Source organism: Streptomyces sp. CB02400 (genome assembly GCF_001905725.1).
In the GTDB taxonomy this organism is placed as follows: domain Bacteria; phylum Actinomycetota; class Actinomycetes; order Streptomycetales; family Streptomycetaceae; genus Streptomyces; species Streptomyces atrovirens.
Genome location: NZ_LIWB01000013.1, coordinates 1 through 56,949, shown reverse-complemented (window position 1 = coordinate 56,949; position 56,949 = coordinate 1). Strand labels below are relative to the sequence as shown.

Below are 56,949 nucleotides of genomic sequence, written 5' to 3'. Positions count from 1 at the left end.
CCGGCCCCCGGCTCGGCAGCGGATGGCACGTACGTGCCTCGATTCCGACAAGGACGAAGTGATGACGCGGACGGACAGACCGATCCGGGTGGCCGTGGTGGACGACCAGCCGCTGATCCGGGCCGGTTTCTCCATGGTGCTGGCCGGTCAGGACGACATCGAGGTCGTCGGTGAGGCGGAGAACGGGGCGGACGCCCTCGACCTGCTGGACAAGATCGAGGCGGACGTCGTCATCATGGACATCCGCATGCCCGTCATGGACGGCATCCAGGCCACGGAGCGGCTGATGCGGCTCGACGATCCGCCCGGCGTGCTGGTGCTGACCACCTTCGACAACGACGAGGACGCGTTCGCGGCCCTGCGCGCCGGCGCCGGCGGCTTCCTGCTGAAGAACGCTCCCGCCGCGGAGGTCGTGAACGCCATCCGGGTCCTGGCCGCGGGGGAGTCGGTGGTGGCGCCGCGCATCACCCGGCTGCTCCTCGACCGGGTCTCGGACCGGCTGGCACCGGCGAACGGGCAGGCCGAACGGCTGGACGTCCTCACCGCGCGCGAGCGGGACGTGCTCACCCTGGTCGCCCGGGGGCTCTCCAACGCCGAGATCGCGGCGGAGCTGTATGTCGCGGGGGCCACGGTGAAGACGCACCTGGGCAACCTCATGGCCAAACTGCACCTGCGGGACCGCGCCCAGGCCGTCGCGTTCGCCTATGAGTCCGGGCTGGTCCGTCCCTCCCCCTGAGGGTGCAGGAACACCCCCGGGTTCTGCCCCCGGGGGCGCAGAGACCACCCCGTCCGGTGTGCCAGATCCGCCGCCTCCGATCTCGGATCCGTGGCCGATGTCCGGCGGACCGCCGAACTCCAGACTTCTCACTGTCGCCGAACGCGGCCGAGAAGACACTGGAGGACCCGATGAGCACCACGCCCACCACGCCCGTCACGCCCACCACGCGGAACCGCAAGCGGAACCGTCTCGTCATCGGTGCGGCCACGGCCGTGACCGTCGCGGCCCTGGCCGCCGGGGCGGCCTACTGGTGGCAGGACCGCGACGAGCTCAGCCAGGCGTCCGCCGAGGACTGCCGGCTGGCGCAGCGCATCATCACCGAGGCCGAGGAGATCTCCACCGGCCCCGTGCCGGACGCGGAGAAGTGGTGGCAGGAGACCGGTGACGAGCGCCGCGCGCAGATGAAGGACGGCTACCTCGGAATCAAGATCGCCCAGTACGAGGGGTGGGCGGTCGAGACCGCCAAGAAGTCCTCCGAAGTGCCGTCCGCGAAGGACGTGAAGGACCTCGAGGGCAAGGCGCGGGGACACTGCTCGGACTCCGGCGTCACCCTCTCCATGCCGCCGCTCGGCTCCTGACCCGGATTGCGAGAACCGCCCCCATGGCTGTCCACACCGCCGACCGCGGCCGCACACCGGACGACGTCATCACCGCCACCGCCCTGGTGAAGACCTACCGCCAGGGCACCGCCGAGGTGCGGGCCCTCGACGAGGTGTCCGTCGGTGTCCGGCGCGCCCGGTTCACCGCCGTCGTCGGCCCCTCCGGATCGGGCAAGTCGACCCTGATGCACTGCGTCGCCGGCCTCGACACCGTCACCTCCGGCAGCATCGTCCTGGACGGGACGGAGATCACCGGACTGTCCGACCGGCAGCTGACCAGGGTGCGCCGGGAGCGGATCGGGTTCGTCTTCCAGTCGTTCAACCTGCTGCCGCAACTGACGGCGTACGAGAACATCGTGCTGCCCGTCGCCATGTCCGGCGGACGCCCGGACCGCGCCCTGGTGGACCACCTCTGCGAGGTCCTCGGCATCGCCCACCGGCTCTCGCACCGCCCCGCCGAACTGTCCGGGGGCCAGCAGCAGCGGGTCGCCGTGGCCCGGGCGCTGGTGGCCCGGCCGGCCGTGCTCTTCGCCGACGAACCCACCGGCAACCTCGACTCCCGGGCCGGCACCGAAGTCCTCACCATGCTGCGCCGGTCCGTCGACGACCTCGGCCAGACGGTCGTGATGGTCACCCACGACCCCGCGGCAGCGCGGTACGCGGACCGGGTGCTGACCCTCGCGGACGGACGCGTCGTCAAGGACGAGCACACCGCCCCCGCCACCGACGTCATGGGGAGGCGGCGATGAGCACCCCGTGGCGTGCGACCGTCCTGGGCTCCCAGGTGGCGGAACTCCTGCGGCGGCCCGGCCGGTTCACGGCGACCGGACTGTCGCTGCTGATCGCGGCGTTCGTCGTCTTCGGGACCGTCATGGCCCAGCAGATCATCACCGCGACCGTCGTCGAGAAGTTCCGCGGCACACCCGAAGCGGTGTCGCTGGTGGTCACGCCCGGCGACGGGGAGGACATCGGCGAGGACCGCCTGGGCGAGATCCTGAAGACGCCCGGAGTCACCGAGGCCGTCGGCCGGCTCGACGGCGGCAGCCCGCTGGACGGCAGCGCCGTCGAACGCTACCTCGCGCTGTCCGCGGACCCCGGCACCGGCGCCCTGGCGGAAGTCCGGCTGACCGACGGCACGTACCCCTCCGGTCCGGGCCGGCTCGCCGTCAACACGCGGGCCGCGCGGGAGTACGGTCTCGCTCCGGGCTCGTCGCTCACCCTGCTGCGGCCCGAACCCGACGGCGAAGGCACCCGGCGGGTGACGGTCGAGGTCAGCGGCATCGTCCGCGGCACCGCCACGGACGACACGGAGCCCACCGGGTACGCCCCCGGTCCCCGACTCGGGGAGCTGCTCGGCGTGTCGGGCTACTCCCGCATCGACGTCCGCACCGGCACCGCGTCCTCCGCGTCCGGTTCCGTGGATCCGGCGGAGCGGATCCGGCAGGCGGTGCCCGGAGCACAGGTGCGGTCCGGGGACGAGGTGCGGGAGGAGGAGGCCCGCGAGGCGGTGGCGGAGGCGAAGGACACCCTGGAACTGGTCACCGTCTTCCTCGCCGTCGCCGTCGGCGCGGCCGTCCTCGTCGCGACCTCCACCTTCCGCATCGTCTTCGCACGGCGCGTACGCCAGCTGGCGCTGCTGCGCGCCATCGGGGCGACCCCGCGACGGCTCGCCGCCGCGCTCGTCGCCGAAGGGGCGGTGGTCGGTCTGCTGGCCGGCGCGACCGGAGTGCTGGCGGCCTGGGGCTGCGGGCGGCTCGTCCCCCCGGTCGCAGGGTGGTTCGGGCACGACCTGTTCGCTCCCTCCCACCTCCCGCTGACGGAGGCCGTCCTCACCGTTCTCGGCACCGGCCTGCTTGCGGTCCTCGCGGTCCTGGCCCCGTCCCTGACCGCCTCACGGGTCTCCCCGCTGCAGGCCCTGCGCAGCGCGGCGTCCGGGGAGAACGCGGCGAGCGGCGTCGGCCGGACCCTGCTGGGCCTGCTGTGCGCGGCGGGCGCCGCGTTCCTCGCCCGGCAGCAGTACGGCGGGCTGCCCCAGCCGGGCGACACGGAGTACGACCGGTTCGCGGCGCTGACCGTCGTGGTGCTCTCGGGCGGGCTGGCCTTCCTCGCCCTGATCGCCCTCGGCCCCCGTCTGGTCCGGCCGGTGCTGTCGGCCGTCGCCGTGCCCCTGCGCCGCACCGGTGCGGCCGGCCGGCTCGCGGTCGCGGGTGTCGGGGGCGCGCCGGGCAGGGCGGCCTCGGTCTCGGTCGTCGTGGCCCTCGGCGTCTGCCTGGTCGGCTCGACCCTGACCTGCCTCGCCTCCCTGAACGCCTACGAGCGGTACCGGCAGGCGGTGGAGGCACCCGCCGACTTCCACCTGTACGCGAGGGACAGCGAGACGCTGGACCGGTCGCTGGCCGCCGATCTCACCTCGCACCCCGAACTCGCCGACGTGACCGCGTTCCGTACGGCGGAGGTCGTCGAGAGCGCCCGCAGCGCGACCATCTCCGACCTCGACCTCGGCACCGTCCGCTCCGGCGTGGGCCTGACCGCCCGCACCGGCTCCCTCGACCGCCTCGAACCCGCCCACGTCGTCGTGGACGCCGACCACGCCCACCGGCTCGGCGTCCGGGCGGGCGACCGTGTGACGCTGACGTTCGGGGGCCGCCCCGTCCGGCTCACCGTGGCGGCGACGCTGCCCGGAGCCGGGCCCTACGGAGGGAACTTCTTCGTCACCGCCGCGGACCTCACCCGTATGGGAGCGGACGCCGCGCCCACCACGGTCACCGCCAACGCCTCGCAGGACGGCGCCCAGGGGCGGATACGCGCGCAGCGGGCCGTCACCGACACGCTGACCGGCCCGGAGCGCGGCGACGGCCGCGTCATCGCCGAGGACTCGGCCGCACAGGCCGGCGAGTCGGACGACCTGCGGACGATGGCCACGACAGTGATCATGGTGCTGGGGCTGACCGTCCTGGTGGCGGTCGTCGGAGTCGCGACCACGGCGAGTCTCACCGTCGTCGAACGCAAGCGCGAGTTCGGGCTGCTGCGGGCCCTGGGGCTCAGCGGGGCGGCCGTGCACCGCATGGTCACGGTGGAATGCGCGCTCTACGGCGTACTGGGCGGGGTCCTCGGTCTGGCCCTCGGCATGCCGTACTCCTGGCTGGTGGTCCGGGTCGCCCAGACGAGCGCCCCGTTCAGCGTGCCGGCCGGGGAGCTCGCGGCGGTCTTCGTCGCTCTCGTCCTGGTGACCGCCGCCGCGGGCATGGTGCCCGCCCTCCGCGCCTCCCGGACCTCACCGACGGTCGCCGTCGCGCAGACCGAGTAGCCGGGATCAGTACGGGCGGAAGTTGACGTAGCCGAGCAGCACGATCACCGCGACGACGCAGCCGAGCACCACGGCCGTCGACACCCACGACGAGCGGCCGGACGATCCCCTGTACTCCGGTTCGCCGCGGAACGGGACCGGTCCGGGCGGGTTGTCCTTCCAGCGGGCGGCGAGCATCCGGGCCCGGGCCGACGGCTCCTTGTGCTCGGCGCCGTCCGCCCACTTGATGTCGAACTCCCGCTCCTCGTCGTCCCGTTCGGACATCCCCGTGACCTTCCTCGAACAACAGTGTCAGTTCTTATGATCCCCCTCCGCGCCCACCGGGGGAAGGATTCCGGACATCCGGCGGCCGTGGTGCTTTCGGCACGGGCGATCTACGATCCCCTGATCGACTCGGCGGTTTGCGACATACGGGGGAATGCGCGGATGACCACCACACCCGACCTTGTGCTGCGTGGTGCCGGCGGGGCCGTCCTGCGGTTCGGGGGCGGGGCGGCGGTGACCCTGCGCCGCGGGGACGAGGAGCTTCGCATACCCCTGGAGGCCATCGAGCTGGTCCACCCCGAGGGGCGGGCCGTCGAGGTCGTCCTGACGGCACCGGACGGCATCGAGCCCGCCGCCCACCGGGTCGACGACGTCAGCGAGGCCGCCGTCACCGCCTTCGCCGAGGTGGTGAACGCGGCGCTGCCGGACGTCTTCGAGGGAGACCCGGTCCCCGACGGCTCGGCCCTCGTCACCACCCGTACGATCGGCCCGCCCCCGGAGAGCGAACAGGACCGCAACTGGCGGCTGGCGAAGCGCGCCGTACTGGTCTTCGCGGTGGTCGCCGTCGTCCTGAGCGCGGTGCTCGCCGTCGCCGGCGAGCCGGACTTCATCGTGTTCCTCTGGCCGCTGGGCTTCTTCGGCACCCTCATGGGCGTGATCAGCGCCGGAATCATGGGCCCGGGCGCCGTGCGGATGTGGCGCCTGCCCCGGCACGGCATCACGGTGACGGCGGAGTTCTCCCACTACACCGACCGCACCCGCGTCTACCGGTACACGGACCTGCACGGCACCGCGCACACGTACCAGGGCGGCAACGGCGGCTCGCACCTCGAGATCAGCTACGACCCCCGAGACCCCCGCAGGGCCGTCGCGGCGTCCTCGGCCTGGGAGCGGTGCATGGTCGCGTTCGTCACGCTGCTGCTGGGCGCCGTCTCCCTCGCCTGCTGGACCGGCGTGGCCGCCCTGCTCGTCGACGCCCTGACCTAGAACGGGCGAGGGCCGCCGCTCCGGTCGGGAGCAGCGGCCCTCGGGGTGTTTCCCGTTCTGCCTCTCACACGCTCTTACACGTCGAAGTACAGCTCGAACTCGTGCGGGTGCGGGCGGAGCTGGAGCGGGGCGATCTCGTTGGCGCGCTTGAAGTCGATCCACGTCTCGATCAGGTCCGGCGTGAAGACGTCGCCCTGGAGGAGGAACTCGTGGTCGGCCTCCAGGCGGTCGAGGACCGCGCCGAGGGAGGTCGGGACCTGCGCCACGTTCGCGTGCTCCTCGGGAGCCAGCTCGTAGAGGTCCTTGTCGATCGGCTCGGCCGGCTCGATCTTGTTCTTGATGCCGTCCAGGCCGGCCAGGAGCAGCGCCGAGAAGGCCAGGTACGGGTTGCCGGAGGCGTCCGGGGCGCGGAACTCCACGCGCTTGGCCTTCGGGTTGGAGCCGGTGATCGGGATGCGCATCGCGGCGGAGCGGTTGCGCTGCGAGTACACCAGGTTCACCGGCGCCTCGAAGCCCGGCACCAGACGGTGGTACGAGTTCACCGTCGGGTTGGTGAAGGCCAGCAGCGACGGCGCGTGCTTGAGGATGCCGCCGATGTAGTAGCGGGCCGTGTCCGACAGGCCGGCGTAGCCCTGCTCGTCGTAGAAGAGCGGCTCGCCGCCCGTCCACAGCGACTGGTGGACGTGCATGCCCGAGCCGTTGTCACCGAAGATCGGCTTCGGCATGAAGGTCGCGGTCTTGCCGTTGCGCCACGCGACGTTCTTGATGATGTACTTGAAGAGCTGCAGGTCGTCGGCGGCGGCGAGCAGCGTGTTGAACTTGTAGTTGATCTCGGCCTGGCCGGCGGTGCCCACCTCGTGGTGCTGGCGCTCGACCTTCAGGCCGGCCTTGGCCAGCTCCAGGGACATCTCGGCGCGCAGGTCGGCGAAGTGGTCGACCGGCGGGACCGGGAAGTAGCCGCCCTTGTAGCGGACCTTGTAACCGCGGTTGTCCTCCAGCGCACCGGTGTTCCAGGCGCCCGCCTCGGAGTCGATGTGGTAGAAGGACTCGTTCTCGGAGGTCTTGAAGCGCACGCTGTCGAAGACGTAGAACTCGGCCTCGGGACCGAAGTACGCGGTGTCCGCGATCCCGGTGGAGGCCAGGTACGCCTCGGCCTTCTTGGCCACGTTGCGCGGGTCGCGGGAGTAGGCCTCGCCCGTGATCGGGTCGTGGATGAAGAAGTTGATGTTCAGCGTCTTGTCACGGCGGAACGGGTCGACCCGGGCGGTCGACAGGTCCGCGCGCAGAGACATGTCGGACTCGTGGATGGCCTGGAAACCGCGGATCGACGATCCGTCGAACGCCAGCTCCTCGTCCGGGTCGAACGCCTCGGCAGGGATCGTGACGTGCTGCATCACGCCCGGGAGGTCGCAGAACCGGACGTCGATGAACTTGACGTCCTCGTCCGCGAGGTACTTCTTGGCGTCGTCGGCGTTCTGGAACATCCAGCTCCTCCTACTCCCGACCGTCCCGCCGGGGTGGTAGATCGTTCGTGTGGCCAGTGCGGGTGGCACACGCTCCCCTCGACCCTAGGGACGGGTCATTTCTCGGGCGTGACCCATTTGTTTCGCACAAGTTAACCGGGCCCTCTCCCACGGTAGCCCCGGCGCACCCCGCCGTCCTGTGGTCATATCCGGGCGCAGTACCGTGGACGGGTGGACAACAGGCAAGCAATCGGATCATGGCTCTCGGGGCCCCGCGCGGCCCTGGAGGACGCCGGTGCCGAGTTCGGTTACCGGGGCGAGCAGCTGGGGCTGCCGGAGAACGGACCGGGCTCGATCGCAGGACCCGGCCGCAGGCTCGGCGCCCTCGCCGTGGACTGGGGTCTGTGCGTCCTGATCGCATACGGTCTGATCACCGAGGGCTACGAGGGACAGGCGACCAGCAACTGGGCGCTGCTGGTGTTCCTCGTGCTGAGCATCCTCACCGTCGGCACGGTCGGCTTCACCCCCGGCAAGCGTCTGCTCGGGCTGCGGGTGGTCGCCCTCGACACCGGCCGGATCCAGCCGCTGCGCGGGCTCGTGCGCTCGGTGCTGCTGTGCCTGGCCATCCCCGCCCTCGTCTGGGACCGTGACGGCCGCGGACTGCACGACCGGCTGGCCCGCACGGTCGAGGTGCGGATCTGACAGCCGGTCCCGGGATACGACGATCGGTCCCGGGATACGACGATGGGGGCGCCGGAAGTGATTCCGGCGCCCCCATCGTCGTATCGGGAAAGGGCGGGTCAGCGGCCCCTCGGGCCGCCGCCCTTCGGCAGTCTCATGCCCTTGGGCATCGGGCCCTTCGGCAGCGGCATGTTGCTCATCAGGTCGCCCAGGGCGCGCAGCCGGTCGTTGGTCGCGGTGACCTGCGGGCCGGTGAGCACGCGGGGCAGCTTGAGCATGGTCGTACGGACCTTCTTCAGCTCGACCTGGCCCTCGCCGGTGCCCACGATCAGGTCGTGCACCGGGACGTCCGCGACGATGCGGTTCATCTTCTTCTTCTCGGCGGCCAGCAGGCTCTTCACCCGGTTCGGGTTGCCCTCGGCGACCAGCACGATGCCGGCCTTGCCGACCGCGCGGTGCACCACGTCCTGGTTGCGGTTCATCGCCACCGCGGGGGTCGTCGTCCAGCCCCGGCCGATGTTGTCGAGCACGGCCGCGGCGGCGCCCGGCTGTCCCTCCATCTGCCCGAAGGCGGCCCGCTCGGCCCTGCGCCCGAAGACGATCGCCGTCGCGAGGAAGGCGAGCAGGAGGCCCAGGATGCCGAGATAGATGGGGTGCCCGATCAAGAAACCGATCGCGAGGAAGACACCGAAGGTGACGATTCCGACAGCCGCGAGTACAAGACCGATCTTCTTGTCGGCCCTGCGGGTCATCTTGTAGGTCAGGGCGATCTGCTTCAGTCGCCCGGGGTTCGCAGCGTCCGCTGCGGTTTCCTTCCTCGCCATGCCATGAAGTCTACGTGTCCCCGCGGGGGGCGGTAGGTCAGGGGCGGGTCGTCAGGGAAGGGGCGGCCAGGGTCTGGTCGAGGACGCGCTGCGCCTCGACCCGGTCCCTGGCGCGACGGCGGTCCTCCAGCACCGAGGTCCAGGCGTTGCGGCGGGCGGTGCGCTGGCCGCCGCTCATCAGCAGCGACTCGACGGCGCGCAGTGCGGTGGCGAAGGACGGGATGGCGGTGGCGCGGACGGGCGCGGCCTGCATGGTGGAGGTCTCCCTCGGTGCCGGCGGGTAGGGATGTACGTGCTGTGATTCCAGGCTCACTGACTGGTGTTACCAGGGCGTGACCGGCCGGTCAAACAGGCATGAAGCCTCGGTGGGAGGGTCCGGAACGCCGACGCGGCCCCGACCTGTGCCCTCATCTGCGAGGACGGTCGGGACCGCGTGGTCTCGGCCATTACTGACCGGTAGGGCCTTGTGCGTGAATTCACACGCGCTCGGTCCGGGCTGCTGCGGGGGCTCAGACGGCCTGGGAGGCCACGTAGGCGCCCCGCTTCTCGACCGCCATCTGGTACAGGCGGCCGGCGCGGTACGAGGAGCGGACCAGCGGGCCGGACATCACACCGGAGAAGCCGATCTGCTCGGCCTCCTCCTTCAGCTCCACGAACTCCTGCGGCTTCACCCAGCGCTCCACGGGGTGGTGGCGCACGGAGGGACGCAGGTACTGCGTGATGGTGACCAGCTCGCAGCCCGCGTCGTGGAGCTGCTTCAGCGCGTCGCTGACCTCCTCGCGGGTCTCGCCCATGCCGAGGATCAGGTTCGACTTGGTGACCAGGCCGTAGTCACGGGCCTCGGTGATGACCTTCAGGGAGCGGTCGTAGCGGAAGCCGGGACGGATCCGCTTGAAGATCCGGGGGACCGTCTCGACGTTGTGCGCGAACACCTCGGGGCGGGAGGAGAAGACCTCCGCCAACTGCTCGGGGATCGCGTTGAAGTCGGGGGCGAGCAGCTCGACCTTGGTGCGGCCGTCCGCGCGCTCCGCCGTCTGCGCGTGGATCTGGCGCACGGTCTCCGCGTACAGCCAGGCGCCGCCGTCCTCCAGGTCGTCGCGGGCGACGCCGGTGATGGTGGCGTAGTTCAGGTCCATGGTGACGACCGACTCGCCCACGCGGCGCGGCTCGTCACGGTCCAGCGCCTCGGGCTTGCCGGTGTCGATCTGGCAGAAGTCGCAGCGCCGGGTGCACTGGTCACCGCCGATGAGGAAGGTCGCCTCGCGGTCCTCCCAGCACTCGTAGATGTTCGGACAGCCGGCTTCCTGGCAGACCGTGTGCAGCCCCTCGCTCTTGACGAGGTTCTGCATCTTGGAGTACTCGGGGCCCATTTTCGCCCGGGTCTTGATCCACTCGGGCTTGCGCTCGATGGGGGTCTGGCTGTTGCGGACCTCCAGGCGCAGCATCTTGCGTCCGTCGGGTGCGACTGCGGACACGACCGGCTCCCTAGCGATTGATTCTTCGGCGTGCTCAAGGGTACGCCCGTTGATTTGAAACCCGGCGTGGGTGCCGGGGTGCTGGGGGTTGCCGCCCCCAGGTCCCCGCTCCGCCCCTGGACGGGCCTTGTCCTCGAACGCCGGACGGGCTGTTCTCAGGACGGGCTGTTCTCAGGACGGGCTGTTTCAGACCGGTGTCTTCTCGATGACCCGGGGCTTCAGTTCCGCGTTCTCCAGGATGTCCCGGAGGTGGCGTTCCGCTACGGGGAGCACCTCGGCGATCGTGATGTCGCGGCCCAGCTCGTTCGCCAGGGAGGCGACGCCCGCGTCGCGGATGCCGCACGGGATGATCTTGTCGAACCACTTGTTGTCGGGGTTCACGTTCAGCGCGAAGCCGTGCATCGTGACGCCCTTGGCCACCCGGATGCCGATCGCGGCGATCTTGCGGTCCTCGCGGCGCTGGCCCGCGTTGGAGGGCGCGTACTCCGGGCCGTTGAGGCGGGGGTCGAACTCGTCGTCGGTGAGCCGGGGGTCGAAGTCCAGGGAGAGGCCGCCGAGCGCGGGGCGCTGCTCGACCGGGTCGCCGAGGACCCAGACGCCGCTGCGGCCCTCGACCCGGGTGGTCTCCAGGCCGAACTCCGCGCAGGTGCGGATCAGGGCCTCCTCCAGGCGGCGGACGTGCGCGACCACGTCCACCGGGCGGGGCAGCTTCTGGATCGGGTAGCCCACGAGCTGGCCGGGACCGTGCCAGGTGATCTTGCCGCCGCGGTCCACGTCGATGACCGGGGTGCCGTCGAGGGGGCGCTCGTTCTCCGCGGTGCGCCGGCCGGCCGTGTAGACCGGGGGGTGCTCCAGGAGGATCACGGTGTCGGGCACCTCGTCGGCGAACCGTGCCGCGTGCACCCGGCGCTGCTCGTCCCAGGCCAGCTGGTAGTCCACGGCCTCGGCCCCGAAGCCCATCCGCACGAACCGCAAATCGCTCACGGCAAAGCGCCTCCCTAGAAGGTCGTCAGGCACGAAACGCGCCCACGCCACTGTACGACCGTTCGAGCGGGAGTCGGTCGGGGGCCGGTCGGGGACCGCTCAGGGTCGGCTGTCAGCTTTCGGGCAATCCTCACACGATCGGATGAATGCCGGTCGAATTCTGCGATCGGGTGTTTACTCTCCGCTACATTCGCGCCGTCCGTGTGGCCATAAGGGCTGCTCACAGGCAATCCGGGCACCTCGCTCAGCCGGAAGGCAGGAGACCGCACCGCAGATGACGGAACGACCCGCGCAGCGCACCCCCAACCGACAGCTCGCCGCGCTCATCGCAGAAGCGGGGTTCTCCAACGCGGGACTCGCCCGTCGCGTGGACCAGCTCGGTCTCGAACACGGGCTCGACCTGAGATACGACAAGACGTCCGTCACCCGCTGGCTGCGCGGGCAGCAGCCCCGCGGTACGACGCCGGCGCTGATCGCCGAGGTCTTCACCCGGCGCCTGGGCCGGCGGCTGACCGCGCAGGACCTGGGGCTGGACGCCTGTGCGCCGGTCTACGCGGGGCTGGAGTTCGCCGCCACCCCCGAGGAGGCCGTCGACATCGTCAGCGGGCTGTGGCGCAAGGACTCCGGCAGCCACGCCGAGCTGCGGAAGATCGCCTTCACCTCGGCGGGGCTGGTCGTGCCGAGCCGGGACTGGCTGATCGGGCGAGCGGACGAGAAGGTGGCCCGGGTGGAGCCGCCGGTACGGGTTCCGGCGCAGGGCCGGCCGCCGCTCCGGCCGGCCGAACTGCTCGCACGCCGACGTGCGACGACCGAACGCGGTCCGGGCCACCGGGTCACCGGCGGTGACATCGCGGCGCTGCGTTCGGTCGGCGAGCTGTTCCGCACGCTCGACGACGCGTACGGCGGCGGGCACGCCCGCCAGGCTCTCGTGCGGTACCTGGAGCACGAGTGCGAGCCGATGCTGCGCGGCACGTACGGCGAGCAGACCGGCCGCCGGCTGTTCGCGGCCGCCGCGGATCTGACGCGGCTGGCCGGGTGGACGTCGTACGACATCGCGGCGCACGGGCTCGCGCAGCGGTACTTCGTGCAGGCGCTGCGGCTGGCGCAGGCGGCGGGGGACCGGCCGTACGGCGCGTACGTCCTGGTCACCATGAGCCGGCAGGCCGTCTACCTCGGGCACGGGCGGGAGGCCGTACAGCTCGCGCGGGTCGCCCAGCAGGGGGCGGGCGGCTCAGGGCCGCCGGTCGTGCAGGCGCTGCTGCACGCGGCCGAGGCGCGGGGGCACGGGGTGCTGGGGGAGGTGCGGGCCTGTACGGCGGCGCTGGTGCGCGCGGAGCGGGCGCTGGAAGGGGCGCGGCCCGGTGACGAGGTTCCGTACTGGGCGCGCTTCTTCGACGAGGCGCAGCTCGCCGACGAGTTCGGGCACTGCCACCGGGATCTGCAGCAGTTCCGGGCCGCCGCGCAGCACGCGGAGCGGTCGCTGCGGTTGAGGGCGCCGGGGTACGCCCGCAGCCGGCTCTTCTGCCGGATGGTGCTGGCGACCGCCCGGCTCGGGCTGGGGGAGCTGGACCAGGCGTGCCAGCTTGCCGCCGAGGCGGCCGGGGCGGCGGCGGAGATGCGCTCGGTCCGGGCCGTCGAGTACGTCCGCGACTTCGAACGCAGACTGGAACCGTACCGAGACGCGGCCCCCGTACGCACGTACCGCGACAGAGTCGCGGCATACGGCTGACCCGGGCAGCGCCTGCGGCTCCGGTGGGTGGATGCCTGCGGCGCAGCTTTCGGTCCGGTGGGGGCTGGTGTGGCGCCTGCGGTCGGTGGGTGGGTCGGGGCCGGGTCGGGGGTGTCCGTCCTCGGACTGGCGCGACTGTGCTTCCTGGAGGGGTGCGGGGTGCGGACGCGCCAGCCACTGCGGGCGGCCACCCCCGCCCCGTCCCCTTCCCGCCGTAGGCGTCCGGTCTCCGCCCAACGCGATTCACGCGTCGCACGGTAGGCGTCCGGTCTTCGCCCACCGCGATTTACGCGTCGCACCGTACGCGCCTGCCATCCGCGGGCAGCCGCTGCCGTCGCCCCGCCGCTCCCGCGGGCAGTCGTGCCTCCCCCAGTGCCTCAAGGGCCTGGGAGGTACCCCCAGGGCGGCACGGGTGGGCGCGACGGCACCCCGTAAGCGCCGGGCTGCGCAACCCCACCCCCGGCCCACATCAACGCGGGGCACCCTGTAGGCGCGTCGGGCCGTGCAACCCCCGGTTCACATCAACGCGGGGCACCCCGTAAGGCGCGCCGGGCCGTGCGACCCCCGGCCGACACCAGCACGGGGCACCCCGCAAAGCACCAAACCGCGCACCCCCCAACTCACGCCGCGCGAGCGCTCGGCACCGGATCCGCCCGATGCATCGACCGCCCCGCCCCCAGATCCATCAGGATCGCCGCAGCCGCCCGGTGCGCCGAGTGCAACGCCCCCTGCACCGTCCCGGTGTCCCGATGATCACCACACACATACAGCCCCGCCAGCAACCGCACCGGCCGCCGCAGATCGTGCGGCGGCCGCATCACCGGCACCGCCTCCGCCGTGTGGTACACACCCAGCGTCTCCCAGCGCGCCGTCGACACCCCGTACAGCCGGGCCAGATGCATGCGTACGGCAGTGTCCACCCCCGGCACCGGCGGCCCCAGGACCGTCGAGCTGACCAGCGTGCGCCCGGCCGGGGCCCTGGACGGGTCGACCCGGCTGACGACCGCCGTGTGCGCCACCGGCCCGCCCCGCTCGGCGTCGAGCAGCAGCGAGGCACCGGTCCCCGGGACCTCGTCGACGCTGTGGTGCACCACCGTCACGGGGTGGAAGTCCGGCACCCGCAGCCCGGGCAGCAGCTCGGCGGCGGCCCGCGCCCCGGTCGCGATCAGCACCGCGCCGCACCGGAACTCCCCGTGCTCCGCGGTGGTCACCGAGGTCGTCGACACGGAGGTGACCCGCACCCCCGTGCGCACCGTGCCCGGCGGCAACGTCCGCGCCAGCGTCCGCGGCAGCGCCTCCGCACCGCCCTCCGGCACACACAGCCGCCCGCTCGCGAACGCCCGCAGCGCCAGATCCGCGCACCGGCTGGACGTGGTGAGATCCGGATCGCACAGCAGGGCGGCGAGGAGAGGGCGCAAGAAGCCGTCGATGGTGCGGGCGGGCAGGCCCCGGGCCGGCAGCGCCTCGGCCGCCGTCGTCTCGGGCCGGGCCAGCAGCCGTTCCACCGGCGTGCCCGCGAGCTTGCTGAACGCGGCGCCCAGGCGGGCCTGGTCGACCGCCGTGCCCAGCGGGGCGCCGGTGCGGCTGCGGGGCACGGACACCTGCCGTCCGGGCACGGCCACCGGCCTTCTGGGCCCGCCTCCCGGCCGTGGGGCGCTCGCCAGGGCGCGCACGGCATGGAGTGCGCCCCTCGCGCTACGCGCCCCCCTCGCGCCCGGCTGCACGCCCGCACGGTGGTGCCGTCCGTCGCTGTGCAGCATGACACCGGGCGCGAAGGGCCGCAGCACCAGCCCGTCGAGGCCCGAGGCCGGCCGTAGTTCGGGATACGCCGTGGACAGCAGCCGTCCGATCCGGTCGAGCCGGAAGCCGTCGACCTTCTCGGTCGCCATCCGGCCGCCCACCTCATGGGCGGCCTCCAGGACCATGGTGGTGACTCCTGCGCTGGTCAGTCGTCGCGCCGCGGAGAGTCCGGCGACCCCGGCTCCCACGACGACGACGTCCGCCTGGTACGTGGGCTCAAGCACGTGCCCCTCCTCGAGGTTGCGCGGGCGCTGGAGACGTCATGCCCCCAACCGGCCCCAGGGATACCCGAGTTCGGGTCGAGGTTAGGGCCGTGGCCGAGCACCTGGTCAGTCGCGCATGGGCAGAGCACGGGCGCACGACGGTCGCATACGCACGCCGGATGGGCGCGATGCGGTCGCAGAGGGCTCAGGGCCGGATCGGTTCCGGGGCGGTTCCGGATCAGTTCTGGGCGGATCGTGGTCACGCGGGCGCGCCTTCCCGCCTTTACGCGGGCGCGCCTTCACGTCCACGCGCCCTCCCGCCTTCACGCCCGCGCCCTCACAGCGCCGCCCGGACCGCCCCCTCGATCCGGGGGAACGCGAACCGGAAGCCGGACTCCAGCAGCCGGGCCGGCAGCACCCGGGCGCTGCCGAGGACGTCCCCGGCCATCTCCCCGAGCACCGTCCGCAGCACCGGTGCCGGCACCGTGAACACCGCCGGGCGGTGCAGCACACGCGCCATCGCCCCGGTGATCTCACGGTTGGTCGCCGGGTGGGGCGCGGTCAGGTTGAACGGCCCGGACAGCCCGTCGGTGTCGAGGAGATGGCGCAGCGCGGCCACCTCGTCGTGCAGCGCGACGAACGACCAGTACTGGCGCCCGTCGCCCATCCGTCCGCCCAGCCCGGCCCGGAAGAGGGGGAAGAGCCTGCCCCACGCCCCGCCCCCGCGCGCCACCACCAGGCCGGTGCGCGCGAACACCGTCCGCACGCCCGCCTCCCGCGCCGGTGCCGCGGCCGCCTCCCACTCGACGCACAGCTCCGGCAGGAAGCCCTCGCCCGGCGGCGCGCTCTCGTCCACCGTCCGGTCGCCGGTCTCGCCGTAGTAGCCGATCGCGCTGCCGTTGAGGAACACCCGGGGCCGTACGTCCTCGGGCAGCCCGGCGACGGCCTCGGCGAGCGCGGTCGTGCCTCCGACCCGGCTGGCCCTGATCCGCGCCTTGTAGGCCGCCGTCCAGCGCCGGCTGCCGACCCCGGCGCCCGCCAGATTGACCACCGCGTCACATCCGGCGAGGCCGGCCGCGTCCACCGACCCGCGCTCCGGGTCCCAGCGGACCTCGCCCGCCGCCCGCGGAGCGCCCCGCACCAGCCGGACCACCTCGTGCCCGTCCGCCGTCAGGGACCGCGCCAGCGCGCCGCCGATGAGTCCGGACGCACCGGCCACCGCGATTCGGGAACGTTCCATGGCGTCCATCCTGCCCCTCGCGGCACGGAAATCACGGCGGGGCGACGCGAGCCGCCCGTACAGTGGCGCTCATGTCCGAGCCGTCCATACGTGTCGCCCGTCCCGACGACGAGGGGGAACTGGCCCGTCTCGACCGCGAGACCTGGTCCACCCTGCACGCCGTCACCCCGCGGCCGACGTACGACTGGTTCTTCAGCGAGCGGTCCGGGCCCCGGGACCATCGTGTCGCCGAGTACGGGGACCGGATCGTGGGTTACGTCCGTCTCGGCTTCGCCACCGAACTCGCCAGCAACGCGCACGTACGGCAGATCCGCGGTCTCGCCGTCGCCGAGGAGGCGCGCGGCCTGGGCGTGGGCCGAGCCCTGGTGCGGGCCGCCGTCGCGGAGGCACGGGAGCGCGGTGCCCGCCGGATCACCCTGCGCGTGCTCGGCCACAACACCGCCGCCCGGGCGCTGTACGAGTCCGAGGGCTTCGTCGTGGAGGGCGTGCAGCCGGGGGAGTTCTTCGTCGGGGACGAGTACGTCGACGACGTCATGATGGGGCGGTCGCTGGTCTGACCGACCCTGACAGGGCCTACGAGGTCACCGGCTCCCCTGTGTCCACCGGTGCCGTCGCGTCCGCCGCGCGCTCGGCTTCGTCCGCCACCTCGTCCGCCGTCAGCACGTAGCCGGTCTCCGCGTCCGAGGTGGAACGCGCGAACACCACGCCGTACACCCGGCCCTCGGTCGTCAGCAGCGGGCCGCCGGAGTTGCCGGGGCGGACGGTCGAACGGATCGAGTAGATCTCGCGGGTGACCGTCGCGTCGTTGTAGATGTTCTGTCCCCGGGCCTGGAGCCGGCCCGCGACCGTCGCCGCCTGGAGGTTGAGGTCGCCGTCCTGCGGGTAGCCCGCGACGACCGCCGAGTCGCCGCGGTCGGCGTCGTCGTCGAACTCCAGGACGGGCGCCCGCAGCTCCGGCACGTACAGCACGGCCACGTCCTTGCGCGGGTCGAAGAGCACCACCCGTGCCTCGTACGTCCGTCCCACCCCGCCCACGCGCACGGTCGGCTCGTCGATGCCGGCCACCACATGGGCGTTGGTCATCACGTGCTCCGTCGCGTACACGAAGCCGCTGCCCTCGCGGCCCTGGGTGCCCGTCACGCCCTCGACCTTCACCGTGCCGCGCTGCGCGGCCCGGGTGGCGGCGGCGGTGACGCTGTCGCCGGTGGGCGCGGCGACCTCGGCGGTCGACTCGTTCTCGAACGGGTTGAAGACCTGCGGGAAACCCGCCTCGGTCAGCGCCGACGTGGCCCCGGAGAACCAGCCCGGGGTGGTGTCCGGCATCGCGTCCTGCACCGCGCCCAGCAGCCGCGAGTCCCGGATCGCCGACGTCACCAGCGGGGAGGAGGACGCGCCCAGCACGCTCGCCACCACCCACGCCACGATCAGCACGGCCACCGAGTTGGCCACCGCCCCGCCGACCCCGTCCGCCACCCGCAGCGGGCCCCGGTCCAGCTCCCGCCGCAGTCTGAGCGCCAGCCGCCCCGCCAGTTCGTGGCCCGTCACGGCCGGCAGCAGCACCGTGAACACGGCCGTCACCGTCGCCCGGGTCGTCCCCGGCGTCACCAGGTCCATCACCCACGGCAGGATCCACACGCCCACGACCGCACCGCCCACGAAACCGGCCAGCGAGACACAGCCCGCCAGCAGCCCGCGCCGGTAACCGGACGCCGCGTAGGCCAGGACGACCAGCAACAGCAGGATGTCGAGCAGGTCCACGCACGCCGCCTTTCTCTCGGGACCACCGGCCCATCAGTACGTGGGGGAGGGGCCCGGTGATCAGCCACGCGCGCGACGGCCGCGGGAATGCGGCCACGCGCGCGTGTACCGGGGAAAACGTCGCGGACCAAGGCGATGGTTCCACCGGGTGGCGCAGTACGGATCGCAGACGTGGGCGGACCGGCCCACAGTGGGCTCATGCGTGTCCCCAGGAGACCGCGCGGAGCGCGGCAGCGCCGCTCCCCCCGGATACCCGGCGGGCCCGGCTCCCCGCGCCTGCCACGGGCCGTCACGGCGCCGCTCGGCTGTCTGCCGGGCGTGGCCGCCGCCGTCGCCCTGGTGCTGTGCGCCTACGGCGTGGAGCACGCCGCCGAGAACTCCGCCGCGCGCAGCGCCGCGCGGGCCACGGCCGCCCATCAGGCGCCGGCGCCGACCGTCGTACCCCGCTCCGTCTGGCTGGGCGACGCCGAGCGGGAACAGCCGCCGCCGCGCTACGACGACGAGGTCGTCGCCGTCTTCGTCCACCACACCGACTCGCCCAACGGCTACGTCTGCACCGACGCCCCCGGCATCATCCGGGGCCTGTACGAAGGCCAGACCGGCGCCCGCGACTGGGACGACCTCGGCTACAACTTCGTCGTCGACCGCTGCGGCACCGTCTACGAGGGCCGCGCGGGCGGCACCGACCGCCCCGTCACCGGCGCCCACACCCAGGGCTTCAACCACCGCACCACCGGGATCGCCGCCCTCGGCACCTTCACCGAGGGGGTCGAGGTGCCGCAGGAGATGCTGCGCGCGATCGCCGCCGTGGCCGCCTGGAAGCTCGGTACGTCCGGCACCGACCCGCGCGCCGACGTCCGGCTGGTCTCCAGCAGCGGCGGCAGTCGCTACGCGGTCGGCACCGCCGCCGTCCTGCCCGCGGTCGCCGGTCACAGCGACGGCTACATGACCGACTGCCCGGGTGCCGCCCTCAAGGCCCGCCTCCCGGAGATCAGGACCATGGCGGCCCGCCTCCAGGGACGTGAGACCGGGGGCACCGTGCCCGACGACACCCAGACCGCCGTACGGAACGACAACGACACACGGAACACACGGAACACACGGAACGAAGAGCAGGTCCCATGAACGACACGCCCGACCGAAGTACCACCTGGGCGGACGCCTTGCGCCGCCCCTGGACGGCCCTGTGCGCCGCCGCCGCCGTCGTCCTGGGCCCTACGGCCCACACCGCCGCCGCCCTCATGCAGGCCAACGCCGCGCCCCTGCGCCACGCGCCGAGCCCCCACCGGCGCCTGTGACCGAGCCCGCCGCTCAGCCCCCGAACCGCTCCCACAGCCGCGGGTAGCGTTCGGCGAGCAGGGCCTCGTTCTCGAAGTCGAGCGGCGTGCCCTCCGGCTCCGCGGGGGCCGGGGGCAGGTCGAGGTCGGGCGCCACCGTCCCAGTGAGCTGCTCGTACGCCTCGTCCGCCGCGTAACCGAGGTCCTCGCCGTCGCCGTCGACCTCCTCGTCGAACTCGTCCAGCAGACCGGCCAGCGCGTCCGGGTCGTGCAGCGCGCCTTCGAACACCTCCCGGCCCTGGCCGATCAGCCAGCACCGGAAGTAGTCGAAGGCGTCGTCGCTCGCCCCGTCCAGCAGCACCCAGGCGGCGCCCCACAGATCCCAGTGGTAGGCGCGGTGATAACGGGACTCGAAGTGACGGGCGAAGTCCAGAACCGCCTCCGGGTCCAGCCGCAGCAGCCGCTCCACCAACAGATCGGCCTGCTCCTCCGGATCACCCCCGGCGTCCTCACGGGCGGCATCCACCAGCTCCCAGAACTCCGTCTCGTCCATCACGAGGTCAAGCATCGACCCTACGCACCGCGGACGCACCCGCAGTGCGCGTACACAGGGGCGCGCACACAGGGGCGCGGGGAACTGCGCGAGGGGGGTCTGGGGGCGAAGCCCCCAGGGACGGGACGGGACGGGACGGCGGGGGCGGAAACCCCAGAGGGCACTCTCCCCGCACCAGGGAATCGAAAAGGGCCCCTTTCCAGCACCCGTGTTCTCACCGCCCGTACAGCTCCGCCAGCCGCACAGCCCCCGCAACGAACCGCTCCCGCAGAGCCGAAGGCGCCAGCACCTCCACCTCCGCCCCCAGCGCCATCAGCTGATCATGAGCAACCTCCTCGGACTCCACCAGCAGAGTCACCGTCACCCACCCACCCCCATCCGGCTCCCCCGCCCGCACCAACGCCTCCCGCGCCGCAGCCGCATCCACGGCATACGGCAGCCGTCGCACCCCCTCCGCCGACAGCCGCACCACGACCTCCGCCCGCAGAATCGACCGCGCGAACTGCTCCGCACGCTCCCCCCAGAACGCCGGCAGATCGAAATCCTCGGCCCGCTCGAAACGCTCAGCGCCCGCCTCCACCGCCGTGAACCGGTCGATCCGGTACACCCGGAAGGACCCGCCCCCGGAAACCCGCGCACACAGGTACCAGACCCCCGCCTTGAGCACGAGCCCGTACGGCTCCAGCTCCCGCTCCACCTCGCCGCCGTCACGCCGGTACCGGGCGGTGACCCGCCGGTCGTCCCACACGGCGTCCGCGACGGCCGGCAGCAGCTCGGGCGTCTCCGGCTCGCTGAACCAGTTCGGCGCGTCCAGATGGAACCGCTGCGCCGCCGTACGGGAGGCGTCCCGCAGGGACGGCGACAAGGCCGCCGACACCTTCAGCCGGGCCGCCGACGCCGCGTCCTCCAGCCCCATCTCGCGCAGCGCCCCCGGCACCCCGGACAGGAACAGCGCCTCCGCCTCCCCGCGCGCCAGCCCCGTCAGCCGCGTCCGGTACCCGCCGACCAGCCGGTAGCCGCCGATCCGCCCCCGGTCCGCGTACACCGGCACCCCGGCCTCCGACAGCGCCTGCGCGTCCCGGGTGACCGTCCGCTCCGACACCTCCAGCTCCCGCGCCAGCTCGGCGGCGGTCATGGAGGGCCGGGACTGGAGCAGCAGCACCATCTTGATCAGCCGAGCAGCACGCATGCGCCCCATCATGCAAGAAGCCCCCGCCACGGCGGGGGCCTCCTGCATGATCAAGCCGTCACAGGCCGTACTTCGCGCGCGCTTCCTTCACGGACGCGGCCTGGACCTCACCGCGGCGGGCGAGCTGGGCCAGGGCCGCGACGACGATGGACTCGGCGTCCACGCCGAAGTGGCGGCGGGCCGCGTCACGGGTGTCCGACAGACCGAAGCCGTCGGCACCCAGCGACGAGTAGTCCTGCTCGACCCACTGCGCGATCTGGTCCGGGACCTGGCGCATGTAGTCGGAGACCGCGAGGACCGGACCCTCGGCGCCCTGGAGCGCCTGCCGGACGAACGGCACCCGGTCCTCGCCCCGCAGCAGCGCCTCGTCCGCCTCCATGGCGTCCCGGCGCAGCTCGGTCCACGAGGTGGCGGACCACACGTCGGCGGCCACACCCCACTCCTCGGCGAGCAGTTTCTGCGCCTTCAGCGCCCAGTGGATCGCCGTACCGGAGCCGAGGAGCTGGATCCGCGGCGCGTTCGCGGCCGGGGACAGACCCGCGGACTCCGCCGTGTTGAAGCGGTACAGGCCCTTGACGATGCCCTCGTCGACACCGGCCGCCGACGGCTTGGCGGGCTGCGGCAGCGGCTCGTTGTAGACCGTCAGGTAGTAGAAGACGTTCTGGTCCTCGCCGGGCAGGGCCTCGCCGAACATCCGGCGCAGACCCTCCTTGACGATGACACCGATCTCGTACGCGAACGCCGGGTCGTACGTCAGCGCCGCCGGGTTGGTCGCGGCGATGACCGGCGAGTGGCCGTCGGCGTGCTGCAGGCCCTCGCCCGTCAGCGTCGTACGGCCGGCCGTGGCGCCGACCAGGAAGCCGCGGGCCAGCTGGTCGCCGGCCTGCCACATCTGGTCGCCGGTGCGCTGCCAGCCGAACATCGAGTAGTAGATGTAGAACGGGATCATCGTCTCGCCGTGCGTCGCGTACGACGTCGAGGCGGCGACGAACTCGGCCATGGCACCGGCCTCGGTGATGCCCTCGTTGAAGATCTGCCCGTTCTTGGCTTCCTTGTAGTACATGAGCTGGTCGCGGTCGACCGGCTCGTACGTCTGGCCCATCGGCGAGTAGATGCCGAGGGACGGGAAGAGGCTCTCCATGCCGAAGGTGCGCGCCTCGTCGGGGACGATCGGCACCCAGCGCTTGCCGGTCTCCTTGTCGCGGACCAGGTCCTTGACCAGGCGGACGAACGCCATGGTGGTCGCCACGTTCTGCGAGCCGGAGCCCTTGTCGAAGGCGGCGAACGCCTTGTCGGCGGGCTGCGGCAGCGGTGCGACCGGGTGCACGCGGCGGGCCGGGGCCGGACCGCCGAGGGCGGCGCGGCGCTCCTGGAGGTAACGGACCTCGGGGGAGTCGGCGCCCGGGTGGACGTAGGGGACGACGCCGTCGACGAACTGGGAGTCCGAGACCGGCAGCTCCAGCCGGTCGCGCATCGCCTTGAACTCGTCCACCGTCAGCTTCTTCATCTGGTGGTTGGCGTTCTTCGAGGCGAAGCCCTCACCGAGGGTGTGGCCCTTGACGGTCTGCGCCAGGATCACGGTCGGCGCGCCCTTGTGGGCGAGCGCGGCCTTGTACGCGGCGTACACCTTGCGGGACTCGTGGCCGCCGCGCGAGAGGTGGAAGCACTCGAGGATCTTGTCGTCGCTCAGCAGCTTCGCCATCTCGACGAGCGCCGGGTCCTTGCCGAAGAAGTCCTCGCGGATGTAGGCGGCGTCGCGCGTCTGGTACGTCTGCACCTGCGCGTCGGGTACCTCGCGGAGGCGTCGTACGAGAGCGCCGGTGGTGTCGAGCCGGAACAGCTCGTCCCAGGCGGTGCCCCAGAGCGTCTTGATGACGTTCCAGCCGGCGCCGCGGAACTGGGCCTCCAGCTCCTGCACGATCTTGAAGTTGGCGCGGACCGGACCGTCGAGGCGCTGCAGGTTGCAGTTGATGACGAAGGTCAGGTTGTCGAGCTGCTCGCGGGAGGCGAGGGTGAGCGCGGTCGTCGACTCGGGCTCGTCCATCTCGCCGTCACCGAGGAACGCCCACACGTGGGAGTCGGAGACGTCCTTGATGCCGCGGCTGGTCAGATAGCGGTTGAAGCGCGCCTGGTAGATCGCGGAGATCGGCCCGAGACCCATGGAGACGGTGGGGAACTCCCACAGCCAGGGCAGGCGGCGCGGGTGCGGGTACGACGGCAGGCCGTTGCCGCCCGCCTCACGGCGGAAGTTGTCGAGCTGCTGCTCGCCGATCCGGCCGTCGAGGAAGGCGCGGGCGTAGATGCCGGGGGAGGCGTGGCCCTGGATGTAGAGCTGGTCGCCGGAGCCGTCACCCTCCTTGCCGCGGAAGAAGTGGTTGAAGCCGGTCTCGTAGAGCCAGGCCGCGGAGGCGAAGGTGGCGATGTGGCCGCCGACGCCGTGCTTGCTGCCGCGGGTCACCATGGCCGCCGCGTTCCAGCGGTTCCAGGCGGTGATCCGCTGCTCCATCGCCTCGTCGCCGTCCACGGCGGGCTCGGCGGAGGTGGGGATGGTGTTGACGTAGTCCGTCTCGAGGAGCTTCGGCAGCGCGAGGCCGGCTCCCTCGGCACGCTCCAGCGTGCGGCGCATCAGGTACGCGGCACGGTGCGGCCCGGCCGCCTTGGTGACGGCGTCCAGGGAGGCCTGCCACTCGGCGGTCTCCTCGGGGTCGCGGTCCGGGAGCTGGTCGAGCTCGCTCGGCTGGATGGCGTTGGGGTCGGTCGTCATGTCGCCGCCTTCCTCAGTCGAAGGGGGGTGCCCTTGTGTCTTTGGCAGGACAGGGCGGAGGGCTCGGGTGCAAGCCCGCTGGCGACTGTAACTCGCTGATCGATGATCGATCAAAGGGTTGAGGGGCAAAATCTCTCGATCCCGAGAAAGTAGGCACGCGGTGCCTCTGCTCGTGGCACGGGGTGACTGTCCAGTCGGGGTGTTTGCGCAGGTGAGGAGGTGTGCGCGCGGATGAGCCCGGGTGGGTCGGTCGTATGGCGGCCGAGGGCCCGTCGTGGCTGGTCGCGCAGTTCCCCGCGCCCCTCCAGGGGCGCGGGGCTGTGTCGACATGCGGCTTCGCCGCGTGGGCGCGAAGGGGGTCTGGGGGCGAAGCCCCCAGGGACGGGAAGGGGCGGCGGGGGCGAAAAACTCCCGGCACTACGCCCGAGGCGCGCACCCCAGCACATGCGCCTTGACCAGATCAGCGATCAGAGGATCCCGCCGCCGAAACGCGGCCACCAACTCCTCGTGCTCCTCCGCGTAAGACTGCTGCACCGTCCCCAGCCACCGTATCGACAGCGCCGTGAACACCTCGATCCCCAGCCCCTCCCACGTATGCAGCAACACCGAGTTGCCGGCCGCCCGCACCAACTCCCGGTGAAACCCCACGGTGTGCCGCACCTGCCCCGTCCCGTCGGACAACCGGTCGGCCTCGTACAGCGCCGCGACATGCGGCTCCAGCGCCGAGCAGTCCTCCGCCAGCCGCCCCGCGGCCAGCTCCGCCGCGATCGCCTCGAGACCGGCCCGCACCGGGTAACTCTCCTCCAGGTCGGCCGCCGTGAGGTTCCGTACCCGCACGCCCTTGTTCGGCGCCGACTCGATCAGCCGCAGCGACTCCAGCTCGCGCAGCGCCTCCCGTACGGGCGTCTGGCTGACCTCCAGCTCGGTCGCGATCCGCCGCTCCACGATCCGCTCGCCCGGCTGCCAGCGTCCGCTGATGATCCCTTCCAGGATGTGCTCGCGGATCTGTTCGCGCAGCGAGTGGACGACGGGCGCGGTCATGAGGGCTCCTTAGGGAGGGGCCCACAGGCCCCCGGGGGGCTTTGACGCTTAGACAATACGGCGGCGAGCCCGCCCGGGAGGGGCGCACGGGGGCGCTTTCGCCCAGGTGAGACGAGACTTACACGTTCCATACGCCGGTGCCCCCGCCAGGGAAGCCTCGAAAGCTTCCCCGACGGGGGCACCGTACGACCGTGTCGGCGACCGCGGATCAAGCGGTCACGGGATCACGGGTCGGTTCACAGGCCGAGCTCGACCTCGTTGAGATCCTCGGTCCCTCGCGGGACCGCCGGAACTACAGACCGAGCTCGACCTCGAACTCGCCCGCCTCCAGGATCGCCTTGACCGCCGTCAGGTAACGGGCCGCGTCGGCACCGTCCACCAGGCGGTGGTCGTAGGAGAGGGTCAGGTAGGTCATGTCGCGGACGCCGATGACCGTACCCTCCTCGGTCTCGATGACGGCCGGACGCTTGACCGTGGCACCGATGCCGAGGATCGCGACCTGGCCCGGGGGCACGATGATCGTGTCGAACAGCGCACCGCGCGAACCGGTGTTGGAGATGGTGAAGGTCGCGCCGGCCAGCTCGTCCGGGCTGATCTTGCTCGCCCGGACCTTGCCCGCCAGGTCGGCGGTCGCCTTGGCGATGCCGGCCAGGTTGAGGTCACCGGCGTTCTTGATGACCGGGGTCATCAGGCCCTTCTCGGAGTCCACCGCGATACCGATGTTCTCGGTGTCGAAGTAGGTGATGGTCCCCTCGGCCTCGTTGATCTTGGCGTTGATCGGCGCGTGCGCCTTCAGCGCCTGGGCCGCGGCCTTGACGAAGAACGGCATCGGGGAGAGCTTGACGCCCTCACGTGCCGCGAACGCGTCCTTGGCGCGGGCGCGCAGCTTCATCAGACGGGTGACGTCGACCTCGACCACCGAGGAGAGCTGGGCCTGCTCGTGCAGGGCCTTGACCATGTTGTCGCCGATGACCTTGCGGATCCGCGGCATCTTCACGGTCTGACCACGCAGCGGGGAGGCCTCGAGGGTCGGGGCCTTCTTCGCGGCGGGCGCCGCAGCGGCGGCCGGGGCCGGGGCGGCGGTGGCGGCCTTCGCGGCCTCGGCGGCGGCGATGACGTCCTGCTTGCGGATACGGCCGCCGACGCCGGTGCCCTTGACGGTGGACAGGTCGACGCCGTTCTCGGCGGCGAGCTTGCGCACCAGCGGGGTCACGTAGGCGCCCTCGTCCGTCGCCTGGGCGGCGGCGGGGACGGCAGCCGGGGCCGCGGGCGCCTGCGGGGCCGGAGCGGGCGCCGGGGCGGCCTGCTGCGGGGCCGGAGCCGGAGCAGCGGGCGCCGGGGCGGGCGCCGGAGCCGGAGCCGGGGCGGGGGCAGCCGGGGCGGGAGCCGGGGCGGGCGCGGGCTGCGCCGGGGCCTCGGGGGCGGCCGGGGCCGGGGCGGCGGCCGGAGCGGCACCCGCCTCGCCGATGACGGCGAGCTTGGCGCCGACCTCGGCGGTCTCGTCCTCGCCGACCACGATCTCCAGCAGCGTGCCGGACGCGGGGGCGGGGATCTCGGTGTCGACCTTGTCCGTCGACACCTCCAGCAGCGGCTCGTCGGCCTCGACGGTGTCACCGACCGACTTCAGCCAGCGGGTGACGGTGCCCTCGGTGACGGACTCGCCGAGCGCGGGCAGGACCACGTCCGTGCCCTGGGCGGAGCCGCCGCCGGCCGTGGCCTCGGCGGTGGGCGCCGGGGCCGGGGCGGCCTGCTCGGCGGAGGGCTGGGCCTGCGGCTCCGGGGCGGGAGCCGGCGGGGCGGCCTGCTCGGCGGCCGGTGCCTGCTCGGCCGCGGGGGCGCCGGTGCCGTCGTCGATCAGAGCCAGCTCGGCGCCGACCTCGACGGTCTCGTCCTCGGCGACCTTGATGGAGGACAGCACGCCGGAGGCGGGAGCGGGGATCTCGGTGTCGACCTTGTCGGTGGAGACCTCGAGCAGCGGCTCGTCGGCCTCGACGCGCTCGCCCTCGGCCTTCAGCCAGCGGGTGACAGTGCCCTCGGTGACGCTCTCGCCGAGCGCCGGAAGGGTTACGGAAACCGCCATGGTTTCGGTTGCTCCTTTAAAAGTGCGGAAGTCTGTGTCGTCGCGCCCGATGCCCGAGAGCGTCAGTCGTGGGAGTGGAGGGGCTTTCCGGCCAGCGCCAGGTGGGCCTCGCCCATCGCCTCGTTCTGCGTCGGGTGGGCGTGGATGAGCTGGGCCACCTCGGCCGGCAGCGCCTCCCAGTTGTAGATCAGCTGGGCCTCGCCGACCTGCTCGCCCATACGGTCGCCGACCATGTGGACGCCGACCACCGCACCGTCCTTGACCTGGACGAGCTTGATCTCGCCCGCGGTCTTCAGGATCTTGCTCTTGCCGTTGCCCGCCAGGTTGTACTTCAGAGCGACGACCTTGTCCGCGCCGTAGATCTCCTTGGCCTTGGCCTCGGTGACACCGACGGAGGCGACCTCCGGGTGGCAGTACGTCACCCGCGGGACACCGTCGTAGTCGATCGGGACGGTCTTCAGACCGGCCAGACGCTCCGCCACCAGGATGCCCTCGGCGAAGCCGACGTGCGCGAGCTGGAGCGTCGGGACGAGGTCACCGACGGCGGAGATCGTCGGGACGTTGGTGCGCATGTACTCGTCGACCAGGACGTAGCCGCGGTCCATGGCGACGCCCTGCTCCTCGTAGCCCAGGCCCTGCGAGACCGGGCCGCGGCCGATGGCGACGAGCAGGACCTCGGCCTCGAACTCCTTGCCGTCGGCGAGGGTGACCTTGACGCCGTCCTGGGTGTACTCGGCCTTCTGGAAGAAGGTGCCCAGGTTGAACTTGATGCCCCGCTTGCGGAAGGCGCGCTCCAGCAGCTTGGAGCTGTTCTCGTCCTCGACCGGGACGAGGTGCTTGAGGCCCTCGACGATCGTGACGTCGGCGCCGAAGGACTTCCACGCGGAGGCGAACTCGACGCCGATGACGCCGCCGCCCAGGATGATCGCGGACTTCGGCACGCGGTCCAGGACGAGGGCGTGGTCGGAGGAGATGATCCGGTTGCCGTCGATCTCCAGGCCCGGCAGCGACTTCGGCACGGAGCCGGTCGCCAGCAGGACGTGGCGGCCCTGGACGCGCTGGCCGTTGACGTCCACGGAGGTGGGGGAGGACAGCCGGCCCTCACCCTCGATGTAGGTCACCTTGCGGGAGGCGACCAGACCCTGCAGGCCCTTGTACAGGCCGGCGATCACGTCGTCCTTGTACTTGTGCACGCCCGCCATGTCGACGCCCTCGAAGGTCGTCTTGATGCCGAACTGCTCGCTCTCGCGGGCCTGGTCGGCGATCTCGCCCGCGTGCAGCAGGGCCTTGGTGGGGATGCAGCCGTTGTGCAGGCAGGTGCCGCCGAGCTTGTTCTTCTCGATCAGGGCGACGTCCAGGCCCAGCTGCGCCCCGCGCAGGGCCGCGGCGTAGCCACCGCTTCCACCGCCGAGGATCACTAGGTCGAAAACGGTGCTGGCGTCGTTCGCCACGTCACGTCCTCCATGCATGTGCGCCACGCCGGTCTCCAGTGACCGGTCGGCGGCTGGTGTCCGGCCGCTCTATGTTCTCGGCCCTTGGATGGGGCCCTGTCCTGCCGAGCCCCATCTTCGCACTTGTGGAACCCGAACGAGACGCCGGGCCGTGGTGTGAGACGTCCCACGTTCACTCACAGCCGACGGGAGGACAGCCCCCTGAGGACGCGGCACTGTGTCCGACCTGCGACTCCACCGCACGGGCGCGCCCAGCCGACCCGAAGGGGCGCGGGCCTGCATCCGATCTGCGGCTCCGCCGCGCGGGCGCGGCCGGTCCGCGGTACTTGCGGAGAGGGTCGGCCGCAGCCGGCCCGAAAGGGGCGCGGGGCTGTGTCTGATCTGCGGCTCCGCCGCGCGGGCGCGGCCGGTCCGCGGTACTTGCGGAGAGGGTCGGCCGCAGCCGGCCCGAAAGGGGCGCGAGGAACTGCGCGACCAGCCACAACGGACCCGCGGCCGCACGACTCCCCGCACCCCCGGTCGGCTAGGCGCCCCTAACCGAGATCACCCGCGGCCGCCAGCTCGGCAACCCGCACCAGCGTGCGGACAGCCGACCCCGTCCCACCCTTCGGCGTGTACCCGAACGGCCCGCCCTCGTTGAACGCCGGCCCGGCGATGTCCAGGTGCGCCCAGGTGATCCCCTCACCCACGAACTCGCGCAGGAAAAGGCCCGCGACCAGCCCGCCGCCCATCCGCTCACCCATGTTGGCGATGTCGGCGGTCGCGGAGTCCATCCCCTTGCGCAGGTGCTCCGGCAGCGGCATCGGCCACGCCGGCTCGCCGACCTCCTCCGCCGCCTCGTGCACCGCGGAGCGGAACGCGTCGTCGTTCGCCATGATCCCGAACGTCCGGCTGCCCAGCGCCAGCATCATCGCCCCGGTCAGCGTCGCGACGTCCACGATCGCGTCCGGCTTCTCCGCGGAGGCCGCCCACAGCGCGTCCGCGAGGACCAGCCGGCCCTCGGCGTCCGTGTTGAGCACCTCCACCGTCTTGCCGCTGTACATGCGCAGCACGTCACCCGGGCGCGTCGCCGAGCCGGACGGCATGTTCTCGGCCAGCGCCAGCCAGCCGGTCACGTTGACCTCAAGACCGAGCCGCGCGGCGGCGACGACCGCGGCGAACACGGCGGCGGCACCGCTCATGTCGCACTTCATCGTCTCGTTGTGCCCAGCCGGCTTCAGCGAGATGCCGCCCGAGTCGTAGGTGATGCCCTTGCCGACCAGCGCGAGGTGCTTCTTCGCCTTGGACGAGGTGTACGACAGCTTCACCAGCCGCGGTCCCGACGCCGACCCGGCGCCGACGCCCAGGATGCCGCCGTAACCGCCCTTGGTCAGGGCCTTCTCGTCGAGCACCTGCACCTTGATGCCGTGCTCCTTGGCCGCCGCCTGGGCGATGGCGGCGAACGCCTCGGGGTTGAGGTCGTTCGGCGGCGTGTTGATCAGGTCGCGGGCGCGGTTCAGCTCCTCGGCGACGGCGGTGGCGCGCTCGACCGCGGCCTTGTACGCCTTGTCGCGGGGCTTGCCGCCGAGCAGCGCGGCCTCGGCGAGCGGCGCCTTGCCGTTCTTGCCGTCCTTGGCGGACTTGCCGTTGTCCTTGTAGACGTCGAAGGAGTACGCGCCCAGCAGCACGCCCTCGGCGACCGCGCCGGCGTCGGCGGCGTCCGTCAGGGGCAGGGCGAACACGGCCTTCTTGGAACCGGCGAGGGCACGGGCGGCCACACCGGCCGCCTTGCGCAGCGCCTCGGTGTCGTAGCCGGAGTCCTTCTCGGGCTGGGCGCCGAGGCCCACCGCCACCACGAGCGGCGCCTTGAAGCCGGCCGGCGCGGGGAGCTTCGTCACCTCGCCCTCGGCACCGGACGCGCCGAGGGTCTCCAGGACGCCGGCGAGTCCGCCGTCGTACGCCTGGTCCACGGCCTCGGCGCCCGGTGCGACGACGGGACCTCCCGGCTTTGACGCGGAGCCCTTGGCGACACCGATCACGATCGCGTCGGCCCGCAGGCCGGGGACCGCGGCGGTGCTGAGAGTGAGAGCAGTCACGGTGGTGAAATCTCGCTTCCGATGTGAAGTTGCTGTGGCCGAAGGATGTGGGTCGACCGGGCCCGGCAGCCGACCCTAGTTCCGACGTACGGGCGCGGTGCCGTCGGGGTCGTCCCCGGACGGCGAACACTCGGCACGAGCCTACGCGCGTGTGAGCGTTCGCTCACTCCCGCGGGCGTTCACCTCGTGGCGGCGCCGCGGCCATCTCCCGGACCCCGCCGCCGCACCCGGGGGCGGCGACGATGATCCTTGAAGTTCCTGTGTACCGCCCGCGGTGCCGACCACACCGCCGCCCGTTCTGGAGACCGCCAGGTGAGACGACCCTTCCTCCTTGTTCCGCTGCTCGCCCTGCTGCTGGCGGCCTGTACGGCCGCGCCCGGACCCGGCGCCGACGACGCGGCCGACGCGAAGACACCGGCCGTCGACCGCTGGCAGCCCCGGCCCGGTACCGACTGGCAGTGGCAGCTCAGCGGACGGCTCGACACCTCCGTCGACGTCCCCGTCTACGACATCGACGGCTTCGACCACTCGGAGGAGACGGTCGCGAAGCTGCACGGCGACGGCCGGAAGGTCATCTGTTACCTCTCCACCGGCGCCTGGGAGGACTTCCGCCCGGACGCGGACGACTTCCCCGAGTCGGTGATCGGCCGCGGCAACGGCTGGGAGGGCGAGCGCTGGCTCGACATCCGCCGTACCGACGTACTGGAGCCGCTCATGGCCGAGCGCATCGACATGTGCCGGGAGAAGGGCTTCGACGCGGTGGAGCCGGACAACATGGACGGCTACCGCAACCGCACCGGGTTCCCGCTCACCGCCGACGACCAGCTCCGCTACAACCGGCTGATCGCCCGGATCGCCCACGAGCGCGGTATGGCCGTCGGCCTGAAGAACGACCTCGACCAGATCCCCGAACTGGTCGACGACTTCGACTTCGCGGTCAACGAACAGTGCGCCCAGTACGGCGAGTGCGCCGAACTGACCCCGTTCGTCGAGGCGGACAAGGCCGTCTTCCACGTCGAGTACGAGCTGACCACCGACCGCTTCTGCGCCGACTCCCGGCGGCTGGGGCTGAGTTCCCTGCTCAAAAAGTACGAACTGGACGCATGGCGTCAGGCCTGCTGAGGCCGAGCCCCGTCACCGACGTGCCCGCCACCCGGTCGGCGAGGGAACGGCGGCCGGCGCCCAGCACGGGCAGCGCGTTGACCAGGAACAGGGCCACCGCGACCGCCCACACCAGCACGGACAGCGCGAACCGCCCCTCGATCAGCAGCACACAGGCCACGGCGTACACGGCGACGTCCGCCGTCGTGGTCACCGCCGCCCGGCGCGCCGCCGCGCCGGGCCCGCGGGGCGTGATCCGCAGCCCGGTCAGCCCCTTGCCGAGGGTGCGCCCGATCAGGGCCAGGCACGCCCACTGGTAGAGGAACGTGACGACGACCAGCAGCCCGAAGGCCTGTTCGACGTAGAGCACGGACTTGTTCCACAGTGACAGGCCGAGGTCCTCGGAGGCGTCGACCACGTCACCGCGCGAGGTCAGCAGATCGAAACCGCCGCGCGTGGCGAGTTCGGGCACGTCGGTGACCAGGGTGGATATCCGGTTGAAGGTGAGCACCGCGAGCACCGAGGCCAGCGCCACCACCAGTGCGAAGTCGATGAACCAGGCCACGGCACGACGAAAGGTCGGCATCAACGTCCCCCGTTGTTCTGTCTGTTCGGCGGTTCAGGCTAACGGCGTGGACGGCGGGTCCACAGGGGGCGGGGAGATCGTTTCAGCCCGGTGACAATGGCGGCGGGCGCGGCGGCCACCGTGCCCGCCACCAGCACGGAAATTCGATGTCACCCGATTGCCGAGTGGAAAGCGCGCCACGGTGTCCGACTTCGGGCACGGCCGGGAATCGTCCCGTCATGCTGCCTTCGGAACTCTCCCCGAGCCCATAGGAGGACTTGGACAGTGGCGGACAAGAGCACGGTGGGCTCACTCGACGAGGAGATCTACGAGGACGAGCTGCCGGTACGGCGCCAGAGGCGCGGCTACGTGGTCGTCAAGTGGCTGACGACCACGGACCACAAGACGATCGGCACGCTGTATCTGACGACATCGTTCGGTTTCTTCCTGGTGGGCGGGATCCTGGCGCTGGTGATGCGCGCCGAGCTGGCCCGGCCGGGTCTGCAGATCGTGTCGAACGAGCAGTTCAACCAGGCGTTCACGATGCACGGCACGATCATGCTGCTGATGTTCGCGACGCCGCTGTTCGCCGGTTTCGCGAACTGGATCATGCCGCTGCAGATCGGCGCGCCGGACGTCGCCTTCCCGCGGCTGAACATGTTCGCCTACTGGCTGTACCTGTTCGGCTCGCTGATCGCGGTGGGTGGTTTCCTCACCCCGGACGGGGCGGCCGACTTCGGCTGGTTCGCCTACTCGCCGCTGTCGGACGCGGTCCGCTCGCCGGGCATCGGCGCCGACATGTGGATCATGGGTCTGGCGTTCTCCGGCTTCGGCACCATCCTCGGCTCGGTCAACTTCATCACCACGATCATCTGCATGCGCGCGCCCGGCATGACGATGTTCCGCATGCCGATCTTCACCTGGAACGTGCTGCTGACCGGTGTGCTGGTCCTGCTGGCCTTCCCGGTCCTGGCGGCGGCGCTGTTCGCGCTGGAGGCGGACCGCAAGTTCGGGGCGCACATCTTCGACTCGGCCAACGGCGGGGCGATGCTGTGGCAGCACCTGTTCTGGTTCTTCGGCCATCCCGAGGTGTACATCATCGCGCTGCCGTTCTTCGGCATCGTCAGTGAGGTCATCCCGGTCTTCTCCCGCAAGCCGATGTTCGGCTACATGGGTCTGATCGGTGCGACGATCGCGATCGCGGGTCTGTCGGTGACGGTGTGGGCGCACCACATGTTCCCCACCGGTGCGGTGTTGCTGCCGTTCTTCTCCTTCATGACGTTCCTGATCGCGGTGCCGACGGGTGTGAAGTTCTTCAACTGGATCGGCACCATGTGGAAGGGGTCGTTGAGTTTCGAGACGCCGATGTTGTGGGCGCTGGGCTTCCTCGTCACCTTCCTCTTCGGCGGTCTGACCGGCGTCCTGCTGGCCTCGCCGCCGCTGGACTTCCACGTCACGGACTCGTACTTCGTCGTCGCGCACTTCCACTACGTGGTGTTCGGCACCGTGGTGTTCGCGATGTTCGCCGGATTCCACTTCTGGTGGCCGAAGTTCACCGGCAAGATGCTCGACGAGCGTCTCGGCAAGATCACCTTCTGGACGCTGTTCATCGGCTTCCACGGCACCTTCCTGGTCCAGCACTGGCTGGGCGCCGAGGGCATGCCGCGCCGCTACGCCGACTACCTCGCGGCCGACGGCTTCACCGCCCTGAACACGGTCTCGACGATCGCCTCGTTCCTGTTGGGCATGTCGATGCTGCCGTTCTTCTACAACGTCTGGAAGACGGCCAAGTACGGCAAGCCGGTCGGCGTCGACGACCCGTGGGGCTACGGCCGCTCGCTGGAGTGGGCGACCTCCTGCCCGCCCCCGCGGCACAACTTCACCACCCTGCCCAAGGTTCGCAGTGAGTCCCCGGCGTTCGACCTGCACCACCCGGACATCGCCGCACTGGACGACAGCGAGAACCGCCCCGAGGCCTCCGCGACCGTGGCCCCCGGCGACAAGCAGCGATGAGATCACGGCCCGGAACGTGGAGGAGCGTGTGAACCCCCGCCAGGAGAGCGCCCTCGGCCTGAACCGGCTCGAAGGCCACCTCCTGTGGGCCGCCGAGGTCGAGGAGGCCCGGCGGCAGGCCGGCCGGTTCGCCGGGGAACTGCCGTGGCTGACGACCGCGCAGCGCGAAGAGGTGGAACGCGTGTACCGGGCCGACCGGATCGCCGCCTCCCGGGCCATGCTGGTGCGGATCCGCGACCGGGCGGCCGAGCTGCGCACCGAGTACGAGGCCCGCTACCGGCGGCTGAGGGCGCGTTGCGTCGCCCTGGCGGTCGTGGGGGTGGTGAGCGGCGCGGGCACGGCGATCGCCGCGCTCCTCCTCCGGGAATGACCCCCCGGCTTCGCGGCGGTCTCAGCCCAGTGACATGACGACGAGCGCGGTCGTCGCCGCCGTCTCCGCGAGGCCGCCGAAGACATCGCCCGTGACCCCGCCGAAACGGCGGACACAGTGCCGCAGCAGCAGTTCGGCGACGGCGACGGCCAGGACCACGGCGAGTACGGCGCGCAGGACGTCGTACGCCCCCAGGGGCGCGCCCCCGGCCGCCGCGAGCCCGGCGACCGCGAGCGCGGCGCCCACCGCGCCCGCCACCGGCACCACCCCCGCGACCGCCGCGCCCAGCCCTTCCGGCCGGGCGGGCGGCACACCGGCGCGGGCGGCCAGGGTGAGCGCCAGCCGCGCCACGACCGCCGACACGACGGCGGCGAACGCGCCCCGCGCCCAGCCGTGGCCGTACGCCTGCGTCAGCGCGGCCACCTGGGCCAGCAGCACGAGGACGAGCGTGAGCACCCCGAACGGGCCGATGTCCGACTGCTTCATGATCCGCAGCGCGTCCTCGGCGGGCTTGGCGCTGCCGAGCCCGTCCGCGGTGTCGGCGAGCCCGTCGAGGTGCAGACCGCGGGTCAGGGCGGCCGGTACGGCGACGGTGGCGACGGCGGCGAGCGGCGCGCCCGCGCCGAGGAGCAGCAGCAGGAGCCCCGTGGCGGCGGACAGGGCGCCGACCACCAGGCCGGCCGCCGGGGCGCACAGCATTCCGGCGCGTGCGGCCGGCCGGTCCCAGCGGGTGACCCGGACCGGGAGCACGGTGAGGGTGCCGAAGGCGAAGCGGAGGCCGTCGGCGACGGATGCGGGGGAGGGGGGTGCGGGCACCGGCGCAGATTACCCGGCGGTCACCGGGGCGTCCGTGTCCCCTGTGGATAAAGTGCCCATATGGGACATTGGCTGGATCGGAACATCATCGAGCCGGGCAAGCTTCCGCTGCTCCTCGCGCTCGCCGCCTTCGTCCTCACCTTTGTGATCACCCGGATCATCACCCGTCTGATCCGGGCCGGGAAGGGGCCCTTCGGCAATGTCACGGCGGGTGAACTGCACATCCACCACGTCGTGCCCGGTGTCGTCCTCGCGGTCGTCGGCGGCTTCGGCTCGGTGGCGAGCGGAGGGGACGGGCTGGGCTCCGCCTTCGCCGCGGTGCTGTTCGGTATCGGCGCGGGGCTGGTCCTGGACGAGTTCGCGCTCATCCTGCACCTCGACGACGTGTACTGGACCGAGGCGGGGCGCAAGAGCGTCGAGGCGGTCGTGCTCACCGCCGCGCTGGTCGGGCTGCTGCTGGCGGGGTTCGCGCCGTTCGGTGTCAACGACCTGTCCCAGGAGGAGCTCCAGAACCGCGCGGGTGCCGCCGCGAGCGTGGGGGTGAACTTCCTGTTCGCGCTGATCGCCCTGAGCAAGGGGAAGGCGCGTGTCGCCGTCTTCGGTGTGATCATCCCGGCGGTGGCCGTGATCGGGTCGCTGCGGCTGGCCCGGCCGGGGTCGCTGTGGGCCCGGCGCTTCTACCGTCGCCGGCCGCGTGCCCGCGCCCGCGCGATCCTGCGCGCCTACCACCACGACCGCCGCTGGTCCGGCCCCCGACGGGCCGTCGAAAACTGGCTCGGCGGCACACCGGACCCCACGCCGCGCCCCTTGGAACGGGACTGACCCGAAGTCTTCTTCGCCCCCCGCCCCGTCACTCCGGCGAAGCCGAAACCTCCGGCAGCTCTGCCGCCAGAGCCGCCGCCGCCTGGACCAGGGGCAGCGCCAGCAGACCGCCCGCGCCCTCCCCGACCGTGACACCGTGCGACAGCACAGGGTCCAGCGCCATCCGGTCCAGCGCCTTCGCCTGCCCCGGCTCGCCGCTGTCGTGCGCCGCGAGCCACCAGTCCGGCGCCCGGAACGCCACCCGCTGCGCCACCAGCGCACACGCCGCCGTCACCACACCGTCCAGCACGACCGGCAGCTTCCGCACCGCCGCCTGCAGCAGGAACCCCGTCATCGCGGTCAGGTCGGCCCCGCCGACCGTCCCCAGCAGCTGCAACTGATCACCCAGCACCGGCCGCGCCCGCCGCAACGCGTCCCGGATCGCCGCGCACTTGCGCATCCACGCCAGGTCGTCGATCGCCAGTCCGCCGCGCCCGGTCACCACCGACGCGTCCGTCCCGCACAGCGCGGCCACCAGCACGCCCGCCACCGTGGTCCCGCCCACGCTCACATCGCCGAGCACCACCAGATCCGTACCGGAGTCGGCCTCCTCGTCGGCCACGGCCATCCCCGCGCGGAAGGCCGCCTCCGTCTCCTCCGGGGTCAGCGCGTCCTCGATGTCGATGCGCCCGCTGCCCCGCCGCACCCGGTGGCGCACGACGTCCTCGGGCAGCGATTCCGGGTCGCAGTCCAGGGACATGTCGACCACCCGCACCGGCACGCCCTGCCGCCGGGCGAGCACGGACACCGGACGGCCGCCCTCCAGCACCTCCCGCACCAGTTCCACGGCGCTGCCCGCGGCCCGCGCGGAGACACCCAGCCCGGCGATCCCGTGATCGCCGGCGAACAGCACGACCCGCGGCCGTTCGATCGGCCGCACCGGCACCGCGGACTGCGCCGCCGCCAGCCACTCACCCAGGTCGTCCAGGCGGCCCAGCGATCCGGGCGGCACGATCTGGCGCTCCCGGCGCGCCTCCGCGTCACGGCGCACCCCGCCGTCCGGACGCTCGATCAGATCGGTGAAGTCGTCGAGATTAAGCGAGCTCATTCGCCGAACAGTACCGGCCCCCGTCCGACACGACGGCCCACCGGTCGGCCTCGCGTACGGGGCCTCACCCCCACCACGCCACCCCGGCGCCGTTCCACCCCGTGGCGCCCTCCCATCCGTAACGTTTTGCCGTGGATCGCCGGACATTCGTCTGTCCGTCCCACTCATCCCCGTACGTCGCCCCATCCGAGTGCCGTACGCCCTCACGCCGGGAGCCGCCCATGTCCGCAACCGACCCAGCCCGCGCGATCCCCGCCCCCCACGGCTCCGCCCGGGTGCACGAGCCGCGCCGCGGGGACTGCCCCTGGTGCGGCTCCGCGCGGCTGCGCAACCGGCTGAGAACGGGCGATCTGCGCCGGCACCGGCCGGGCCTGTTCACCGTCGACGAGTGCCGGGACTGCGGCCACACCTTCCAGAACCCCCGCCTCACCGCCGAGGGCCTCGCCTTCTACCGGCGGACCGTGTGCGGCGCTCCCCGCGACCCCGCCACCGAACGCGTCCTCGCCCTGCACGCCGTCCGGCACCGCCACCGGGGCGCGGCCCGCGCGATGCTCCCCTTCGGCGAACCGGAGAGCTGGCTGGACGTCGGCACCGGACTCGCACGCTTCCCGCTGACCGCGCGGGAGTTCTTCCCGTACACCGCCTTCGACGGCACCGACCTCACCGCGCGCGTCGAGCGGGCCCGTACGCTCGGCCGCGTCGAGGAGGCCCACATCGGGCCGCTGACCGACCCGCGGGTCCTGGCCCGGCTGGCCGGCCGCTACGACATCGTCAGCCTGCTGCACCACCTGGAACACACCACCGACCCCCGCGCGGAGCTCCACGCGGCCCTCGACGCCCTGCGCCCCGGCGGCCACCTGCTCATCGAGACCCTGGACCCGCGCTGCGCCTTCGCCACCCTGTTCGGCCGCTGGTGGCTGCCCTACGACCAGCCCCGCCGACCGCACCTGCTGCCCCAGCGCAACCTCCGCGCGGAGCTCGAGAAGCGCGGCTGCGCCATCGTCACCGCCGGGCACCGCGCCGCGCACGTACCGCACGACCTGGCCGGCCTGACCGCCCTGGCCCTCTCCCACGCGCTGCCCGCCCCGGACACCCCCTGGCGTGCCGTCCCGCCGACCCCGTTCCAGCGGCACCTGCGCGCGGTGCTGCTCCGCGCGGGCACCCCGCTGGTGGTCGCGGCGGCGGTGACGGACCTGGCCCTCGCGCCCGTGGTGCGGCACACCCCGTTCGCCAACGCCTACCGGATCATCGCGCGGAAGCCGAAGCCGAAGCCGAAGCCGAAGCCGAAACTGAAACCGAAGCCGTAGCCGAAACCGAAGCCGTAGCACCGCGCCCGAGGGCTCATCCCCGCAGGACGACCGCCTGCCCCGCCACCACCAGCAGCACCTGCTCGCACTCCCGCGCGAACGCCGCGTTCAGCCGCCCGAGTTCGTCCCGGTACCGGCGGCCGGACGCGGTCGCGGGCACGATGCCCGAGCCGACCTCGTTGGACACGGCGACCACCGTCCGCCATGTCCCGCGCACCGCGTCCGTCAGCTCCCGCATCCGGTCCCGCAGCGCCCGCTCCCCGCCGTCCGCCCACTCCGCGTCGTCCCACGCCCCCACGGCGTCCATCGCGTCCGTCAGCCACAGCGACAGACAGTCGATCAGCAGCGGCGGCCCGTCGTCCTTCAGCAGCGGCACCAGATCGCACGTCTCGACGGTCCGCCACGACCCCGGCCGCCGCTCCTGATGCGCCGACACCCGCGCCGCCCACTCCGTGTCCCCGTTGCGCGACCCGCCGGTCGCCACGTACAGCACCTCCGGGAACGACTCCAGCCGCCGCTCCGCCTCCACCGACTTGCCCGAGCGCGCCCCGCCCAGCACCAGCGTCCGCCGCGGTACGTCGGGCACGTCCTCGTAGGCGCCCACCTCCAGGATGGTCCCGTCCGGCACGGCGCGTGCCCCGGCCGCCGCGAGCCGGCGCCGCGACTCCGCGCCCGGCGGCACGTCGTGGTCCAGGTGGACGGCGACGACATCCGTGGCCGGGCCCACCGCCCCCGCCTCCCGCAGCCTCGCCAGCGCGTCCGGCCGCCCCACGACGTCCAGCAGCACCATGGCGTACGGCTCGGCAGGCCTCTCGAGACCGGCCGGCGCCCCGCCCGGCGGCAGGTACAGCAGCCGCTGCCCGTCCGGGCCGGTCACCGCGTACCCGGTGCCGGGCGCGTCCAGCGCCACCGCCCGCACCCGATGCCCCGTCAGCAGCGCCAACTCCCGCCCGTCCGGCACCCGTCCCGGCTGCGGCAGCCCGGCCGGCACCTCGACCGCGGGGCCGTCGTGCGGGTGCGACAGCAGCACCTGGCGCACGCCGCCCAGCGAACGCCCCGCGCGGGCGGCCGCGAACGCGGTGCCCGGCGTGAGGTCGAGCAGCAGCGTCCCGTCCACGAGCAGCGAGGTGGCCGCCCGCGCGTCCGCGCCGAGCGCGGACGCGCACGCGGCGCAGGGACAGTCGGGGCGGGGCAGTCCCGCCGGGGCACCGGTGCCGAGCAGAGTCAGTTCCACGCCCCGATTCTCACCTGCCCCCACGGTGACTGCCCGTCCGACTAGGCTTTAAGTCCGGTGTGATCACACTCTTGGGAGGCGTACATGGCGGCATGGACGTGGCGGTTCGAGAAGGCCGACGGGACGCAGGTCGAGCCCGCGGTGCCGCCGGAGGAGTTCCCCACACAGGGGGATGCCGAGTCCTGGATCGGGGAGCACTGGAAGGCTCTCGCGGAGGGCGGCGCCGACCAGGTGCGGCTGCTGGAGGACACCACGGAGATCTACGGCCCGATGAGCCTCCACGCGGAAGAGGCGTGAACCCGGGGAACTGAGCCGGAGGGCTCGGCTCCCCGCCGCCCGTTCCCAAGGGGCGCTGCCCCTTTGACCCCGGACGCGCGGGTGGGTGGGTGGTTGTTCGCGCGGTTCCCCGCGCCCCTGAAGGGGCGCGGGGCTGTGCCGCTATGCGGCTCCGCCGCGTGGGCGCGAAGGGGGTCTGGGCATATAGGGGCGCGGGGAACTGCGCGAAGGGGGTCTGGGGGCGCAGCCCCCAGGGAGGGACGGGAAGGGGCGGCGGGGGCGAGGAAAGCGCGGCGCCCGCCCGTCCGGTGCCGAGGTCTCAGCCCCGGACCCCGCACAGGTGCAGCAGCGCCGCCACACCCCGGTACGGGTCCGTGCGGCCGGCCCGGTCCTCGAGGGTGAGCAGGGCGTCCAGGTCGTCCGGGACCGCGTCGTCCGCCGCCGTGTCCGTGAAGACCCGTACGCCGTACCAGGTGTGCAGCGGCGCCCCGATCCCCGCGAGCGTCGCCGTCAGCCGCTTCAGCCGGTACGACTCCGTGTCGAAGGCCGCCAGCGCCTCCGCCCAGTCGCCGCGCAGGCCCGCCCGCATCGCCGGCGCGTCGCCGTTGCGCACCAGCAGGGACAGCAGTCCGCCGGGCGCCAGCATCCGGGCCAGCCCCGCCAGCAGCGCGTCCGGCTCCTCGACGTACATGAGCACGTCATGACAGAGCACCACGTCGAAGCTGCCCGGCAGGAAATGCACACCGGTGTCGCCGGCGGCGCCCTCGACGATCCGCATCCGCTCCCGGATGCCCTCCGGTTGCCCGGCGAGGGCCTCCCGCGCGGCGGCGATCATCGCCGCGTCCTGTTCGACGCCGGTCACCTGGTGGCCGGCGCGGGCGAGCCAGAGCGCCTGCGCGCCCCGGCCCATGCCGACGTCGAGCACCCGCAGCCGTCGTCCGACCGCGAAGCGCCCCGCTATCTGTTCCTCCAGCTGGCGGGCCACCAGCTCCTGCCGGACGACGTCACGCAGCCCGGAGAGCCCACTGAGCCCGCTGAGCGTGGCGCTCAGGGCCGCTCCCCGCGCTTGACCTGGGGCTTGGGCAGCCGCAGTCGGCGCATCTGGAGCGAGCGCATCAGCGCGTAGGCCACCGCGCCGCGTCGGCGGTCGTCGGGGAAGCGCTCCGCCAGCCGCTTCTTCAGCCGGAACCCGGTCACGATCGAGTCGAGGACGATCATCACGATCACCACGAGCCACAGCAGCAGCGCGACGTTCTGAAGCTGCGGCACCTGGATCATGCTCATCACCAGGATGATCACGGCCATCGGCAGGAAGTACTCCGCGATGTTGAACCGCGAGTCCACGAAGTCCCGCGCGAACCGGCGCACCGGCCCCTTGTCGCGGGCGGGCAGATAGCGCTCGTCGCCGCTGGCCAGCGCCTGGCGCTGACGCTCCATCGCGGCACGGCGCTCCTCGCGCTGCCGCTTGGCGGCCTCCTTGCGCGTCATCGTCGTATTGGCGACGCTGCGGCGCTGCGACTGGGCCACGCTCCGCTTGGGCGTGGGGCGGCCCTTCGGGGCCTCCGGGTGACGGGTCTGCTTGGAGTCGGTCACCGTCGCCTTGTCGGCGACCGATGCCTTCTCTTCCTTGGCGCGGCTACGGAACACAAAACCCAAGGGTACGGGGTGCCCGGGGTTGGACCCCAGCCCCATGGGGAACGATCCGGCAACACCGGACGTCTCCAATAGGACAGAGGGGGACGTTGTGCGGGCCTCCGGGTGGTCCGGTCGGCCGGCCCCGGGGACCACCTACTCCCTACGCCGGATCGGGAGGGTACTCAGTCGTCCTTGGGGATGAGCGCATCCGTCCCCGAACAGTGCGGTAATGGATGTGGGGCCCGTACTGTGGGTTCTGTCGCAGGTGCTGGAGCTGGAGTCGGTCAGAAGGGGGCGCGCGAAGCCCATGAGCGGTGTCATGAAGCGTATGGGGATGATCTTCCGCGCGAAGGCGAACAAGGCCCTTGACCGGGCCGAGGACCCGCGCGAGACCCTCGATTACTCGTACCAGAAGCAGCTGGAGCTGCTCCAGAAGGTCCGCCGGGGTGTCGCCGACGTGGCCACCTCGCGCAAGCGCCTGGAGCTCCAGCTCAACCAGCTCCAGTCCCAGTCGGGCAAGCTGGAGGACCAGGGCCGCAAGGCGCTCGCGCTCGGCCGCGAGGACCTGGCCCGTGAGGCGCTCTCCCGCCGCGCCGCGCTCCAGCAGCAGGTGACGGACCTGGAGACGCAGCACGCCACGCTGCAGGGCGAGGAGGAGAAGCTCACCCTCGCGGCCCAGCGCCTCCAGGCCAAGGTGGACGCCTTCCGCACCAAGAAGGAGACCATCAAGGCCACGTACACCGCCGCCCAGGCGCAGACCCGGATCGGCGAGGCCTTCTCCGGCATCTCCGAGGAGATGGGCGACGTCGGGATGGCGATCCAGCGGGCCGAGGACAAGACCGCCCAGCTCCAGGCGCGGGCCGGCGCGATCGACGAACTGCTCGCCTCCGGCGCCCTCGACGACCAGTCCGGCATGCACAAGGACGACATCCAGGCCGAGCTGGACCGGCTCTCCGGTGGTACGGATGTAGAGCTGGAACTGCAGCGCATGAAGGCCGAGCTGGCCGGCGGTCCCACGGGTGGACAGCAGGCCATCGAAGGCGGAAACGGCCGGCAGCAGTCTCAGCAGCAGCCGCAGGACACTCCGCGCTTCGACAAGCAGTAGCCCACGCCGAGGAGGGCGACATGATCGTACGGATCATGGGGGAGGGGCAGGTGACGCTGGCCGAGAGCCGGCTCGCCGAGCTGGACAAGCTGGACGAGGAACTGCTCGCCGAGATGGAGAACGGCGACGGGCCGGGCTTCCGCGCGACCTTGAAGGCGCTGCTGGCCAAGGTCCACGAACTCGGCGAGCCCCTGCCGGACGACTCCCTGGAGCCCTCCGACCTGATCCTCCCGTCCCCCGACGCGACGCTCGAGGAGGTCCAGGACCTCCTGAGCGACGACGGCCTGATCCCGGGTACGACATAACTGCGGGCAGCAGCCCCGCGCAACTGCGGGCAATCGTGCCGCAGGGCGGCACGGGTGGGCGGTGGGGGTACCTCCCGCTCGAGCGAAGCCGAGAGTGGGGGAGGCACCCCGCAAACGCCGGGCTGCGCGACCCCACCCGGGCCGGAGCACCCCGGTCGCCATCCGGGCCGGACGCCGGCCCCCGGCTACCGTGAACACCCGTGAGCACCCTGACCCGCGCCCGGTGCCGAGCACGGGCACACCCCTTCGCACTGGACGCGGCCCTCGCCGCAGGCGTCCTCATATGCATGGTCGCCGGCTCCTTCGTCGACCCCCACGGCCCCGAGGGCGTCAAATGGGGCCTGCGCACCCCCGACCCGCTCAGCCTCGTCCTCATGACCCTCGGCGCCGCGGCGCTGGTCTTCCGCCGCCGCGCCCCCCGTACGGTCCTCGCCCTCGCCGGCGGCTTCTCCGTCGCGGAGTCCGTCACCGGCGACCCCCGCGCCCCCGTCGCCATGTGCGCCGTGATCGCGCTCTACACCGTCGCCTCCACCACCGACCGCCCCACCACCTGGCGGATCGGCCTGCTCACCATGACCGTCCTCACCGGAGCCGCGATGGCGGTCGGCCCCCTGCCCTGGTACGCCCAGGAGAACCTGGCGATCTTCGCCTGGACCGGCATCGGCGCCACCGCCGGGGACGCGGTCCGCAGCCGCCGCGCCTTCGTCCAGGCCATCCGGGAACGCGCCGAACGGGCCGAGCGCACCCGCGAGGAGGAGGCCCGCCGCCGGGTCGCCGAGGAGCGCCTGCGCATCGCCCGCGATCTGCACGACGTGGTCGCCCACCACATCGCCCTGGTCAACGTCCAGGCCGGGGTCGCCGCCCATGTCATGGACAAGCGGCCCGACCAGGCCAAGGAGGCCCTCGCCCACGTCCGCGAGGCCAGCCGCTCCGCGCTCGGCGAGCTGCGGGCCACCGTCGGTCTGCTGCGCCAGTCCGGCGACCCGGAGGCCCCCACCGAACCCGCGCCGGGACTGGACCGCCTCGACGAACTCACCGGCACCTTCCGCAGCGCCGGACTGCGCGTCGAGGTCGCCCGTGGTGACGAGGGCGTCGACCTGCCCGCCGCCGTCGACCTGGCCGCGTACCGGATCATCCAGGAGGCCCTGACCAACGTGCAGAAGCACGCAGGCACCGACGCGAGGGCCGAGGTCAGCGTCGTACGCGTCGGACCCCACATCGAGATCACCGTCCTCGACGACGGCACCGGCGAGGACCAGGACCACACCCCCGGCGGCGGGCACGGACTGCTCGGCATGCGCGAACGCGTCACCGCGCTGCGCGGCACCCTCACCACCGGCCCCCGCTACGGCGGCGGTTTCCGCGTCCATGCGATCCTGCCCGTCAAGACCCGTACGTCCGCCGCTCAGGACAGCGGCCCGTGACCACCGATCACCCCGCTGGAGCCCGTATGACGATCCGTGTCCTGCTCGCCGACGACCAGGCACTGCTGCGCAGCGCCTTCCGGGTGCTCGTCGACTCCGAGCCGGACATGGAGGTGGTGGGGGAGGCGGCCGACGGCGCGGAGGCGGTCCGGCTGGCCCGGGAGCAGCGCGCGGACGTCGTCCTCATGGACATCCGGATGCCCGGCACCGACGGACTCGCCGCCACCCGCATGATCAGCGCGGACCCGGAGCTCGCCGGGGTCCGGGTGGTGATCCTGACGACCTTCGAGGTCGACGACTACGTGGTGCAGTCGCTGCGGGCCGGCGCCTCCGGCTTCCTCGGCAAGGGCTCCGAGCCCGAGGAGATGCTGAACGCCATCCGGATCGCCGCCGGGGGAGAGGCCCTGCTGTCCCCGGTGGCCACCAAGGGCCTGATCGCCCGTTTCCTCGCCCAGGAGGGCACGTCCGAGGCCGACCACGACCCGGCCCGCGCCGAGCGGCTCGAGTCGCTCACCGTGCGCGAGCGCGAGGTGCTGGTCCAGGTCGCCGGCGGCCACTCCAACGACGAGATCGCCGAACGCCTGGAGGTCAGCCCGCTCACCGTGAAGACCCACGTCAACCGGGCCATGGCCAAGCTGGGCGCCCGCGACCGGGCCCAGCTGGTGGTCACCGCCTACGAGTCGGGGCTGGTCCGCCCAAGGGTGGAGTGAGCTCCGCGGGGCGTACTGCGGCGGGAGTATGCGCCGTATAAGGGATGGGACCTCGGGGCTACGGATCGGCCCCCGGCGATGGCTCAGGGTGTAGAGCGGGCGCCCACTTGTGCGCGCGCCCGCTTGCCGGACTTCTGCCGCTCCACGGAAAAGAGACCCTGACCATGTCCTGGCTGTCCAGATTCAGCCTCGCGCAACGGGCGCTGATCGGACTGATGTCGATCATCGCGCTCGTCTTCGGGGCGATCGCGATACCCCAGCTCAAACAGCAGCTGCTGCCGACCATCGAACTGCCCATGGTGTCCGTGATCGCCCCGTACCAGGGCGCCTCCCCGGACGTGGTCGAGAAGCAGGTCGTCGAACCCATCGAGGACAGCCTGGAGGCCGTCGACGGCATCTCCGGCGTCACCTCGACGGCGAGCGAGGGCAACGCCGTGATCATGGCGTCCTTCGACTACGGCAACGACACCCAGCAGCTCGTCGCCGACGTCCAGCAGGCCGTCAACCGGGCCGGCGCCCGCCTCCCGGACGACGTCGACCCGCAGGTCGTCGCCGGTTCCACGGACGACATCCCGACCGTCGTCCTCGCCGTCACCTCCGGCCAGGACCAGCAGGCGCTCGCCGACCGGCTCGACCGGACCGTGGTGCCCGAGCTGGAGGGCATCGACGGCGTCGGCCAGGTCACCGTGGACGGCGTGCGCGACGTCCAGGTCACCGTCACCCCCGACGACGCGAAGCTGGCGAAGGCCGGTCTCACCGCCCAGTCGCTGTCGACGGCCCTCCAGGCCGGCGGCGCGACCGTCCCGGCCGGCTCCTTCGACGAGGACGGCGCCAACCGCACCGTCCAGGTCGGCGGCGGCTTCACCTCGCTGAAGCAGATCGAGGACCTGATGGTCGCCGCCGAGTCCGGCAAGGGCGATCCGGTCCGCCTCGGGGACGTCGCCACGGTGAAGGAGGAGGAGGCCAGGGCCGACTCCCTCACCCGCACCAACGGCAAGCCGAGCCTCGCCGTGATGGCGACCATGGACCACGACGGCAGCGCGGTCGCCATCTCGGAGGCCGTCCAGGAGAAGCTGCCCGACCTGCGCGAGGACCTCGGTGACGGGGCCACCCTCACCGTCGTCAGCGACCAGGGCCCGGCGGTCTCCAAGGCCATCGAGGGCCTCACCACCGAGGGCGCGCTCGGTCTGCTCTTCGCGGTCCTGGTGATCCTGGTCTTCCTGGCGTCGGTCCGCTCGACCCTCGTCACGGCGGTCTCCATCCCGCTGTCCGTGGTGCTCGCCCTGATCGTGCTGTGGACGCGCGACCTGTCGCTGAACATGCTGACGCTGGGCGCGCTGACCATCGCCATCGGCCGGGTCGTGGACGACTCCATCGTCGTCCTGGAGAACATCAAGCGGCACCTCGGCTACGGCGAGGAGCGCCAGTCCGCGATCATGAACGCGGTGCGTGAGGTGGCCGGCGCGGTGACGTCCTCGACGCTCACCACGGTCGCCGTGTTCCTGCCGATCGGCCTGGTCGGCGGCATGGTGGGCGAGCTGTTCGGCTCCTTCAGCCTCACCGTCACGGCGGCGCTGCTGGCGTCCCTGCTGGTGTCGCTGACGGTCGTGCCCGTCCTGTCGTACTGGTTCCTGCGGGCCCCGAAGGGCACCCCGGAGGACGCCGAAGAGGCGCGCAGGATCGCCGAGGAGAAGGAGGCCAAGAGCCGCCTCCAGCGCCTCTACGTCCCCGTGCTGCGCTTCGCCACCCGGCGCAGGCTGACCAGCGTGGCCATCGCGGTCGTCGTCCTGATCGCCACGTTCGCCATGGCGCCGCTGCTGAAGACCAACTTCTTCGACGCGGGCGAGCAGCAGGTCCTCACCGTCCGGCAGGAGCTGGAGCCCGGCACCAGCCTGGCCGCGACCGACGACCAGGCGGAGAAGGTCGAGAAGCTGCTCGGCGACACCGAGGGCGTCAAGGACTACCAGGTGACGATCGGCTCGTCCGGTTGGATGGCGGCCTTCGGCGGCGGTACGGACACCAACCAGGCGACGTACCAGGTCATGCTGGAGGACGGCGCGTCCTCCGAGGACGTGCAGGACAGCGTCGAGAAGGGCCTGGAGAAGCTCGACGGCATCGGCACCACCACCATCGCGGCCGGTGACGGCTTCGGCAGCCAGGACCTGAGCGTCGTCGTCAAGGCGGCCGACGCGCAGGCGCTGCGCAAGGCGGCGGACCAGGTCCGCGACGCGGTGGCCTCCCTGGACGACGTCACGGACGTCACCAGCGACCTGGCGCAGAGCGTGCCCCGTATCTCGGTGAAGGCCAACGACAAGGCCGCCGAGGCAGGTTTCAACGACCAGACCCTCGGTGGGGCCGTCGCCCAGGCGGTGCGCGGCACCCCGGCGGCCAAGGCCGTCCTGGACGACACCGAGCGTGACGTCGTCGTCCGTTCGGCGAAGCCGGCCACCACCGTGGACGAGCTGAGGAACCTGCGCCTGGGCGCGGTGAAGCTGGGCGACATCGCCACCGTCGAGGTGGTGGACGGCCCCGTCTCCATGACCCGGATCGACGGTCAGCGCTCGGCCACCGTCACCGCGAAGCCGACCGGTGACAACACCGGCGCCGTGGGCATGGACCTCCAGAAGAAGATCGACGAGCTGACGCTGCCCGCGGGCGCGACGGCGGAGATCGGCGGCGTGACCGAGGACCAGGACGAGGCGTTCCTCAACCTGGCCCTGGCGATGCTGGCCGCGATCGCGATCGTCTTCATGCTGCTGGTCGGCACCTTCCGGTCGCTCGCCCAGCCGCTGATCCTGCTGGTGTCCATCCCGTTCGCGGCGACCGGCGCCATCGGCCTGCTGCTGGTCACCGGCACCCCGATGGGTGTCCCGGCGATGATCGGCATGCTGATGCTGATCGGCATCGTGGTCACCAACGCGATCGTGCTGATCGACCTGATCAACCAGTACCGCAAGCAGGGCTACGGCGTCGTCGAGGCCGTGCTGGAGGGGGGCCGCCACCGTCTGCGGCCGATCCTGATGACGGCCCTGGCGACCATCTTCGCCCTGCTCCCGATGGCACTGGGCGTCACCGGCGAGGGCGGCTTCATCGCCCAGCCGCTGGCGGTCGTGGTGATCGGCGGTCTGATCACGTCGACCCTGCTCACCCTGCTGCTGGTCCCGACGCTCTACGCGATGCTGGAGCTCCGCAAGGAGCGGCGCGCGAAGAAGCGGGCGGCGAAGAAGGGTGTCTCCGCGCAGGGGGAGGCCCCCCAGGAGCCGAAGCCGGTCCAGGTCTGACGTTCGTCCGTACGACGAGTCCGACGACCGTCCGTACGACGAAGGGGCGCCCCGTGATCTCACGGGGCGCCCCTTCGCGTGTGGCCCTACGGCAGCGCCAGCATCCGCTCCAGCGCCAGCTTCGCGAACGCCTCCGTCTCCTTGTCCACCTCGATGCGGTTGACCAGGTTGCCCTCGGCGAGGGACTCCAGGGCCCACACCAGGTGGGGGAGGTCGATGCGGTTCATGGTCGAGCAGAAGCAGACCGTCTTGTCGAGGAAGACGATCTCCTTGCCCTCGGACGCGAAACGGTTCGCCAGGCGGCGGACCAGGTTCAGCTCGGTGCCGATGGCCCACTTGGAGCCGGCCGGGGCCGCCTCCAGCGTCTTGATGATGTACTCGGTCGAGCCGACGTAGTCCGCGGCGGCGACGACCTCGTGCCTGCACTCCGGGTGGACCAGGACGTTCACGCCGGGGATGCGCTCGCGCACGTCGTCGACCGAGTCCAGGCTGAACCGGCCGTGCACCGAGCAGTGGCCGCGCCACAGGATCATCTTCGCGGCGCGCAGCTCGTCCGCCGTCAGCCCGCCGTTCGGCTTGTGCGGGTTGTAGACGACGCAGTCCTCCAGGGACATGCCCATGTCGCGGACGGCGGTGTTCCGGCCCAGGTGCTGGTCCGGGAGGAAGAGCACCTTCTCGCCCTGCTCGAAGGCCCAGTCCAGGGCCCGCCGGGCGTTGGAGGAGGTGCAGATGGTGCCGCCGTGCTTGCCGGTGAAGGCCTTGATGTCGGCGGAGGAGTTCATGTACGAGACGGGGACGACCTGCTCGGCTATCCCGGCCTCGGTCAGCACGTCCCAGCACTCGGCGACCTGCTCGGCGGTGGCCATGTCGGCCATGGAGCAGCCGGCCGCGAGGTCGGGCAGGACCACCTTCTGGTCGTCGCCGGTGAGGATGTCCGCCGACTCGGCCATGAAGTGCACACCGCAGAAGACGATGTACTCGGCCTGCGGGCGGGCGGCGGCGTCGCGGGCCAGCTTGAAGGAGTCGCCCGTGACGTCGGCGAACTGGATGACCTCGTCGCGCTGGTAGTGGTGGCCGAGCACGAAGACCTTGTCCCCGAGCTTCTCCTTGGCGGCGCGGGCGCGCTCCACCAGGTCCGGGTCGGACGGGGAGGGGAGGTCGCCGGGACACTCCACACCGCGCTCGCTCTTCGGGTCGGCCTCACGGCCGAGGAGCAGCAGGGCGAGGGGCGTCGGCTGTACGTCGAGCTCCTGGGTCTGGGCGGTGGTCACGACACGCACCCTTTCTGTTCTGGCGACTACTTCTCGTCCGACTTCTCGTCGAAATGACGCTATCTATCATAACCGGTTCACGTCACTTTGACGACGGGCCATAGCGTCCATGTGACGGGAATCCCTAGGGGCGCCGATCCATTCCCGGAAGGGCCCACAAGGGCCGGTTTCCGCTTCGTACGGCGTGTGCGAGCATGAGGAGGGAGGCGAGGAAGACACGCGCCCGGCCCGGAATGAATCCGCGGTCCCGCCGGTTGCAACCGTCGGCAAGCAGTCTCCGTACAACCCGGGAGAGATGTAGATGTCCGTATCGGACGAGACCACCACCGTCACCGACGGCATCGTCCTGACCGACGCCGCCGCGTCCAAGGTCAAGGCCCTGCTCGACCAGGAAGGCCGTGACGACCTCGCCCTGCGCGTCGCCGTCCAGCCCGGCGGCTGCTCCGGCCTGCGCTACCAGCTCTTCTTCGACGAGCGCTCGCTCGACGGCGACGTGGTGAAGGACTTCGACGGTGTGAAGGTCGTCACCGACCGCATGAGCGCCCCGTACCTGGGCGGCGCCACCGTCGACTTCGTCGACACCATCGAGAAGCAGGGCTTCACGATCGACAACCCCAACGCCACCGGCTCCTGCGCCTGCGGCGACTCCTTCAGCTGAGCCGGGTCCGTCCCAGGCAGCGCATGACGAAGGCGGCGGCCCCCTCGGAGGGGGCCGCCGCCTTCGCGCTCTCCTCCTCCCGGAGCTACCGGGTGGGCGGCGCCGGCAGCCGGGCGCCGTCCTTCCAGAGCGGAACCGGTTCGCCGTCCGTGCCCACGACCTCGCGGTCACCGAGCGGCGCGTCCAGCCGCACCGTCTGCTGGTACTGCTTGGCGATCAGGATGCACACCTTGTCCGGCCAGGGCGTCTCGGTCACCCGCACCGTCACCCGGCCGCCGTTCTCGCTCGCCGTCGCCTCGTAGTCGGCGCACACGCCGCCGGTGAAGGTCACGGTCAGCTCGTCGCCCTCGGCGGTGTAGCCCTGGACGTCGACATCACGGGTGGACGGTGCCGCGGTCGGCTCGTCGCCGGGCTCCGTGGGCCGCGGGCTCGCCTCCCCGGACCCGGACTCCGTCCGCGGGGCGAGGAACTCCGGATCGACCGCCGGATACGTCACCGTGAAGGTGCCCTCCGCCCCCTGGGGCCGTACCTCGAACAGCCAGGACGGCACGAGCGCCGGCCGCCCGTCCACGGAGTGCGAGGCCAGCCCGAACACCGCGTCGCCGACCGTCACGGTGTCGCCGGCCGGCTTCGTCGCCGGAGCGCACGGCTCCCGCTGCTCCCGCTGCCCGTCCTCCAGCGGTACGGGACTGGCGCAGCCGCCGATCTCCGCGCGCTGCCCGGAACCCGGCGCCGCGTTCAGCAGCTTCAGCGCGTCGGCGGCGCTCACCACGGGGTAGGTGTCCCCCTTCACCGGCTCCGCGAGCCGGCCGTTGCCGCCGACCACCTCGCCCTTGGCGCCGACGACCACACCGGTCGTCCAGCCGTAGGTCGGCAGCCCGCCGACCTCGGGGTCGGCGTTCACCACGCGCTTGCCGCCCATGATCTGGCCCGCGTCGAGCTTCGCGTCGTCCTGGCCCACCGCCTTCAGCACGGGCGCGGCGGCCTTCCTCGCGACGGACTCGCTCACGACCGGACCGCCCGTGGACGGGGCCGAGCACGTCGCGCCCTTGCAGTTGTCGGTGCCCGGGTTGTTCCGGCTGAACGTCCAGGAGCCGGGAGCCTCCCGGTCCACCCGCAGCGTGGGCCCGGAACCGTCCTTGCCGCCGATCCGCCAGGACCCGCCCTCCGCGACCGGCTCCCCCTCCAGCCCCAGGGCCTTCGCCAGCGCGACCACCCGCTCCTCGGTGACCTGCCCCCGGACGCGGTACACCGGCGCCGAACCGGGACCCTCCGGGAGCGAACCGTCGGCGCGGTAGACGACGCCGTAGGGGTTGGGCTCGCCGGGGGCGATCCCGTTCGTGGCGCCCTCGGAGTGACCGTCCAGGTCGAGCGGCGGGGGAGTGGCGTCACCGTTCACCCCCGGAGTCGTACCGCCCCCGGAACCACCGGAGGCACCGGAGGCACCGGAGGCGAGATAGGCCCCGCCGCCTCCGACCAGCAGCACGGCGGCGGCGACGGAGGCGATCAGCAGGGACGGACGCCGCCGTCCCGCCGCCGACTCGTCGGCGTGCCCCTCCCGGGAGGGCGGGCCGCCGGCACGGTGCTCCCCGACGACGGTCTCATCCGCGCCGGACTTCGGCTCGTCCTCCGGGGCCGCGCCCGGGGCCTCCCCGGCGGGGGCGCCGGTGGTGGCGGCTTCCGCCTTCCCGGCATCGGCATCGGGTGCGCCGTCGGCCGGTCGTGCCGTACCGGGCTCGGAGGCGTCCGTCTCCCCGCCGTGGCCCGAAGCGCCCCCGGAGTCGGGCGCGCCACCCGGGGCGGTGCGCGCCTCGTCGTCGTTGTCGGGTCGCTCGGTGTTCACCGCATCGCTCCTTCGGCTGCGCGACTGTCCCGGAAGGACCCTTCCCGGTCGTGCCGGGACTGCTCGTGGGTCGTATCCCGCATCCCCTTTACGGGGGACAGCGATGGGACGCAGCGGGGGAGCGCGCGGTTCCCCGAGGGCGCCGAACCGGCCGGCGCCGGCTCAGTCGCCGTACTCGGCCATCGCGTCCAGCAGCCGCGCCGAGCCGGGCGGCACGGTCACGCCGTGGATCGAGGACGGGGAGACCGGCCGGGCGGTCACCCGGTTGGGCACCGCCCAGTGGGGGACCATCCGGGCGCAGTCGCCGCGCAGCGACGCCAGGCCGCCTTCGAGGTCCGCCGGGGCGGGGGGAGGGGCGGGGGTATGGGCCCTGGGGTTCGTCATATCGGCACCGTATGCACGGAGAAGGTCACGAAGAAAGATCTACTATCGGGTAGTTTCGGCCGCTTCTACGGGACCTCCCCAACCGGTAGCGTGAAGTGTCAAACCGCCTCCCTCAGGAGAATCCACGCCGTGCGCATCGCAGTCACCGGCTCCATCGCCACCGACCACCTCATGACCTTCCCCGGGCGTTTCGCCGACCAGTTCGTCGCGGACCAGCTGCACACGGTCTCGCTGTCGTTCCTGGTCGACCAGCTCGACGTACGCCGGGGAGGCGTCGCCGCGAACATCGCCTTCGGCATGGGCCAGCTCGGCACCCGGCCGATCCTGGTCGGCGCGGCCGGCTCCGACTTCGCCGAGTACCGCGCCTGGCTGGACCGGCACGGCGTCGACACCGACTCGGTGCGCATCTCCGAGACCCTGCACACCGCCCGCTTCGTGTGCACCACGGACGCCGACCACAACCAGATCGGCTCCTTCTACACGGGCGCGATGAGCGAGGCCCGGCTGATCGAGCTGAAGACCGTAGCCGACCGCGTGGGCGGCCTCGACCTGGTCTCCATCGGCGCGGACGACCCGGAGGGCATGCTCCGGCACACCGAGGAGTGCCGCTCCCGGGGCATCCCGTTCGCCGCCGACTTCTCCCAGCAGATCGCCCGGATGGACGGCGAGGAGATCCGGATACTGCTGGACGGGGCGACCTACCTCTTCTCCAACGAGTACGAGAAGGGGCTCATCGAGACGAAGACCGGCTGGAGCGACGCGGAGATCCTCGGCAAGGTGGGCCACCGTGTCACCACCCTCGGTGCGAGGGGTGTCCGCATCGAGCGGGCCGGCGAGGAGACGATCGAGGTCGGGTGCCCGGACGAGGAGCGCAAGGCGGATCCGACGGGCGTCGGCGATGCGTTTCGGGCGGGGTTCCTGTCGGGGCTGGCGTGGGGGGTTTCGCTGGAGCGGGCGGCGCAGGTCGGTTGCATGCTGGCGACTCTCGTCATCGAGACGGTGGGTACGCAGGAGTACCAGTTGCGGCGGGGGCACTTCATGGAGCGCTTCACCAAGGCGTACGGGGATGAGGCGGCGGAGGAGGTTCGGGGGCATCTGAGCTGAGTCGTCGGGTGCGGGTGCGTGGGGGCTGGTCGCGCAGTTCCCCGCGCCCCTTAAAGGTGCGCAGTTCCCCGCGCCCCTGAAGGTGCGCAGTTCCCCGCGCCCCTGAAAAGACGCGCCGTTCCCTCGCGCTCCCTGTTAAAGATGCGCGGTTCCCCGCGCCCCCCAAAAAACGCGCAGTTCCCCGCGCCCCTGATGGCGTGCTGCTCCCCCTGCGCCTGAGGTGCGCGGTTCCTCGCGCCCCCGAGAAGACGGGTGTTCAGCTCGTTCGGCGGATCACGTAAGCCGTTCCTCGGGATGTTGGTTCTTCGCCGGCGTACTCCTGGCCGCGCATCTCGCACCAGGCCGGGATGTCCAGGCGGGCCGCCTCGTCGTCGGCGAGGACGCGGATCGTGCCGCCCAGGGGGACGTCTCCGATGACCTTGGCCAGTTCGATGACCGGGATCGGGCAGCGCCGGCCCAGGGCGTCCACCACCAGGGCCTCGTCCTTCTCCTCCGTCGGGACGGGGCCGGTGGACACCGGCGCGCCGAGCTTCTCCCTCACCCCCGACACCACCTCCGGCAGGACGGACAGGAAGCGCTCGACGTCCTCCTCCCGCGTCCCCGACGGCAGCGAGACCCGGATGTTGCCCTCGCTGAGCACGCCCATCGCCCGCAGCACATGGCTCGGCGTCAGCGTGCTGCTCGTGCAGGACGACCCGGACGACACGGAGAAGCCGGCCCGGTCCAGCTCGTGCAGCAATGTCTCCCCGTCGACGTAGAGACAGGAGAAGGTGACGATCCCCGGCAGCCGCCGCTCCGGATCCCCGACCACCTCCACGTCCCGCACCAGCCCCGGCACCCGCGCCCGGATCCGCTCCGTCAGTTCCCGCAGCCGTACCGCCTCCTCGGCGGCCTCCGCCCGCACCGCCCGCAGCGAAGCCGCCGCCGCCACGATCGCCGGCAGGTTCTCGAACCCGGCCGCCCGCCCCGACTCCCGCTCGTCCCGCGGCCCCTGGGGAGCGAACCGCACCCCTTTCCGTACGACGAGCAGCCCGGCCCCCGACGGACCGCCCCACTTGTGGGCGCTCGCCGCGAGCAGCGACCAGTCGCCCTCCACCGGCCCCCACCCCAGCGACTGGGCCGCGTCCACCAGCAGCGGTACCCCCGCCGCCCGGCACACCTCGGCGACCTCGGCCACCGGCTGCACGGTCCCCACCTCGTGGTTGGCCGACTGCAGACAGGCCAGCGCGGTGTCCGGCCGCAGGGCGTCCGCGTACCCGGACGGGCTCACGGCCCCCGTGCGCTCCACCGCGACCTCGCTGACCGATCCTCCGCCGGCCTGGTGAACTTCCGCCGCATGGAGCACAGAAGAGTGTTCGACCGCTGACACGATCAGGTGGCCTCCGACGCGCCGCCGCCCGGCCAGCGCCCCCGCGATCCCGGAGTGCACCGCCCGCGTGCCGGACGACGTGAACACCAACTCGTCCGCCCGGCACCCCACCGCCTCCGCGACCGCCTCCCGCGCCGCGTCCAACAGCAACCGGGCCCGCCGCCCCTCCCGGTACAACCGCACCGGATCCGCCCACCCCTCATCAAGAGAGGCCATCAGGGCCTGCCGGGCAACGGGGTGAAGGGGGGCGGCGGAAGCAGCATCGAAGTACACACTCCAACGCTAAGCGCCCCGAAGGGGCGCGGGGCTGTTTTCCGTGTGCGGCTCCGCCGCGTGGGCGCGACCAGCCACGGCGGGGCGGCAGCCGCGAGACACCCTGTACCCCCGGATGATGAGGCGCTCGGTGTAACCCGCGGCGCGTACGGCACCCCTCCTCGCGACCCCCCGGAGGGCGTCGGCTAGGGTTTGGTCCGCATAAACATCCAAACCCCTGCCCGACGCAGGGCGGCGACCGACCAGCGAGAAGGCAGGCCGCAGCCAATCCGCGCGGGCGAGACTCTCGGGAAGGCGCTACGTGAGTCCCAACGGCTCCGACCGCTCGCCGCGGCGCCCGATGCGGCGGAAGCTGCTGCAGGCACTGACCGCGGGCCTGGTCCTGGCGACCGCCACCGGTTGCACATGGGAGGACTTCCCCCGCCTTGGTATGCCCACCCCCACCACGGAAGAGGCTCCGCGGATCCTCTCCCTGTGGCAGGGATCCTGGGCCGCCGCGCTCGTCGTCGGCGTGCTGGTGTGGGGCCTGATCCTGTGGAGTGCTTTCTTCCACCGGCGCAGCCGCACCAAGGTGGAGGTTCCTCCGCAGACCCGGTACAACATGCCCATCGAGGCGCTGTACACGGTGGTTCCGCTCATCATCGTCTCGGTGTTCTTCTATTTCACCGCGCGTGACGAATCCGAGCTGATGAGGCTCGAGAAGAGTCCCGACGTCACGGTCAACGTGGTCGGCTTCCAGTGGAGCTGGTGCTTCAACTACGTCGAGAACGTCGACGGTTCCACGGGTGACGCCAAGAAGGCCAAGGAACTCGACGCGATTCCGGACCGCTACAAGGACGCTTTCCCGGCCGACGCCGGCGGTGTCTACGACTGCGGTACCCCCGGTACGCGGAACCCGCAGACCAACAACCCGGGCCCCACCCTGTGGCTGCCCGAGGGCAAGCGGGTCCGCTTCGTGCTGACCTCGCGCGACGTCATCCACTCCTTCTGGGTGGTGCCGTTCCTGATGAAGCAGGACGTCATCCCGGGCCACACCAACGCCTTCGAGGTGACCCCCAACCGTGAGGGCACCTTCCTCGGCAAGTGCGCCGAGCTGTGCGGCGTCGACCACTCCCGGATGCTGTTCAACGTGAAGGTCGTCTCCCCCGAGCGCTACGAGCAGCACCTCAAGGACCTCGCGAAGAAGGGGCAGACCGGTTACGTTCCCGCCGGCATCGCGCAGACGAGCCACGAGAAGAACCGGGAGACGAACAACCTGTGAGCATCCTCAACGAACCCCAGGGTGCCGCCGCCGCAGCTGAGGACTCGTACGAGAACGAGCTGCCGGTACGGCGCAAGAGTCCCGGCAATGTCGTGGTGAAGTGGCTGACGACCACGGACCACAAGACGATCGGCACGCTGTATCTGGTGACGTCGTTCGTGTTCTTCATCATCGGTGGCGTGATGGCCCTAGTGATGCGCGCCGAGCTGGCCC

51 protein-coding genes and 1 pseudogene (1 of these 52 only partly in view) are annotated in these 56,949 nt (G+C 72.0%); 26 read left to right on the top strand and 26 right to left on the bottom strand.

What is annotated here, in order from left to right; translation table 11 throughout:
* The 5 genes from AMK33_RS27375 to AMK33_RS27355 form a co-directional block, all read left to right on the top strand.
* Positions 1 to 62 carry the end of a sensor histidine kinase gene (locus tag AMK33_RS27375; protein WP_079194989.1) on the top strand. Its footprint begins 1,186 nt before the window's first position, so only the last 62 of its 1,248 coding nucleotides appear in the window; the start codon falls outside the window, past its left edge; the stop codon is at positions 60 to 62.
* Complete coding sequence (locus tag AMK33_RS27370; protein WP_073935635.1) at positions 62 to 736, top strand: response regulator transcription factor; 675 nt, start codon at positions 62 to 64, stop codon at positions 734 to 736. The genes AMK33_RS27375 and AMK33_RS27370 overlap by 1 nt, the downstream gene beginning before the upstream one ends.
* 170 nt (positions 737 to 906) lie before the next feature.
* The gene (locus AMK33_RS27365) at positions 907 to 1,356 is read left to right on the top strand and encodes a hypothetical protein (RefSeq protein WP_073935634.1); all 450 of its coding nucleotides are present in this window, start codon (positions 907 to 909) and stop codon (positions 1,354 to 1,356) included.
* 86 nt (positions 1,357 to 1,442) lie between these two features.
* Positions 1,443 to 2,126: an ABC transporter ATP-binding protein gene (locus AMK33_RS27360; protein ID WP_073935792.1), complete on the top strand. Its 684-nt coding sequence runs from the start codon at positions 1,443 to 1,445 to the stop codon at positions 2,124 to 2,126.
* Positions 2,123 to 4,684, top strand: a complete 2,562-nt coding sequence (locus tag AMK33_RS27355; protein ID WP_073935633.1) for an ABC transporter permease — start codon at positions 2,123 to 2,125, stop codon at positions 4,682 to 4,684. Before AMK33_RS27360 ends, AMK33_RS27355 begins: the two co-directional genes overlap by 4 nt.
* A 6-nt stretch (positions 4,685 to 4,690) precedes the next feature.
* Here the strand turns inward: AMK33_RS27355 and AMK33_RS27350 are convergent, their stop codons facing one another.
* Positions 4,691 to 4,948 (bottom strand): SCO2583/SCO2584 N-terminal domain-containing protein, encoded by a 258-nt coding sequence (locus AMK33_RS27350; RefSeq protein ID WP_073935632.1) that lies wholly within the window; start codon positions 4,946 to 4,948, stop codon positions 4,691 to 4,693.
* Between the two features lie 162 nt (positions 4,949 to 5,110).
* On the opposite strand from AMK33_RS27350, the gene AMK33_RS27345 reads away from it, so the two are divergent.
* On the top strand, positions 5,111 to 5,935 hold the full coding sequence (locus AMK33_RS27345; protein ID WP_073935631.1) for a DUF3592 domain-containing protein: 825 nt from the start codon (positions 5,111 to 5,113) through the stop codon (positions 5,933 to 5,935).
* A gap of 74 nt (positions 5,936 to 6,009) precedes the next feature.
* Here AMK33_RS27345 and glnA read toward each other — a convergent pair whose 3' ends face one another.
* Positions 6,010 to 7,419 carry a type I glutamate--ammonia ligase gene (glnA, locus tag AMK33_RS27340; protein ID WP_073935630.1) on the bottom strand — a complete coding sequence of 470 codons (1,410 nt, stop codon included), beginning with the start codon at positions 7,417 to 7,419 and terminating at the stop codon, positions 6,010 to 6,012.
* Positions 7,420 to 7,629: 210 nt separating this feature from the next.
* On the opposite strand from glnA, the gene AMK33_RS27335 reads away from it, so the two are divergent.
* Positions 7,630 to 8,100 carry an RDD family protein gene (locus AMK33_RS27335; RefSeq protein ID WP_073935629.1) on the top strand — a complete coding sequence of 157 codons (471 nt, stop codon included), beginning with the start codon at positions 7,630 to 7,632 and terminating at the stop codon, positions 8,098 to 8,100.
* A gap of 98 nt (positions 8,101 to 8,198) precedes the next feature.
* Here the strand turns inward: AMK33_RS27335 and AMK33_RS27330 are convergent, their stop codons facing one another.
* The 4 genes from AMK33_RS27330 to lipB form a co-directional block, all read right to left on the bottom strand.
* Positions 8,199 to 8,903: a DUF4191 domain-containing protein gene (locus AMK33_RS27330; RefSeq protein WP_073935628.1), complete on the bottom strand. Its 705-nt coding sequence runs from the start codon at positions 8,901 to 8,903 to the stop codon at positions 8,199 to 8,201.
* 37 nt (positions 8,904 to 8,940) lie between these two features.
* Positions 8,941 to 9,156, bottom strand: coding sequence for an SCO2195 family GlnR-regulated protein (locus tag AMK33_RS27325; protein WP_073935627.1), 216 nt, complete (start codon positions 9,154 to 9,156; stop codon positions 8,941 to 8,943).
* Positions 9,157 to 9,412: 256 nt separating this feature from the next.
* Positions 9,413 to 10,378: a lipoyl synthase gene (gene lipA, locus AMK33_RS27320; RefSeq protein ID WP_073935626.1), complete on the bottom strand. Its 966-nt coding sequence runs from the start codon at positions 10,376 to 10,378 to the stop codon at positions 9,413 to 9,415.
* A gap of 186 nt (positions 10,379 to 10,564) precedes the next feature.
* Positions 10,565 to 11,362 (bottom strand): lipoyl(octanoyl) transferase LipB, encoded by a 798-nt coding sequence (gene lipB / locus AMK33_RS27315; RefSeq protein WP_073935625.1) that lies wholly within the window; start codon positions 11,360 to 11,362, stop codon positions 10,565 to 10,567.
* A 274-nt stretch (positions 11,363 to 11,636) separates the two neighbouring features.
* Here lipB and AMK33_RS27310 point away from each other — a divergent pair, with 274 nt between their 5' ends.
* On the top strand, positions 11,637 to 13,091 hold the full coding sequence (locus tag AMK33_RS27310) for a regulator (protein WP_073935624.1): 1,455 nt from the start codon (positions 11,637 to 11,639) through the stop codon (positions 13,089 to 13,091).
* A 620-nt stretch (positions 13,092 to 13,711) separates the two neighbouring features.
* On the opposite strand, the gene AMK33_RS27305 is transcribed toward AMK33_RS27310, so the two are convergent.
* Together AMK33_RS27305 and AMK33_RS27300 are read right to left on the bottom strand one after the other, a co-directional pair.
* A complete protein-coding gene (locus tag AMK33_RS27305; protein ID WP_073935623.1) occupies positions 13,712 to 15,115 on the bottom strand; it encodes an NAD(P)/FAD-dependent oxidoreductase in 1,404 nt (467 codons plus the stop codon).
* Between the two features lie 316 nt (positions 15,116 to 15,431).
* Entirely contained in the window at positions 15,432 to 16,334 is a 903-nt protein-coding gene (locus AMK33_RS27300; RefSeq protein ID WP_073935622.1) for a TIGR01777 family oxidoreductase, read from the bottom strand.
* 71 nt (positions 16,335 to 16,405) lie between these two features.
* Between AMK33_RS27300 and AMK33_RS27295 the strand changes: the two genes are divergently transcribed.
* Positions 16,406 to 16,891 (top strand): GNAT family N-acetyltransferase, encoded by a 486-nt coding sequence (locus AMK33_RS27295; protein ID WP_073935791.1) that lies wholly within the window; start codon positions 16,406 to 16,408, stop codon positions 16,889 to 16,891.
* Between the two features lie 16 nt (positions 16,892 to 16,907).
* Here the strand turns inward: AMK33_RS27295 and AMK33_RS27290 are convergent, their stop codons facing one another.
* Entirely contained in the window at positions 16,908 to 18,092 is a 1,185-nt protein-coding gene (locus AMK33_RS27290) for a MarP family serine protease (protein ID WP_073935621.1), read from the bottom strand.
* A 198-nt stretch (positions 18,093 to 18,290) separates the two neighbouring features.
* On the opposite strand from AMK33_RS27290, the gene AMK33_RS27285 reads away from it, so the two are divergent.
* Together AMK33_RS27285 and AMK33_RS42975 are read left to right on the top strand one after the other, a co-directional pair.
* Positions 18,291 to 19,217 (top strand): peptidoglycan recognition protein family protein, encoded by a 927-nt coding sequence (locus AMK33_RS27285; RefSeq protein WP_235618224.1) that lies wholly within the window; start codon positions 18,291 to 18,293, stop codon positions 19,215 to 19,217.
* Positions 19,214 to 19,390 (top strand): hypothetical protein, encoded by a 177-nt coding sequence (locus tag AMK33_RS42975; protein ID WP_167748595.1) that lies wholly within the window; start codon positions 19,214 to 19,216, stop codon positions 19,388 to 19,390. Before AMK33_RS27285 ends, AMK33_RS42975 begins: the two co-directional genes overlap by 4 nt.
* A 13-nt stretch (positions 19,391 to 19,403) precedes the next feature.
* Here AMK33_RS42975 and AMK33_RS27280 read toward each other — a convergent pair whose 3' ends face one another.
* The 7 genes from AMK33_RS27280 to AMK33_RS27250 all read right to left on the bottom strand — a co-directional run bounded on the left by AMK33_RS27280 (position 19,404) and on the right by AMK33_RS27250 (position 30,522).
* Positions 19,404 to 19,922, bottom strand: a complete 519-nt coding sequence (locus tag AMK33_RS27280) for a DUF4240 domain-containing protein (RefSeq protein WP_073935620.1) — start codon at positions 19,920 to 19,922, stop codon at positions 19,404 to 19,406.
* Between the two features lie 214 nt (positions 19,923 to 20,136).
* Complete coding sequence (locus AMK33_RS27275) at positions 20,137 to 21,111, bottom strand: helix-turn-helix transcriptional regulator (RefSeq protein WP_073935789.1); 975 nt, start codon at positions 21,109 to 21,111, stop codon at positions 20,137 to 20,139.
* A gap of 58 nt (positions 21,112 to 21,169) precedes the next feature.
* The gene (gene aceE, locus AMK33_RS27270) at positions 21,170 to 23,875 is read right to left on the bottom strand and encodes a pyruvate dehydrogenase (acetyl-transferring), homodimeric type (RefSeq protein ID WP_073935619.1); all 2,706 of its coding nucleotides are present in this window, start codon (positions 23,873 to 23,875) and stop codon (positions 21,170 to 21,172) included.
* Between the two features lie 417 nt (positions 23,876 to 24,292).
* Positions 24,293 to 24,916, bottom strand: coding sequence for a GntR family transcriptional regulator (locus tag AMK33_RS27265; RefSeq protein WP_030228993.1), 624 nt, complete (start codon positions 24,914 to 24,916; stop codon positions 24,293 to 24,295).
* Between the two features lie 292 nt (positions 24,917 to 25,208).
* Positions 25,209 to 26,996, bottom strand: coding sequence for a 2-oxoglutarate dehydrogenase, E2 component, dihydrolipoamide succinyltransferase (gene sucB / locus AMK33_RS27260; RefSeq protein ID WP_073935618.1), 1,788 nt, complete (start codon positions 26,994 to 26,996; stop codon positions 25,209 to 25,211).
* 62 nt (positions 26,997 to 27,058) lie between these two features.
* Entirely contained in the window at positions 27,059 to 28,447 is a 1,389-nt protein-coding gene (gene lpdA, locus AMK33_RS27255) for a dihydrolipoyl dehydrogenase (RefSeq protein ID WP_073935617.1), read from the bottom strand.
* 533 nt (positions 28,448 to 28,980) lie between these two features.
* The gene (locus AMK33_RS27250) at positions 28,981 to 30,522 is read right to left on the bottom strand and encodes a leucyl aminopeptidase (RefSeq protein ID WP_073935616.1); all 1,542 of its coding nucleotides are present in this window, start codon (positions 30,520 to 30,522) and stop codon (positions 28,981 to 28,983) included.
* Between the two features lie 312 nt (positions 30,523 to 30,834).
* On the opposite strand from AMK33_RS27250, the gene AMK33_RS27245 reads away from it, so the two are divergent.
* Entirely contained in the window at positions 30,835 to 31,644 is an 810-nt protein-coding gene (locus AMK33_RS27245) for an endo alpha-1,4 polygalactosaminidase (protein WP_073935615.1), read from the top strand.
* Here the strand turns inward: AMK33_RS27245 and AMK33_RS27240 are convergent.
* Complete coding sequence (locus AMK33_RS27240) at positions 31,604 to 32,209, bottom strand: RDD family protein (RefSeq protein WP_073935614.1); 606 nt, start codon at positions 32,207 to 32,209, stop codon at positions 31,604 to 31,606. The genes AMK33_RS27245 and AMK33_RS27240 overlap by 41 nt on opposite strands.
* A gap of 264 nt (positions 32,210 to 32,473) precedes the next feature.
* Here AMK33_RS27240 and ctaD point away from each other — a divergent pair, with 264 nt between their 5' ends.
* Both ctaD and AMK33_RS27230 read left to right on the top strand, forming a co-directional pair.
* Entirely contained in the window at positions 32,474 to 34,201 is a 1,728-nt protein-coding gene (gene ctaD, locus AMK33_RS27235; protein WP_073935613.1) for an aa3-type cytochrome oxidase subunit I, read from the top strand.
* A gap of 28 nt (positions 34,202 to 34,229) precedes the next feature.
* Positions 34,230 to 34,571 (top strand): hypothetical protein, encoded by a 342-nt coding sequence (locus AMK33_RS27230; protein WP_073935788.1) that lies wholly within the window; start codon positions 34,230 to 34,232, stop codon positions 34,569 to 34,571.
* Positions 34,572 to 34,592: 21 nt separating this feature from the next.
* On the opposite strand, the gene AMK33_RS27225 is transcribed toward AMK33_RS27230, so the two are convergent.
* The gene (locus AMK33_RS27225) at positions 34,593 to 35,387 is read right to left on the bottom strand and encodes an adenosylcobinamide-GDP ribazoletransferase (RefSeq protein ID WP_073935612.1); all 795 of its coding nucleotides are present in this window, start codon (positions 35,385 to 35,387) and stop codon (positions 34,593 to 34,595) included.
* Between the two features lie 60 nt (positions 35,388 to 35,447).
* Here AMK33_RS27225 and AMK33_RS27220 point away from each other — a divergent pair, with 60 nt between their 5' ends.
* Positions 35,448 to 36,209 carry a hypothetical protein gene (locus tag AMK33_RS27220; RefSeq protein WP_073935611.1) on the top strand — a complete coding sequence of 254 codons (762 nt, stop codon included), beginning with the start codon at positions 35,448 to 35,450 and terminating at the stop codon, positions 36,207 to 36,209.
* A gap of 28 nt (positions 36,210 to 36,237) precedes the next feature.
* Here AMK33_RS27220 and cobT read toward each other — a convergent pair whose 3' ends face one another.
* The gene (gene cobT, locus AMK33_RS27215) at positions 36,238 to 37,296 is read right to left on the bottom strand and encodes a nicotinate-nucleotide--dimethylbenzimidazole phosphoribosyltransferase (RefSeq protein ID WP_073935610.1); all 1,059 of its coding nucleotides are present in this window, start codon (positions 37,294 to 37,296) and stop codon (positions 36,238 to 36,240) included.
* 221 nt (positions 37,297 to 37,517) lie between these two features.
* Between cobT and AMK33_RS27210 the strand changes: the two genes are divergently transcribed.
* Entirely contained in the window at positions 37,518 to 38,603 is a 1,086-nt protein-coding gene (locus AMK33_RS27210) for a class I SAM-dependent methyltransferase (RefSeq protein ID WP_073935609.1), read from the top strand.
* Between the two features lie 34 nt (positions 38,604 to 38,637).
* Here AMK33_RS27210 and AMK33_RS27205 read toward each other — a convergent pair whose 3' ends face one another.
* Complete coding sequence (locus AMK33_RS27205; protein ID WP_073935608.1) at positions 38,638 to 39,837, bottom strand: bifunctional adenosylcobinamide kinase/adenosylcobinamide-phosphate guanylyltransferase; 1,200 nt, start codon at positions 39,835 to 39,837, stop codon at positions 38,638 to 38,640.
* Positions 39,838 to 39,921: 84 nt separating this feature from the next.
* Here AMK33_RS27205 and AMK33_RS27200 point away from each other — a divergent pair, with 84 nt between their 5' ends.
* Positions 39,922 to 40,134, top strand: a complete 213-nt coding sequence (locus AMK33_RS27200) for a hypothetical protein (RefSeq protein ID WP_073935607.1) — start codon at positions 39,922 to 39,924, stop codon at positions 40,132 to 40,134.
* 298 nt (positions 40,135 to 40,432) lie between these two features.
* On the opposite strand, the gene AMK33_RS27195 is transcribed toward AMK33_RS27200, so the two are convergent.
* Both AMK33_RS27195 and AMK33_RS27190 read right to left on the bottom strand, forming a co-directional pair.
* Positions 40,433 to 41,098 (bottom strand): class I SAM-dependent methyltransferase, encoded by a 666-nt coding sequence (locus tag AMK33_RS27195; protein ID WP_073935606.1) that lies wholly within the window; start codon positions 41,096 to 41,098, stop codon positions 40,433 to 40,435.
* A 62-nt stretch (positions 41,099 to 41,160) separates the two neighbouring features.
* A complete protein-coding gene (locus AMK33_RS27190; RefSeq protein ID WP_073935605.1) occupies positions 41,161 to 41,805 on the bottom strand; it encodes a DUF3043 domain-containing protein in 645 nt (214 codons plus the stop codon).
* 262 nt (positions 41,806 to 42,067) lie between these two features.
* On the opposite strand from AMK33_RS27190, the gene AMK33_RS27185 reads away from it, so the two are divergent.
* The 5 genes from AMK33_RS27185 (at position 42,068) to AMK33_RS27165 (ending at position 48,573) form a co-directional block, all read left to right on the top strand.
* Positions 42,068 to 42,853 (top strand): PspA/IM30 family protein, encoded by a 786-nt coding sequence (locus AMK33_RS27185; RefSeq protein WP_268817387.1) that lies wholly within the window; start codon positions 42,068 to 42,070, stop codon positions 42,851 to 42,853.
* 20 nt (positions 42,854 to 42,873) lie between these two features.
* Positions 42,874 to 43,158: a PspA-associated protein PspAA gene (pspAA, locus tag AMK33_RS27180; RefSeq protein ID WP_073935604.1), complete on the top strand. Its 285-nt coding sequence runs from the start codon at positions 42,874 to 42,876 to the stop codon at positions 43,156 to 43,158.
* Positions 43,159 to 43,358: 200 nt separating this feature from the next.
* Entirely contained in the window at positions 43,359 to 44,582 is a 1,224-nt protein-coding gene (locus AMK33_RS27175; protein WP_073935603.1) for a sensor histidine kinase, read from the top strand.
* 26 nt (positions 44,583 to 44,608) lie between these two features.
* A complete protein-coding gene (locus AMK33_RS27170) occupies positions 44,609 to 45,292 on the top strand; it encodes a response regulator (protein ID WP_073935602.1) in 684 nt (227 codons plus the stop codon).
* Positions 45,293 to 45,456: 164 nt separating this feature from the next.
* On the top strand, positions 45,457 to 48,573 hold the full coding sequence (locus tag AMK33_RS27165; protein WP_073935601.1) for an efflux RND transporter permease subunit: 3,117 nt from the start codon (positions 45,457 to 45,459) through the stop codon (positions 48,571 to 48,573).
* 86 nt (positions 48,574 to 48,659) lie between these two features.
* Here the strand turns inward: AMK33_RS27165 and nadA are convergent, their stop codons facing one another.
* Positions 48,660 to 49,844, bottom strand: coding sequence for a quinolinate synthase NadA (nadA, locus tag AMK33_RS27160; RefSeq protein WP_073935600.1), 1,185 nt, complete (start codon positions 49,842 to 49,844; stop codon positions 48,660 to 48,662).
* Positions 49,845 to 50,145: 301 nt separating this feature from the next.
* Between nadA and erpA the strand changes: the two genes are divergently transcribed.
* Positions 50,146 to 50,502 (top strand): iron-sulfur cluster insertion protein ErpA, encoded by a 357-nt coding sequence (gene erpA / locus AMK33_RS27155; protein WP_073935599.1) that lies wholly within the window; start codon positions 50,146 to 50,148, stop codon positions 50,500 to 50,502.
* A gap of 85 nt (positions 50,503 to 50,587) precedes the next feature.
* Here erpA and AMK33_RS27150 read toward each other — a convergent pair whose 3' ends face one another.
* Both AMK33_RS27150 and AMK33_RS27145 read right to left on the bottom strand, forming a co-directional pair.
* Entirely contained in the window at positions 50,588 to 52,345 is a 1,758-nt protein-coding gene (locus AMK33_RS27150) for a hypothetical protein (RefSeq protein ID WP_073935598.1), read from the bottom strand.
* A 162-nt stretch (positions 52,346 to 52,507) separates the two neighbouring features.
* On the bottom strand, positions 52,508 to 52,729 hold the full coding sequence (locus tag AMK33_RS27145) for a hypothetical protein (protein ID WP_073935597.1): 222 nt from the start codon (positions 52,727 to 52,729) through the stop codon (positions 52,508 to 52,510).
* A 129-nt stretch (positions 52,730 to 52,858) separates the two neighbouring features.
* On the opposite strand from AMK33_RS27145, the gene AMK33_RS27140 reads away from it, so the two are divergent.
* The gene (locus AMK33_RS27140) at positions 52,859 to 53,833 is read left to right on the top strand and encodes a carbohydrate kinase family protein (protein ID WP_073935596.1); all 975 of its coding nucleotides are present in this window, start codon (positions 52,859 to 52,861) and stop codon (positions 53,831 to 53,833) included.
* 256 nt (positions 53,834 to 54,089) lie between these two features.
* Here AMK33_RS27140 and AMK33_RS27135 read toward each other — a convergent pair whose 3' ends face one another.
* Positions 54,090 to 55,475, bottom strand: coding sequence for a cysteine desulfurase/sulfurtransferase TusA family protein (locus AMK33_RS27135; RefSeq protein ID WP_268817386.1), 1,386 nt, complete (start codon positions 55,473 to 55,475; stop codon positions 54,090 to 54,092).
* Between the two features lie 301 nt (positions 55,476 to 55,776).
* On the opposite strand from AMK33_RS27135, the gene ctaC reads away from it, so the two are divergent.
* A complete protein-coding gene (gene ctaC / locus AMK33_RS27130) occupies positions 55,777 to 56,736 on the top strand; it encodes an aa3-type cytochrome oxidase subunit II (protein WP_073935595.1) in 960 nt (319 codons plus the stop codon).
* A pseudogene (locus AMK33_RS27125) lies at positions 56,733 to 56,949 on the top strand (cytochrome ubiquinol oxidase subunit I); the annotation flags it as partial. The gene ctaC and the pseudogene AMK33_RS27125, both read left to right, overlap by 4 nt.

Coding starts and splice junctions, on each gene's coding strand:
- AMK33_RS27370 (WP_073935635.1), top strand. CDS start 62: ATGACGCGGACGGACAGACCGATCCGGGTGGCCGTGGTGGACGACCAG.
- AMK33_RS27365 (WP_073935634.1), top strand. CDS start 907: ATGAGCACCACGCCCACCACGCCCGTCACGCCCACCACGCGGAACCGC.
- AMK33_RS27355 (WP_073935633.1), top strand. CDS start 2,123: ATGAGCACCCCGTGGCGTGCGACCGTCCTGGGCTCCCAGGTGGCGGAA.
- AMK33_RS27350 (WP_073935632.1), bottom strand. CDS start 4,948: ATGTCCGAACGGGACGACGAGGAGCGGGAGTTCGACATCAAGTGGGCG.
- AMK33_RS27345 (WP_073935631.1), top strand. CDS start 5,111: ATGACCACCACACCCGACCTTGTGCTGCGTGGTGCCGGCGGGGCCGTC.
- glnA (WP_073935630.1), bottom strand. CDS start 7,419: ATGTTCCAGAACGCCGACGACGCCAAGAAGTACCTCGCGGACGAGGAC.
- AMK33_RS27330 (WP_073935628.1), bottom strand. CDS start 8,903: ATGGCGAGGAAGGAAACCGCAGCGGACGCTGCGAACCCCGGGCGACTG.
- AMK33_RS27325 (WP_073935627.1), bottom strand. CDS start 9,156: ATGCAGGCCGCGCCCGTCCGCGCCACCGCCATCCCGTCCTTCGCCACC.
- AMK33_RS27310 (WP_073935624.1), top strand. CDS start 11,637: ATGACGGAACGACCCGCGCAGCGCACCCCCAACCGACAGCTCGCCGCG.
- AMK33_RS27300 (WP_073935622.1), bottom strand. CDS start 16,334: ATGGAACGTTCCCGAATCGCGGTGGCCGGTGCGTCCGGACTCATCGGC.
- AMK33_RS27295 (WP_073935791.1), top strand. CDS start 16,406: ATGTCCGAGCCGTCCATACGTGTCGCCCGTCCCGACGACGAGGGGGAA.
- AMK33_RS27285 (WP_235618224.1), top strand. CDS start 18,291: ATGCGTGTCCCCAGGAGACCGCGCGGAGCGCGGCAGCGCCGCTCCCCC.
- AMK33_RS42975 (WP_167748595.1), top strand. CDS start 19,214: ATGAACGACACGCCCGACCGAAGTACCACCTGGGCGGACGCCTTGCGC.
- AMK33_RS27280 (WP_073935620.1), bottom strand. CDS start 19,922: ATGGACGAGACGGAGTTCTGGGAGCTGGTGGATGCCGCCCGTGAGGAC.
- AMK33_RS27275 (WP_073935789.1), bottom strand. CDS start 21,111: ATGCGTGCTGCTCGGCTGATCAAGATGGTGCTGCTGCTCCAGTCCCGG.
- aceE (WP_073935619.1), bottom strand. CDS start 23,875: ATGACGACCGACCCCAACGCCATCCAGCCGAGCGAGCTCGACCAGCTC.
- AMK33_RS27265 (WP_030228993.1), bottom strand. CDS start 24,916: ATGACCGCGCCCGTCGTCCACTCGCTGCGCGAACAGATCCGCGAGCAC.
- sucB (WP_073935618.1), bottom strand. CDS start 26,996: ATGGCGGTTTCCGTAACCCTTCCGGCGCTCGGCGAGAGCGTCACCGAG.
- AMK33_RS27240 (WP_073935614.1), bottom strand. CDS start 32,209: ATGCCGACCTTTCGTCGTGCCGTGGCCTGGTTCATCGACTTCGCACTG.
- AMK33_RS27220 (WP_073935611.1), top strand. CDS start 35,448: ATGGGACATTGGCTGGATCGGAACATCATCGAGCCGGGCAAGCTTCCG.
- cobT (WP_073935610.1), bottom strand. CDS start 37,296: ATGAGCTCGCTTAATCTCGACGACTTCACCGATCTGATCGAGCGTCCG.
- AMK33_RS27210 (WP_073935609.1), top strand. CDS start 37,518: ATGTCCGCAACCGACCCAGCCCGCGCGATCCCCGCCCCCCACGGCTCC.
- AMK33_RS27200 (WP_073935607.1), top strand. CDS start 39,922: ATGGCGGCATGGACGTGGCGGTTCGAGAAGGCCGACGGGACGCAGGTC.
- AMK33_RS27190 (WP_073935605.1), bottom strand. CDS start 41,805: ATGGGGCTGGGGTCCAACCCCGGGCACCCCGTACCCTTGGGTTTTGTG.
- AMK33_RS27185 (WP_268817387.1), top strand. CDS start 42,068: ATGAAGCGTATGGGGATGATCTTCCGCGCGAAGGCGAACAAGGCCCTT.
- pspAA (WP_073935604.1), top strand. CDS start 42,874: ATGATCGTACGGATCATGGGGGAGGGGCAGGTGACGCTGGCCGAGAGC.
- AMK33_RS27170 (WP_073935602.1), top strand. CDS start 44,609: ATGACGATCCGTGTCCTGCTCGCCGACGACCAGGCACTGCTGCGCAGC.
- AMK33_RS27165 (WP_073935601.1), top strand. CDS start 45,457: ATGTCCTGGCTGTCCAGATTCAGCCTCGCGCAACGGGCGCTGATCGGA.
- erpA (WP_073935599.1), top strand. CDS start 50,146: ATGTCCGTATCGGACGAGACCACCACCGTCACCGACGGCATCGTCCTG.
- AMK33_RS27145 (WP_073935597.1), bottom strand. CDS start 52,729: ATGACGAACCCCAGGGCCCATACCCCCGCCCCTCCCCCCGCCCCGGCG.